The 57671-nt window shown below is 55.8% G+C and carries 51 protein-coding genes (1 of these 51 running past the window's edge); 26 read left to right on the top strand and 25 right to left on the bottom strand.

What is annotated here, in order from left to right:
• Positions 1–80, bottom strand: partial view of an ArgE/DapE family deacylase gene (locus IEY52_RS15935; RefSeq protein WP_189004094.1) — the 5' end (the start) only. It extends 1063 nt beyond the left edge of the window; only the first 80 of its 1143 coding nucleotides appear in the window; the start codon lies at positions 78–80; the stop codon falls past the left edge of the window.
• A gap of 259 nt (positions 81–339) precedes the next feature.
• Here IEY52_RS15935 and IEY52_RS15930 point away from each other — a divergent pair, with 259 nt between their 5' ends.
• On the top strand, positions 340–1869 hold the full coding sequence (locus IEY52_RS15930) for a glycoside hydrolase family 43 protein (protein ID WP_189004091.1): 1530 nt from the start codon (positions 340–342) through the stop codon (positions 1867–1869).
• A 127-nt stretch (positions 1870–1996) separates the two neighbouring features.
• The gene (locus IEY52_RS15925; protein ID WP_189004089.1) at positions 1997–2851 is read left to right on the top strand and encodes an aminoglycoside phosphotransferase family protein; all 855 of its coding nucleotides are present in this window, start codon (positions 1997–1999) and stop codon (positions 2849–2851) included.
• Here IEY52_RS15925 and IEY52_RS15920 read toward each other — a convergent pair.
• Positions 2840–3409, bottom strand: a complete 570-nt coding sequence (locus IEY52_RS15920; protein WP_189004087.1) for a TetR/AcrR family transcriptional regulator — start codon at positions 3407–3409, stop codon at positions 2840–2842. The two genes, IEY52_RS15925 and IEY52_RS15920, sit on opposite strands and share 12 nt — an antisense overlap.
• A gap of 81 nt (positions 3410–3490) precedes the next feature.
• Between IEY52_RS15920 and IEY52_RS15915 the strand changes: the two genes are divergently transcribed.
• Positions 3491–4684, top strand: a complete 1194-nt coding sequence (locus tag IEY52_RS15915) for an MFS transporter (RefSeq protein WP_189004085.1) — start codon at positions 3491–3493, stop codon at positions 4682–4684.
• Between the two features lie 268 nt (positions 4685–4952).
• On the opposite strand, the gene IEY52_RS15910 is transcribed toward IEY52_RS15915, so the two are convergent.
• Complete coding sequence (locus IEY52_RS15910) at positions 4953–5576, bottom strand: HNH endonuclease (protein WP_189004083.1); 624 nt, start codon at positions 5574–5576, stop codon at positions 4953–4955.
• On the bottom strand, positions 5573–7018 hold the full coding sequence (locus tag IEY52_RS15905; RefSeq protein ID WP_189004081.1) for an ATP-binding protein: 1446 nt from the start codon (positions 7016–7018) through the stop codon (positions 5573–5575). The genes IEY52_RS15910 and IEY52_RS15905 overlap by 4 nt, the downstream gene beginning before the upstream one ends.
• Before the next feature lie 262 nt (positions 7019–7280).
• On the opposite strand from IEY52_RS15905, the gene IEY52_RS15900 reads away from it, so the two are divergent.
• From IEY52_RS15900 to IEY52_RS15840, 13 genes are all read left to right on the top strand, one after another.
• Positions 7281–10742 carry an Eco57I restriction-modification methylase domain-containing protein gene (locus IEY52_RS15900; RefSeq protein WP_189004079.1) on the top strand — a complete coding sequence of 1154 codons (3462 nt, stop codon included), beginning with the start codon at positions 7281–7283 and terminating at the stop codon, positions 10740–10742.
• A 3-nt stretch (positions 10743–10745) separates the two neighbouring features.
• Positions 10746–11228 carry a ribonuclease H1 domain-containing protein gene (locus IEY52_RS15895; protein WP_189004077.1) on the top strand — a complete coding sequence of 161 codons (483 nt, stop codon included), beginning with the start codon at positions 10746–10748 and terminating at the stop codon, positions 11226–11228.
• The gene (locus IEY52_RS15890; protein WP_189004075.1) at positions 11225–12280 is read left to right on the top strand and encodes a restriction endonuclease; all 1056 of its coding nucleotides are present in this window, start codon (positions 11225–11227) and stop codon (positions 12278–12280) included. Before IEY52_RS15895 ends, IEY52_RS15890 begins: the two co-directional genes overlap by 4 nt.
• An 85-nt stretch (positions 12281–12365) precedes the next feature.
• Positions 12366–12818 carry a type II toxin-antitoxin system RelE/ParE family toxin gene (locus IEY52_RS15885; RefSeq protein WP_189004073.1) on the top strand — a complete coding sequence of 151 codons (453 nt, stop codon included), beginning with the start codon at positions 12366–12368 and terminating at the stop codon, positions 12816–12818.
• Positions 12815–13372, top strand: a complete 558-nt coding sequence (locus IEY52_RS15880) for a helix-turn-helix domain-containing protein (protein WP_189004071.1) — start codon at positions 12815–12817, stop codon at positions 13370–13372. The genes IEY52_RS15885 and IEY52_RS15880 overlap by 4 nt, the downstream gene beginning before the upstream one ends.
• A 30-nt stretch (positions 13373–13402) precedes the next feature.
• On the top strand, positions 13403–13843 hold the full coding sequence (locus tag IEY52_RS15875) for a protein-export chaperone SecB (RefSeq protein WP_189004069.1): 441 nt from the start codon (positions 13403–13405) through the stop codon (positions 13841–13843).
• A gap of 64 nt (positions 13844–13907) precedes the next feature.
• Positions 13908–17135, top strand: coding sequence for a helicase-related protein (locus IEY52_RS15870; protein WP_189004066.1), 3228 nt, complete (start codon positions 13908–13910; stop codon positions 17133–17135).
• 303 nt (positions 17136–17438) lie between these two features.
• Positions 17439–18725: an ABC transporter substrate-binding protein gene (locus IEY52_RS15865; RefSeq protein WP_189004064.1), complete on the top strand. Its 1287-nt coding sequence runs from the start codon at positions 17439–17441 to the stop codon at positions 18723–18725.
• Positions 18726–18802: 77 nt separating this feature from the next.
• Positions 18803–19708, top strand: a complete 906-nt coding sequence (locus IEY52_RS15860; RefSeq protein WP_229684840.1) for a carbohydrate ABC transporter permease — start codon at positions 18803–18805, stop codon at positions 19706–19708.
• Positions 19698–20555, top strand: a complete 858-nt coding sequence (locus tag IEY52_RS15855) for a carbohydrate ABC transporter permease (RefSeq protein WP_189004060.1) — start codon at positions 19698–19700, stop codon at positions 20553–20555. Before IEY52_RS15860 ends, IEY52_RS15855 begins: the two co-directional genes overlap by 11 nt.
• Position 20556: 1 nt before the next feature.
• A complete protein-coding gene (locus IEY52_RS15850; protein ID WP_229684839.1) occupies positions 20557–21255 on the top strand; it encodes an MgtC/SapB family protein in 699 nt (232 codons plus the stop codon).
• Positions 21252–22910 (top strand): ATP-binding protein, encoded by a 1659-nt coding sequence (locus IEY52_RS15845; RefSeq protein WP_189004058.1) that lies wholly within the window; start codon positions 21252–21254, stop codon positions 22908–22910. Before IEY52_RS15850 ends, IEY52_RS15845 begins: the two co-directional genes overlap by 4 nt.
• Complete coding sequence (locus IEY52_RS15840) at positions 22903–23571, top strand: response regulator (RefSeq protein ID WP_189004056.1); 669 nt, start codon at positions 22903–22905, stop codon at positions 23569–23571. The genes IEY52_RS15845 and IEY52_RS15840 overlap by 8 nt, the downstream gene beginning before the upstream one ends.
• 11 nt (positions 23572–23582) lie before the next feature.
• Here the strand turns inward: IEY52_RS15840 and IEY52_RS15835 are convergent, their stop codons facing one another.
• Positions 23583–23960, bottom strand: a complete 378-nt coding sequence (locus tag IEY52_RS15835) for a hypothetical protein (protein ID WP_189004055.1) — start codon at positions 23958–23960, stop codon at positions 23583–23585.
• Positions 23961–24253: 293 nt separating this feature from the next.
• On the opposite strand from IEY52_RS15835, the gene IEY52_RS15830 reads away from it, so the two are divergent.
• The 5 genes from IEY52_RS15830 to IEY52_RS15810 all read left to right on the top strand — a co-directional run bounded on the left by IEY52_RS15830 (position 24254) and on the right by IEY52_RS15810 (position 28554).
• A complete protein-coding gene (locus IEY52_RS15830) occupies positions 24254–24574 on the top strand; it encodes an SMP-30/gluconolactonase/LRE family protein (protein ID WP_189004054.1) in 321 nt (106 codons plus the stop codon).
• Between the two features lie 220 nt (positions 24575–24794).
• Positions 24795–25172, top strand: coding sequence for a thioredoxin (gene trxA, locus IEY52_RS15825; RefSeq protein WP_189004053.1), 378 nt, complete (start codon positions 24795–24797; stop codon positions 25170–25172).
• A 188-nt stretch (positions 25173–25360) separates the two neighbouring features.
• On the top strand, positions 25361–25735 hold the full coding sequence (locus IEY52_RS15820; protein WP_189004052.1) for a hypothetical protein: 375 nt from the start codon (positions 25361–25363) through the stop codon (positions 25733–25735).
• A 207-nt stretch (positions 25736–25942) separates the two neighbouring features.
• A complete protein-coding gene (locus IEY52_RS15815) occupies positions 25943–27292 on the top strand; it encodes an alpha/beta hydrolase (RefSeq protein WP_189004051.1) in 1350 nt (449 codons plus the stop codon).
• Between the two features lie 398 nt (positions 27293–27690).
• Positions 27691–28554 (top strand): SMP-30/gluconolactonase/LRE family protein, encoded by an 864-nt coding sequence (locus IEY52_RS15810; protein ID WP_189004050.1) that lies wholly within the window; start codon positions 27691–27693, stop codon positions 28552–28554.
• Between the two features lie 76 nt (positions 28555–28630).
• On the opposite strand, the gene IEY52_RS15805 is transcribed toward IEY52_RS15810, so the two are convergent.
• From IEY52_RS15805 to IEY52_RS15750, 12 genes are all read right to left on the bottom strand, one after another.
• Positions 28631–29311: a pectate lyase-like domain-containing protein gene (locus IEY52_RS15805; protein ID WP_189004048.1), complete on the bottom strand. Its 681-nt coding sequence runs from the start codon at positions 29309–29311 to the stop codon at positions 28631–28633.
• A gap of 294 nt (positions 29312–29605) precedes the next feature.
• Positions 29606–30685, bottom strand: coding sequence for an SIS domain-containing protein (locus IEY52_RS15800; protein WP_229684838.1), 1080 nt, complete (start codon positions 30683–30685; stop codon positions 29606–29608).
• On the bottom strand, positions 30682–31665 hold the full coding sequence (locus IEY52_RS15795) for a Gfo/Idh/MocA family protein (protein ID WP_189004046.1): 984 nt from the start codon (positions 31663–31665) through the stop codon (positions 30682–30684). Before IEY52_RS15795 ends, IEY52_RS15800 begins: the two co-directional genes overlap by 4 nt.
• On the bottom strand, positions 31662–32636 hold the full coding sequence (locus tag IEY52_RS15790; RefSeq protein ID WP_189004044.1) for a Gfo/Idh/MocA family protein: 975 nt from the start codon (positions 32634–32636) through the stop codon (positions 31662–31664). The genes IEY52_RS15795 and IEY52_RS15790 overlap by 4 nt, the downstream gene beginning before the upstream one ends.
• Positions 32636–33520: a carbohydrate ABC transporter permease gene (locus IEY52_RS15785; protein WP_229684837.1), complete on the bottom strand. Its 885-nt coding sequence runs from the start codon at positions 33518–33520 to the stop codon at positions 32636–32638. Before IEY52_RS15785 ends, IEY52_RS15790 begins: the two co-directional genes overlap by 1 nt.
• 73 nt (positions 33521–33593) lie before the next feature.
• On the bottom strand, positions 33594–34502 hold the full coding sequence (locus IEY52_RS15780; protein ID WP_189004042.1) for a carbohydrate ABC transporter permease: 909 nt from the start codon (positions 34500–34502) through the stop codon (positions 33594–33596).
• Positions 34503–34545: 43 nt separating this feature from the next.
• A complete protein-coding gene (locus tag IEY52_RS15775) occupies positions 34546–35817 on the bottom strand; it encodes an ABC transporter substrate-binding protein (RefSeq protein ID WP_189004040.1) in 1272 nt (423 codons plus the stop codon).
• A 110-nt stretch (positions 35818–35927) separates the two neighbouring features.
• Positions 35928–37058, bottom strand: a complete 1131-nt coding sequence (locus IEY52_RS15770) for an ROK family transcriptional regulator (RefSeq protein WP_189004038.1) — start codon at positions 37056–37058, stop codon at positions 35928–35930.
• Between the two features lie 463 nt (positions 37059–37521).
• Positions 37522–40344, bottom strand: a complete 2823-nt coding sequence (locus tag IEY52_RS15765) for a family 78 glycoside hydrolase catalytic domain (protein ID WP_189004035.1) — start codon at positions 40342–40344, stop codon at positions 37522–37524.
• Between the two features lie 65 nt (positions 40345–40409).
• Positions 40410–41306, bottom strand: coding sequence for a carbohydrate ABC transporter permease (locus IEY52_RS15760; protein WP_189004033.1), 897 nt, complete (start codon positions 41304–41306; stop codon positions 40410–40412).
• A 1-nt stretch (position 41307) separates the two neighbouring features.
• Complete coding sequence (locus tag IEY52_RS15755; RefSeq protein WP_189004031.1) at positions 41308–42192, bottom strand: carbohydrate ABC transporter permease; 885 nt, start codon at positions 42190–42192, stop codon at positions 41308–41310.
• Positions 42193–42401: 209 nt separating this feature from the next.
• The gene (locus IEY52_RS15750; RefSeq protein ID WP_189004029.1) at positions 42402–43658 is read right to left on the bottom strand and encodes an ABC transporter substrate-binding protein; all 1257 of its coding nucleotides are present in this window, start codon (positions 43656–43658) and stop codon (positions 42402–42404) included.
• A gap of 433 nt (positions 43659–44091) precedes the next feature.
• Here IEY52_RS15750 and IEY52_RS15745 point away from each other — a divergent pair, with 433 nt between their 5' ends.
• Positions 44092–45309 (top strand): ROK family transcriptional regulator, encoded by a 1218-nt coding sequence (locus IEY52_RS15745; protein WP_189004027.1) that lies wholly within the window; start codon positions 44092–44094, stop codon positions 45307–45309.
• Positions 45310–45319: 10 nt separating this feature from the next.
• On the opposite strand, the gene IEY52_RS15740 is transcribed toward IEY52_RS15745, so the two are convergent.
• Together IEY52_RS15740 and IEY52_RS15735 are read right to left on the bottom strand one after the other, a co-directional pair.
• Positions 45320–46435: an NAD(P)H-dependent flavin oxidoreductase gene (locus IEY52_RS15740; RefSeq protein WP_189004025.1), complete on the bottom strand. Its 1116-nt coding sequence runs from the start codon at positions 46433–46435 to the stop codon at positions 45320–45322.
• 118 nt (positions 46436–46553) lie between these two features.
• Positions 46554–47198, bottom strand: coding sequence for a hypothetical protein (locus tag IEY52_RS15735; RefSeq protein ID WP_189004023.1), 645 nt, complete (start codon positions 47196–47198; stop codon positions 46554–46556).
• A gap of 131 nt (positions 47199–47329) precedes the next feature.
• On the opposite strand from IEY52_RS15735, the gene IEY52_RS15730 reads away from it, so the two are divergent.
• Positions 47330–48004, top strand: coding sequence for a helix-turn-helix domain-containing protein (locus tag IEY52_RS15730; protein WP_189004021.1), 675 nt, complete (start codon positions 47330–47332; stop codon positions 48002–48004).
• 470 nt (positions 48005–48474) lie between these two features.
• On the opposite strand, the gene IEY52_RS15725 is transcribed toward IEY52_RS15730, so the two are convergent.
• The 4 genes from IEY52_RS15725 to IEY52_RS15710 all read right to left on the bottom strand — a co-directional run bounded on the left by IEY52_RS15725 (position 48475) and on the right by IEY52_RS15710 (position 52249).
• Positions 48475–49719: a multidrug effflux MFS transporter gene (locus IEY52_RS15725; RefSeq protein WP_189004019.1), complete on the bottom strand. Its 1245-nt coding sequence runs from the start codon at positions 49717–49719 to the stop codon at positions 48475–48477.
• 78 nt (positions 49720–49797) lie between these two features.
• Positions 49798–50760 carry an AraC family transcriptional regulator gene (locus IEY52_RS15720; RefSeq protein ID WP_229684836.1) on the bottom strand — a complete coding sequence of 321 codons (963 nt, stop codon included), beginning with the start codon at positions 50758–50760 and terminating at the stop codon, positions 49798–49800.
• 185 nt (positions 50761–50945) lie between these two features.
• Entirely contained in the window at positions 50946–51854 is a 909-nt protein-coding gene (locus tag IEY52_RS15715) for a DMT family transporter (RefSeq protein ID WP_229684835.1), read from the bottom strand.
• A complete protein-coding gene (locus IEY52_RS15710) occupies positions 51851–52249 on the bottom strand; it encodes a (R)-mandelonitrile lyase (RefSeq protein ID WP_189004017.1) in 399 nt (132 codons plus the stop codon). The genes IEY52_RS15715 and IEY52_RS15710 overlap by 4 nt, the downstream gene beginning before the upstream one ends.
• A gap of 380 nt (positions 52250–52629) precedes the next feature.
• On the opposite strand from IEY52_RS15710, the gene IEY52_RS15705 reads away from it, so the two are divergent.
• Positions 52630–53520 carry a DMT family transporter gene (locus tag IEY52_RS15705; protein ID WP_189004015.1) on the top strand — a complete coding sequence of 297 codons (891 nt, stop codon included), beginning with the start codon at positions 52630–52632 and terminating at the stop codon, positions 53518–53520.
• Positions 53521–53744: 224 nt separating this feature from the next.
• Here IEY52_RS15705 and IEY52_RS15700 read toward each other — a convergent pair whose 3' ends face one another.
• The gene (locus IEY52_RS15700) at positions 53745–54815 is read right to left on the bottom strand and encodes a LacI family DNA-binding transcriptional regulator (protein WP_189004013.1); all 1071 of its coding nucleotides are present in this window, start codon (positions 54813–54815) and stop codon (positions 53745–53747) included.
• 81 nt (positions 54816–54896) lie between these two features.
• On the opposite strand from IEY52_RS15700, the gene IEY52_RS15695 reads away from it, so the two are divergent.
• Both IEY52_RS15695 and IEY52_RS15690 read left to right on the top strand, forming a co-directional pair.
• Positions 54897–56033 (top strand): MFS transporter, encoded by a 1137-nt coding sequence (locus IEY52_RS15695; protein ID WP_189004011.1) that lies wholly within the window; start codon positions 54897–54899, stop codon positions 56031–56033.
• Positions 56034–56176: 143 nt separating this feature from the next.
• The gene (locus IEY52_RS15690) at positions 56177–56650 is read left to right on the top strand and encodes a VOC family protein (RefSeq protein ID WP_189004009.1); all 474 of its coding nucleotides are present in this window, start codon (positions 56177–56179) and stop codon (positions 56648–56650) included.
• Positions 56651–56762: 112 nt separating this feature from the next.
• Here IEY52_RS15690 and IEY52_RS15685 read toward each other — a convergent pair.
• A partial coding sequence (locus IEY52_RS15685) for an alpha-amylase family glycosyl hydrolase (protein ID WP_268239732.1) occupies positions 56763–57671 on the bottom strand: 909 nt, incomplete at its 5' end.

The following is a 57671-nucleotide window of genomic DNA, read 5'->3' as shown; positions in this document are numbered from 1 at the left end:
TTGCCTTCCGGGACGAGGTCTGGATTGGTGGAGTCGATGGCCACCAGCTGGCTGAGCAGGGTCTGCAGGTCTGCGGTCATGTCAGTAATATATCACATATCACTGGTGGTGCCGGGAGGCTTTTGTAGAGCAGATCCGATCATCCTAAAGACATCAGCACGGAAACCTGCGTGTGGAATTCGGTTTTTCTGCCATGCCTCTGAAAAAATTTTCAGGAACCCCGGTCATGCAGACATTGCTGCTGCAAAGTTTTCAGGGGTGTCAAACTGACATCAACAGTGCAGAAGTGTCCAGAACCAGATGGATTCAGGGCACCCCAGGCTGTTTTGAAAGGAAAGCATGACCTACACCAACCCCGTGATTTCCGGTTTTTACCCGGACCCCAGCATTTGCCGGGTGGGAGAAGATTACCATCTGGTCACCAGTTCTTTCGAGTATTTTCCCGGTGTGCCGCTCTTTCACAGCCGGGACCTGGTGAACTGGCGGCAGATCGGGCATGTGCTCACCCGCCAGAGCCAGCTGGAATTTCCGCGCTGGTCGGCTTCGGGCGGCATTTTTGCTCCCACTTTGCGTTACCACGATGGCACCTTTTACATGATCACCACCAACACTTCAGGCCAGGGCAATTTTGTGGTGCACACGCAGGACATCCATGGTGAGTGGTCGGATCCCGTGTGGATTGAGCAGGGCGGCATCGACCCCTCTCTGTTCTTTGATGACGATGGTACGGTGTACCTGTCCACCAGCTGGTCAAAAGGCTGGCCTGTTCCAGAGGACATCGATCCAGATGGAGCATACTGGGGCATCCAGCAGAGTGTGATCGATCTCAAAACCGGAAAGCGGCTTTCAGAACCCCGGGTGGTGTGGTCTGGCACCGGTGGACGTTACCCGGAAGGCCCCCACCTCTACAAAATCCAGGGCAAGTATTACCTGCTGATGGCAGAAGGTGGCACCGAAAGAGGCCACATGATCACCCTTGGCCGCAGTGACAGTCCCTGGGGACCTTTTGAAAGCTGTCCCCATAACCCCATCCTGACGCACCGCAGCCTGTACAGCCCCTTTCAGGCCCTCGGACATGGCGATCTGGTGGAAGCGCACGATGGAAGCTGGTGGATGGTCTGTCTGGGCATCCGGCCCCAGGGCAATCCCGAAACGGCCCACCTGGGAAGGGAAACCTTTCTGGCTCCAGTGCACTGGACAGAAGAAGGCTGGCCTGTGGTGGGGAACAGCGGGCGACTCGGCAAAATCAACAAAAGCCCTGACCTTCCAGCCCATCCCTGGCCTGAAGCAGAGAAGGCAGAATTTGCAGGCCCACAACTGGATCTGAAATGGGTCACGCTGGGTCATCCCCGTGAAGGCATGGTTTCACTTTCTGAACGGCCTGGAGCCCTGCGCTTGCAAGGCAATGCACTGGGGTTGCAAGACGGTCCGGGCGTGGCTTTTGTGGGTCAGCGTCAGCAGCATTACGCCTGCAATGTGAGCGTTCACCTGGACTTTGATCCCCAGAATGAGGGTGAAGAAGCGGGAATCACTGTCTGGATGAACCTGCAACACCACTACGACCTTTATGTCACCCGACAGGACGGAAAGCGGGTGGTGGTGCTGCGCAAACGCATCGACGACCTGATGTCCTGCAAAGCTGTTCCTGTGCAGGATGGCCCGGTGCAACTGAAGATCAATGCTTCCCCTGAGGTGTACCAGTTCAGTGTGCAGCAGGGGACAGCAGAACAGACTGTCGGGTCAGGGGTCGCCAGGTACCTCGCTCCAGAAGTGGCCGGAGGGTTCACAGGCGTGGTGCTGGGATTGTTTGCCTCTGGCAACGGTCAAATGCCCGCAGCGTTTTTTGAGGGGTACCAGTATCTGGCCTGAGGTTTGATGGATGCTGGGCAAGTCTGAAAGGATCTGTCCAGCATTTGTTTCAGGGGCCAGGGCAGAAACCTGATGGATACGCCATGCAGCGGATTTTCCAGGTTGCGGTGTTCAGTACCATCCAGACATGGACCTCTTTGATGTGTGGCCCACCCTGCCTGGATACGGCCAGGAAATCCTGCTGGACACCCGGCTGCTCACAGACCGGGCCACCCGCAAGGTGCATTTTGTGCAGACCCCACAGGGAAAACATGTCCTGAAACTGGATGCAACCGCTGGCATTTTTGAGGCAGAGGTGCAGGCTGTAAAGCACTTGCAGGCCCTGGGTTTCCCGGTGCAGGAAGTGCTGCTGGTGCAGGCAGGACCTCCTGCAGTGCTGTTGATGTCCTGGTGGGAAGGGGAGGCCATCAGTCACCTGGGTTTAGCAGCAACCCTGGAGACCCTGAGCAGGCAACTTCAAAGGCTGCACCAGCAACCCGGGTGGCTTCCCCCACCGCAGGGCTTGATCTGGGCCGACTGGATGCAGGGCTGGCTGAACCACGCCCTTTTTTACTGGAAAAGCACCGGACAGGCACCCGAGCGGGCTGCAGATCAGGTGAACCTGTGGTTTGCAAAGCTGGTTCCCCTCATGCAGCACAGGGGCCAGCAACTGATTTTGTTTGATGGCAAACCCGAACACTTTCTGGAAACCCCGGCAGGAGAAGTGGTGTGGATTGATGTGGCAGAGCTCCGGTCTGGCGATCCCCTGATGGATCTGTCGGTGCTGGAAGTAAACCACCCACCTCTGGCCACAAGCCTGAGACAGCATCATCCTGCACTGGACAGCACAGAACAGCAGCTTTTCAGGTTTTATGTGTTTCTGCGTGCGCTGGCAGCCGCAGAGTGGAATGAAAAAGAACTGGGTGGGGCAGACCGGGAACGGTTTTTGCAACTGGCTGCATGTCACTTTGCGGCAGGGCAGCAGGAAGATTCAGGTTTCTGAGAGCTTCAGCGCTGCTGCGGCCACATCCCGTGCCACCTGATCCATGAAAGCCTCATTGAGGGGAGCATTCTGGATCAGCAGGCGATACCACACCGGACCGAGGGCCAGATCGATCAGGTATTCTTCCTGCTCTGCGCTGAACTGGAATGGTCGCCGCAGGATTTCTGCGAGGCGGTTGCGGCGTTTGATCAGGTGTTTTTCGCGCAGTTCTTTCAGAAAGGCAGCGTCCTGCAAACCCTCGGCCAGCAGGGCACGGTTGGTGGTGCCACAATCGCTGTTTAAGAGCACTGCGGTTTGCTGCAAGTACAGGCGCAGGTCTTCTTGCAGGTTTCCAGTGGGCGGGACCAACGGGATGCGGTCTGCCTGATCCACAAAGGCGTCCAGAATCAGATCCCGTTTGCTTTTCCAGCGGCGGTACAGGGTCTGTTTGGCAATGCCGGTGTGCTGGGCGATGCCTTCCATGCTGATGGCCGCGTAGCCCTGTTCTTTCAGCAGGTGTAAGGCCGCTTCTTTGGCGGCGTCTGAGTGGGCGTGGTTGCGGGGTCTGCCTGTGGACATGGCTCCAGTGTAGCATGCCCATAATTCCAATACGTGACGTGACGTATTGACAATACGCGACGATGCGTCTTTAATCTATTTATGCAACGGAGCGTCTTGAAATCAGATGGATCCTCAACCGGCACGGCCCTCTCTGCCCTGTCGGTGGCCTATTTCATGCTGGGCACCAGCACCCTCTCGGTGGTGGCGCTCAGTGCCTCCATCAGCCAGGAATTGCAGGTGACCGGAGCACAGACCGGACTTCTGGTCACGGTGTTTTCGCTGTCTTTTGCAGCAGCAGCCCTGCTTTCCCCCCTTCTGGTCGGACACTGGCCCCGCAAACGGCTGCTGCTCACCGGCATGGCCCTCCTGATGGTGGGCTTGCTGCTGGGAGCGGTGGTGCCCAGTTTTGACTTGCTGCTCCTGACCCGTCTGATTGCAGGCATTGGTGGTGCCCTGGTGGGACCGGTGATTTCTGCCACAGCCAGCACGCTGGTGCCCGCAGAACAGCAGCAACAGGCCCTCTCCCGTGTGTTTGCAGGCTTTACCCTTTCCACTGTTCTGGGCATCCCCATGACTTCCGTGGTGGGTCCCCTGCTGGGCTGGAGGGGTACCCTGGTGCTGCTCTCTGTGCTCTTGCTGCTGACCGCACTGTTCCTCTGGAAGCAGCTTCCTCACGTTGCAGGCGGTCAACAAGTCACCTTGCGCACCTACCAGCAGGTCTCCCGCACCCCTGGACTTTTCCCCGCCCTCTTCACCACCCTGCTGCAAATCGGAAGTGTGTTTGTGCTGTACGGGGTGATTGCCAGTTACCTGACCAGCCGTTTTGGCAGCAACCCCGCCTGGATTTCCGCCACCTTCCTGTCTTTTGGATTTGCTGGTGTGCTGGGCAATTCCCTGGTGGGCACGTTAAACGCACGGCTGGGAAACGCCAGAATGCTGCTGTTCAGCCTGGTGGGTGGAGCCCTCACCCTGCTTTCTTTGCTTTTTGATCCCGGGGTGCCCCTGGCAGGCCTGATCAGCTTCATGGGCCTGTCCTTCTTTGGGCAGATGTTCCAGACCCCCCAGCAGGAACGCATGATCCGCCTGAACCCCCAGGCCAGAAACCTGATGCTGGGCTTCAACTCGGCCACCGTGTATCTGGGCATGAGCATGGGGTCCCTGCTGGGCAGCCAGTTGCTGGTCACGCTGGGCAGTCCGCTGCTGGCCCTTCCTGCTTTTGCCATGATGCTGGCCGGGGCTTTGCTGACCGGGTGGGCCACCCGCAAAGCCAGAATCCCGGTGCCTTCAGTCTAAAAGCCTTCTGTAACTGCTGAAAAAGACTTGCTGAAAAACCTTTCGGCAGGTTTTCTTTTTGCTGTGAGAGCCCTGAAATGCACCTGAGGTTTCCTGCAAATATTCTTTTCGGAACCTTTGCCGTCTGTCGCCAAGCCTTTCTTTGTCCAGAACCCTCCATCCAACCTCACCCAGTGGGCAGATGAAGCCCTCTATAGGTTCAAGCAATCCAGGCGCAACCAGGTGAGCAGGCATGTGGGGACAGGAGAGAGGGCGTAGAATTTGTGATTCAAAGATATGATTTTATGAACTCTTCAAATAACTTACGGTCTGCAGTGGTTAGAACATGAAGAACAAGCTCGGTGAAAGCCCTGTCTTCAGATTTTATTCCCGAAATATAATTCAGCCAGAATCTTTTTAGATTGCAGTCGAAACAGGTGCGTTCGCCTTTCGAGGTTTTTCCTGTATAAATTATACTGCTAAAAATTTCTATATGATCAAAATAATTATCTAGTCTGGGATGAACTATATAATAATTGGCCGAACTTTCGCTGTAAGCTTTGGTCTTTAGTTTTTTTACCAGAGTGGATTTATCATTTTTTCTTCTGTTGCACCACTTGCACGCAAGAACAAGATTTTTTTCTGTAAAGACATGGCGATCATCTTCATCTATGGACACAATATGATCTATGTGCCAATCATCGTTATCAATATCGCGAAGGTTTTTTTGGCAGTAATAGCAGATTTGTCTCTGGGAGGTTAGGAGTATTTGCTTGATCTTTCTGTAGATGGGTCTAAAATCTTCGTGATCCCATTTTTCTCTGCCAGTTAAAGACAAGTCATTGATTCTTTTGACAACAATTAGATCTGTTGCATCAAAGAGCGTGAGGTTTGCCAGCTTGGGAAGAGTCATCCTCTTTTGATTTCCTTTTTGATCACTTCCTGTGCCAGAGTACGCAAATCCTGATCCATTTCTGAAAGCATGGAAGTCAACTCGCTTTTCAGCTCCCGAAATTTCCTGTCATCTCTTGACTCATAAGCTTGTACGGCTTTAATGATGACGGTTTTGACCAAAAAACTGTTGGGAGTCAGGATGTCAAAATATGAAGCGTACACTTCTTCAATGCTTCTGGGGGCTTCGGAGTGAACATGGGCTGAAGGCAAAAGGTTTTCTGGACTGAGATTGAAAATGGCATGTTTCTGAGGATCCACTTCCGAAATGATGATGGGTGAGTGTGTGGCAATGAAGAAGTAACAATTTTGGTGGTGCTGGCTGATCTGCATGAGCAATTCGTGGTACTTTCTTTGCCAGGCAGGGTGCAGGCTGGTTTCTGGTTCGTCAATGAGCACCAGGGTATCGTCTTCAATTTTGCTTGCAAGAATGCTGAGGCCAATAAAAAGCGAAATCTGCCCTGAGCTTAAATTGTTGGCAGTGGTCCATTCCTCTTGCTTCTTGATCTTGATGTCTTGAACCTGAAGTGCTCCTAAACGCCTGATGTTCAGGATGATTTCCAGAACCACCAGGGTGAATTCTTTTTCAGAGACATCAGGCATTCTAAAAAGGGATGGTTCTGTGATTTTAAAACTTCCTGGAGAAATAGCGAGTGAAAAACTGCCCATGTCCAGTAACCGTGCTGCTACTCGTTGAAATACTTTGAGATCGATGTCATCTCTATAGATAAAATTAGAAATATCTTTGATTTTACTGCTTGTGATTTTCAGTCTTACCGAAAAATTCAAATCTACCCCAGTGATCTCTGAGATTACGGAAAGTATTTGCAGCTTTTTCTCTTCGGTTTGTGCAAATTCAACGATGGCCTGAAAAAGCAAAGAATATTTACTGGATGAAAACGAAAACCCAATTTGCTCCAGATCTATGTTGTCATCATCTATGAACTTGAGGGAATCAAACTTATTGAAAGGTGCTAGAGAATAGGTGATGATTTTTCTGGGATTGCCCTGAAATTCAATGTGAAGGTCTGGTTTTTTGTAAACCCTCTTTTTGAAAGAATTGGCCAGCCTCAGGAGAAAAGTGGTTTTCCCTGTTCCATTGTCCCCAGTGAGAAAAACAAAGGTGTTGCTCTGGTGCCTGTTCCTGATGAAATTTATTTTTTGCCAGCTGATTCTGTTGATTTCAAGCATGAGGATCCTTTGCTTTTGTTTTCTCGGTTTGTGGGGTTGTGGTTCCTGGTATCCAGCGCTGTGCAAAAAAGTGGGCAGAAGAGTGGCAGGTGCAATCCCAGAACATGGGAGGGCCGAATTGCCCGGATTTCCTGGTTCATCTTGCCAGCACGCCCTGAGCCATTTTGCGCTCTTTGCAGCGCGTTTGGCTCTTATGGTAGGGGATGGATCCACACTGTTGAAAGCATTCTGTCATAAGGGAAATCCCTTACCACCAGAAAACCCTATTTTATCACTGGATACGTTTGTAATGCTTTATGTGTCTGAAACAGTAAAAATGCACAGATCTGATTGAATGTTGCACTTGCAAACTTTAGGCCTGAGAATTCAACATGGCAATTCCTTTGCTTTCCTCTTTTCACAGAGGTGAATTGGATGGCAAGGCACGGTAAAATGGAGCACGATTTTCCCACGCTGCTTTCTGTCAGGAGACCCTATGACTTTGCAACTTGATGCCTTGAGAGCCCTGAGGACCCCTCAAAAAATCGCAGAACTGTACCATCAACTGGGGTACAAGGCAGAACCAGAATTCGAGCCTGAAAAACTGTCTGCTGAAGACGCACAACTGGCTGGAAAAGCTGCTGAACACATCAAAGGTGTATACCTGCTGGTGCAGCAGGATTCTCTGTTGCATGTTCATGTGGAGACCGACCACCTCAATACACCTTATCTGCGGCGGGTTGCAGAACAGTTCTTGCAGCAACCCAACAACTTCCTTTTGAGTTTTGGCAACCCAGGGGCTTCTGGAGATTACGAAGAAGTGATTTTTGTCAAACCCTACGTGAGCTCCCAGAGCGAAAACAAAAACAACATTCGCATCAACCTCCTGAAAGTCAATCCACGCAAACCCACCCAGCATGACCGGGATGTGTTGCAGAAAATAGAAATCAAGTCAGACACCTCTGCCCAGGAAGCCCACAAGAAGCAAACCCAGGCTTTCGACGTGGAACGGGTCACCAGAGAGTTCTACAAAACCTACAAACAACTCTTTGAACGGGTGCGGGACACCATCAAAACCCAGAACCCCTACGCCCGCATTGGCAAACTGAAAAAGAACACGGTCGATCATCAGGAATCTCTGCATGCCTTCACCCAGAGGTTGCTCAATCGGATCATCTTTCTGTACTTCATTCAGAAAAAGGGCTGGTTGAACGATGACACGGACTTCCTGACCCACCTTTACACCCAGAAGGTCAAGTCCGAGGGGGATTTGTTTTACCTGCATTTGCTTGAACCCCTCTTCTTTGAAGTGCTGAACACCGAGCGCACCGGAACACACGAGGTTTTTGGAGACATACCTTACCTGAATGGCAGTCTTTTTGAACGCGAATACCCTGAGACCACTGTCCTGAACATGCCCAACAGCCTGTTCGATCCGAAAAATCCAGACAGCATCCTGAGCACCCTGAACAGCTACAACTTCACCATCTCCGAAAGCAGCACATTGGAGCAGGATGTGAGCCTGGACCCGGAAATGCTGGGGAAAGTCTTCGAGAACATGATGGAAGAGGAAGAGGCCAAAAAGAGTGGCACCTTCTACACCCCCCGTTCAATCGTGCAATTCATGGCTGAAGAAACCCTCACCCGTTACCTGAATGAAAAAACCAGCATTGAGCTGGACAAACTGCGGGCTTTGCTCAGGGACGATGCTGATCCTGCAAAACTGACCCTTCAAGAAGCCAGAAACATCATTGCGCACCTCGGGAAGGTGCGGGTGCTGGATCCTGCTGTTGGAACGGCCAGCATGCTGGTGGGTGTGCTGAACACCATGATTCGCATTCGCACCATGGCAGAAGCCCGACAGGGTGTTCGTGTGAATTCTGACGCATCTGTTGTGGCAGGCTGGAAACGCGAATACATCAACCACTGTCTGTACGGTGTAGACATCAAACCAGAAGCCATCGAGATTGGACGCCTCAGGCTTTGGCTGTCTCTGGTGGTGGATGCAGAAGACAAGGAGCCCTTGCCCAATCTGGATTACAAATTGATGGCTGGGGATGGGCTCCTGGAAACTGTTGATGGTGAGCCGTTTGATGTTACCAGTCAGAAAATAGGTCTCTTTGTAGATGAGAACAGCCCAAGTTTTCTGGCTCAGCGCATAGAAGAAAAACATGAGTTGTTTTTCAATGAGCAAAACAGTGAAAAGCGTCGTAATTTACGGAATGAAATACAGTCTCTTGAACGCTTGCTGTTTAAAACATACATTGACGAACGTATACAAATTGTGGATCGGGAAATCTTGGAGATACGCGAAAAATATAAACGTTTTAATAAAAAGTTTTCTATGCTTGATCGAGCTGAGCAAGCAAATGCCAAAAAAGCTTTAGATGAACAGAATAAGCTTATAAAGCGTGATACCGATTTGAGTTCTCATTTGAATGAATTAATAAAGCGTCGAGTAAAAGTTTGGGATGAACAAGAACCCTTACCTTTTTTTCTCCATAGAGTACATTTTGCGGAAGTAATGAAATCAATAGAAGAAGGCGGACATGGAGGATTCGATATTGTGATTGGAAATCCTCCTTATGTAAGACAAGAAGACTTATCGCAGGAATATAAAATGGCTCTAAAAAGATCTTTTAATGATGTTGCAAATAATAAAGCCGATTTGTATGTATATTTTTATAATAAAGCTATAAATTTACTGAAGAATGGAGGGCGTTTTGCATACATTACTCCTAATAGATTTATGAAGACCGGTTACGGAAAAAATTTGAGAAGCTTTTTGAAGGATAAAGTACATCTAGAAACCCTAATTGATTTTGGAGATCTGCCTATTTTTGAAGCCACTACGTATCCCCTTATAGTAATTGGAAATAGAAATGGAATCAAGTCTTGTAGGCTTGAAGTGATACCGGAGAACAAAATAAAAAATTTAATAGGATTAACAAATGTAGACAATGTTGATTCTATTAGAGATAAATTGTCTAATTTTCATAGCTACGGAAGGCATGTATTGCATCATATTAATTTGAGTGTAATTCGAAACAATGAAGTATGGAATTTGGATACTCAAGACTTAATGCACAAGGTTGAGAAAATAGGTATCAAATTCATTGATTTTATAGAATCTGGAATATATAGAGGATTATTGAGCGGGCTGAATGAGGTATACGTGATAAATAATGATGTATTCAGAGATCTTATAAATGAAAATGAATTGTATAAAAAATTTATCGTACCTTTCAAAAAAGGTAGAAATATAAGAAGGTGGAAATACTCAAATGATGATAAATATATAATTCAATTAAACAGCAGTGATGATCCAGAATCTGAATTTGCTTGGGTGAATGACAAAGAAGAAAGTGAATCGGAGAGAAGATTCCAGGATATGTATCCTAAGCTTTATAAGTATTTAGAACCCTTTAAAAATCGTCTTGCAAAAAGATCTGACAGGGGAAAATTCTGGTGGGAATTGCGTAGATGTAGTTACTATGGTGAATTTAAGCGATCTAAAATTGTGTTTGCGGATATTGCACAATACCCTAGATTCTTATGGGATGAAAGTGGTGCTTCTATAGATTGTACTGCTTTTGCTATTCCTGTTGGTCCGGATAAAAAATGGTTAACCTCTTTGTTTAATAGCAAATTCTTCTTTTATATGGTAACCAAGTATGCCCCCTCTGTTAAAGGGGCATCTTTTAGATTTAAGAAATCATATCTTGAAAACATCCCCATTGTCACCCCTTCTCCTGAAATCCAGCGAAAACTGGAAGAGTTCACAGATGACTCCAGGCTGGACGAGATGAACCAGATCGTTTATGAACTGTATGGTCTCACCCCAGAGGAAATTGAGCTGGTGGAAGAACTCACTGCTCCAGCCTTTGCGAAGATTCAGGCCCACAACCAGATGGATGACCACACGGATGGTGATTCTCTGGACCCGGATGAGGAGTGACGCATGGGAAGGTACAAAAAAGGCTGGTTTTATGCTGTTTCTGTGGGTCGCAAGCCCGGAATTTACCGGACATGGAGTGAAACAGAAACGCAGGTGCTGTTCATCTCCTCCAATCTTCACAGATCTTTCCCAACGTTTCTGGGAGCAGAGAAGTTTCTGCAACGCAACGGCACCCGTGTGGAGAAATGTGGTCGTGAAGGAATCATCACAGGCAAAAGCGATGGCAAATGCTGGTATTGCGGCATCCACCTGACAGATGATCTGGAAGATTTTGGTCTGGGTGAACTGGAGCACCAGCTTCCCAAGGCTGGAGGTGGTGGCAGCACCCTGGACAACCTGGTGCTGAGCTGCAGGGCTTGCAACCAGCAGAAATCAGATTCCACAGTGGAAGGATTCAGGAGCAAAATCATCTGGCCTGAAGGCAGTGATCGGTTGTTTTTTGGAGAAAAATTAAAATGGATGCGTAAAAGCACAGGTGAACCATGACCCTCTGGCTGGTGCGTGCAGGCAGCCAGGGTGAACGTGAAAGTTTTGCTCTGGAGCAAGGGCTGGCTGTGATTGGGTGGAATGAGCTTCCAGACCTTGGGCGCTTTGACAGCAAAGAAGCCTTGAAAGACATGATGGATCGGGTGTATTTCGAACAGAAACCCAAAACCATCATCAACTGGCTTGGGCAGGTGTGGGCATTCAAGGCACTCATTCAGGTGGGAGATCTGGTGGCGTTGCCCCTCAAGACCTCTTCAAGCATTGCCATTGGAAGGATTGCCAGCAGTTACGAGTACCGCACAGACCTTCCAGAGGACATGCGGCACACCCGCAAGGTGGACTGGCTGAAGGAAATTCCCAGAAGTGCTTTTGACCAGAGCCTCCTGTATTCTCTGGGGGCTTTCATGACCGTGTGCCGCATTCAAAGGGACAATGCAGAGCAGAAAGTGTTGAATTTGCTTCAGGCTTCAGATCAGGCTCTGGTTCAACAGGGGCAGCATTCATTTCCAGAAAACCTGTCTGTAGTTCCCACAGATGCAGATCCTGCAGATTCCGTGACAGACCTTGAGGTGGTGGCGTATGACCAGATCAAGAAGCGTCTGGATCAGGTTTACCATAGCAAAGGGCATGAATTTGCCCGCCTGATTGATGCCCTTTTGCAAGCCCAGGGATATGTCACTTTGTTCAGCAAACCTGGAGCGGATGGAGGCATTGATCTTCTGGCAGGGCGGGGTCCTCTGGGCTTTGATCCTCCAAGGTTGTGTGTGCAGGTCAAGGCCACATCAGACAAGGTCAAGGTTCAGGAGGTGCGTGAACTGGAAGGCGTCATGCAACGTGTGGGTGCAGATCAGGGCCTGTTTGTGTCCTGGGGTGGTTACACTTCTTCAGTGGGAACGGAGAACCGCAGCCAGTTTTTCCGTGTGCGGCTCTGGAATGCCAACGATGTGATCCAGCATTTGTTGCAGGTTTATGAGCGTTTGCCGCTGGCTTTCAGGGACATCCTTCCCCTGAAGCGGCTCTGGGTGCTGGTGCCTGAGGCAGCAGAGGGATGACGCCATAAGCCAGGAGATGTACCAGAGGTGAGAGCATTCCCCTAGGAAAAACAACCTATAGGTTATATACTAGGGGTGTGATGGAATGGGCATTCAGTGGACCATTGAGCATTATCAATCAGAGGGATCAGAGGAACTGTCACCTGTTCAGCAGTACATCCTTTCGTTGTTGCCCGGAGAAAGGCAACGCTTTTTCACCCGTTTGCAAAAGCTCATGGAGGTTGGGCTCGGTGCCTGTCCTCCTCTGAGCAAGAAACTGGAAGACAACCTCTATGAGTTGCGCCTTGAAAATTCCCCCAACAATCCAAGAATTCTGTATTGCACAGTCATTGGCACCACTTTTTATTTGTTGCATGGTTTTTCCAAAACAGGAAATGCCAATGATAAGGTTCCAGAGTCTGAGAAAGTGATTGCACGCAAACGCAGGCAGGAACTGTATGACACCCTGCTCCCTCAAAATGATCCCCGTCGTACCCATCCGGCAAAAAAGCCGAAAAGTGCAAACAGTAAAAGCACAGGAAAAGGAAAGAAGAAATGAAAGAGCAACAAGGCAAACAGGATTTCATGGCATGGATGAAGGCTCTGATTCCAGACACCCCTGAAATGCAGGCCATCGCTCAGGAGGAGTCCGAGCGCATAGAATTGGCTTTTGCCCTCAAGAAGGCCAGAGAGGCTGCTGGACACAACCAGAAATCACTGGCAGAGCAGATGGGGGTGTCTCAGGCCATGATCAGCAAATGGGAAAATGTGGATCACAACCACACCCTGCACACTTTGCAAAAACTGATGGAAGTGTTGGGTGCAAAACTGGTGATGGGGCTTGAAGTGAATGGTGAGTTCATTCCTGTCACCGCAGCTGCCAGGCGTGCTGTGGTTGTGCCTGAGCCACTGTACCATCAGATCAAAGAGGATGCCACTTGCATGGGGGTGCAGCCCAGAGATGTGATTCTGGGGCGTTTACAGCGGGATGCCCACCTGCATTTGCCTCAGATCCAGCAGCCAACAGAAGTGAAGGGACATTTCAGCAAAGCAGTACAATTGCAACTTCGGCCCCAGTATCAGGATAGAACCAGTCATCAGATGGCAAAGTAAGTGTCATCTGTTCATGGACAGAAAGCAAACATGGCCAGAAAAAAAGTTTTACCCACCACAGAAGAGTACAGCACTTTTATTCAACACCTGGAACTTGTCAATGTGCTTTTAAAAGACATGTCTGTTTCAAAGACAGCAAAACTCATCCCAGAAGCTATACTGGGTTTTGAGATTCATACGGCAAAGCCGAAGCTCGATCCATTCCCAGGTGGTTTTTGTGCATGTGTGACTTACACCATCAAGCTTTCACAACAAATTGAAGCCACAGCAAAACCCGAATATTTTGCCCAGATGAAAATCACTCTAGAAGGTATATACAACAATGACCTTGAAATCTCAGCAGAGATTTTTGAGGTCTTTGCAGGGATGAATTTGCCAGTGAACCTCTGGCCTTACCTGAGGGAAATGGTGCATTCATTGAGCCTGCGCATGGGTTTTCCTGGCCTGATTTTGCCTGTACATAAGGTGTAATTCAATGCTGACATAAAGATACGGGGATTATTTTATCCCCGTATCTTTATGTTAAAATATGTCTGTGCCCAAGCCGATTCCAGATTATACCGACAATGAGCAGCATTTTCTGCATCAGGTGCTCTCAAACATCATCACTGAATACGACCAGAAGCGACTGGACATCGCCACCGGATTTTTCAGCCCCAATGTCTGGGCACTGCTAAAAGATTCTTTTGAACAGCTGAACAGCCTCAGGCTGATCATTGGCAAGCAACTGGAGGCAAAACTGGACCGCAGTGGTGTGGATCTGGCCCGCATGTTCAAAAAGCAATTGCGTGCAGAACTGGAATCCGAAGAATTCAATTCCAGGAATGCTCAGGTCATCGACAGCCTGATTTCTTTCCTGAAGAGGGATGCAGTGCAGGTGCGCATGTTCGATGATCCTTTCTTGCATGCCAAAGCATACATTTTTGACAGCTACACCATCGTGGGATCCAGCAACCTGACCTTGAATGGCCTGAGCCACAACAGCGAACTGAACACCGTCACCAAACAGGATTTTTATGCCAAATGCTTGCGCAATGAATGGTATGACCGCTTCTGGGCCAGAAGCAAGGAGTACAAGGCAGACCTGATAGAGGTGTTGGAAAAATCCAAGTTTGGCAAGCACCCTTATACACCTTTTGATGTTTTTTTGAAGGTGCTCTTTGAACTCTACAAAGATACCCTCAGTTCACCCGAGGAGGCCAGTCAGCAGGTGATCGAGCTGGCAGCATTTCAGACGGAAGGGTTCCGTCTGGCCTGCAAACTCATTGAGCAGTTTGGCTGTGTGATGGTGGCAGATGCCGTGGGTCTGGGGAAATCCTTTCTGGGGCTCAGTTTGCTGGAAGAGTACGTGGTGCGCAGACGCAAAGCAGGCTTCATTCCCCGTGCTCTGGTGGTCTGTCCTGCCCAGCTGGAACGTTTGGTGTGGGAACCTCTGCTGGAACGTTTTGCCATTCCTGCCACGGTGGTTTCCATGGAGTCCATGGGCCGTGAAGATTTCGACTGGCGCAAATACGTCAATTGCGATGTGGTGCTGGTGGATGAGAGCCACAACTTTCGCAAACCAGGCACTGGACGTTACACCAACCTCATGCGTGTGATCAGTGCAGGCAAAACCGACAAGATCGTGGCCTTGCTCACCGCCACTCCAGTCAACAACAGCATTATGGACCTGTACCACCAGGTGCGCCTGATGACCCGTGGAAGGGAAAGCATCTATGCCGGTGTGGGCATCCCGGATCTGGGCATCTACTTCAAGAAGGTGGCAGGTGGTCGCGCAGAGTTCTATGATTTTGCAGAACACGCCCTGGTGCGCCGCAGTCGCAGGGATGTCAAACGCAGGCAGGAACAGGGCGAAAAAATCCTGATCAGTGGCAAAGAAATTCGCTTTCCAGAACGTACTTTGCACCGCATCGAATACAGCTTGTTTGATCAACTTGGAGGGTTCTATGAGGGTTTCATTCAACGCATTGAAGGTCTGCGACTGGTGGCTTACAACCTCGAAAAATACAAAAAAAAGGAACAGGACGACAGGGAAGTCATCAGGCGTGAAGCCCTCACAGGCATCTTCAAAACCAACTTCCTGAAACGCCTTGAATCCAGTGTGCATGCTTTTTCCATGAGTGTGAAAAACCAGATGGAGTTTCAGAAGCGGTTTTACCGTCTGTTGCAGGAACACAAGTTTCTGGATGCAGGAAGCAACCGCAAGATCGAACAGATTCTCCGGTTCATGGCTTCAGAAGATGACCTGGAAACCAACCAGAAATTGCAAAAACTGCTGGATGCTTTGCCTCAGGTGGACAGCAAGCTGTATGACTGGGTGAAGCTGGAGAATGACCTCAAAAAAGACCTGGAAGCCCTGGAATGGATGGTGCAGAAAGTTCAGGAGTTGTTGACGGCCCGTGAAACTCATGTGGGCAAAGACAGCAAACTGGAAGAAATCAAGAATGCTTTGTTGCAACGTCTAAAGGGTCAAGAGACACATGGCAAGAAAGCCATCATATTCAGTTATTACCATGACACTGCCGATTACCTGTATAAGGGTTTAATACAGGATCAGGATTGGTTGAACGACATGGGCCAGCCTGTCATTGCCATGATCAGTGGCAGCACCAGGGCAGAGGATCGCAACCTGCTGATCCAGAGGTTTGCTCCAAAGGCCAATCGGGGTGATCTGGACGATGAAGCTTTTGCCAAAATTCTGGCTCAACCTGTGGACATTTTGGTCTGCACAGATGTGCTGTCTGAGGGACAGAACCTGCAGGATGCAGGATTTCTGCTGAATGCCGATCTGCACTGGAACCCGGTGCGAATGATCCAGCGCGCAGGCCGCATTGACCGTTTGGGTTCTGAATATGAGACGTTGCAAATCCATAATGTTTTCCCCGAGCGTGGCCTGGATGAACTTTTGAAGCTGGTCAGCCGTCTGGAAGAAAGAATCTGGGAGATCGATCGCACTGTTGGATTGGATGCCAGTGTGCTGGGGGAAGCCATCAGCACCCGTTCGCTGGACGAACTTCGGCGCATTCATGCAGGAGACCAGGAAGTTCTCGATGAACTTGAACAGGAAAGTGAATTGAGTGCAGCCGATGAGATGCGTTTGCCGCTGTTGTCTGCCTTGCAGTTGATTGGCCGTGAATATGTGGATGAATTGCCTCTGGGCATTCACAGTGCAAAAGCGGCCCCAGAAAATGCCAGAGGTGTTTTTATTGCGCTTCGGGTGGGCCAGCAGATGCTCTGGCGGGTTTACCCGATGGACCTGACCCACAGCGACGTGATGGTTTCCAGGCGGGAAGTGTACCGTTTGATTGAAGCCTCCCAGGAGGTACCAAGATCCGCCGAACCTGCGGGAACAGCCATCTATCCTTACCTCACCTGGGCCATTGAGGGTGTGATTCAGGAATCCAAAAGACAGGTTCGCAAGCAGGCGTTTAAAGCTCCTCTGAAAGGCATGGCACTGGATATCTACCGCTTGCTGAGCGACATCAAACTGGAATTTGAGCCTGAAGTGTTGGATCCCCGAGTTCTGGTGCAATTGCGGTACACTTTGGAAGAACGCAGCCTGGCTGCTTATGAAAAAGAGCCTGATCTCAGGGAAATCTTGAAGAATTTGAAAGAGGAGGGGGATTTTCTCAAGTTTGTGCTGGGTCTGCAGGCATTCTTTCTGGATCAGAAATTGCTGTTGGAACCTGCTGGAAACCGGATCACCCTCCAGGAAATCAAAGAGAATGACATCACGCTCGTGGCCTACGAGTGGTTGGTCTGATTTGCACCGATGGGCATCGCAGCATCAGAGGTGGGCTCTTTGGTATGGGTCTTCGGAACGAACGGGTTATTTTGAAGCCACCCGTTCCAAAGATCAACAAAGACCCTGGATTGAAGAACATGCAAGTGCCTGTGGGTGTTCAGCACGTGAGCCAGCAAAGCAGGTCCAGCCCTTCGCGAACAGAATGAACAAAAGCTTGCGGGAAAAAGACGCTTCACCTACCATGAACCTACCTGAAAAACAGCAGAAGCGATCACCGCACAACAGTGTGCTGGAGGGGCTTCTTTTGGAGGAGGAGAACACATGAAACACGCACTGGTGCTCACCTGTGCCTTGCTGACCATGGCAAGCGCCCAGCAGATCCAGGTGGAATTCTGGCACACCTACGGGGATTCCAAACGGGGCGGCTGGATCCAGCAAAAAGTGGAGGAGTTCAACAAGCAGCACCCCAACATCAAGGTCACCGCCCAGGCCAAAGGCAATTATGAAAGTGCCTTCCAGGCCGCCATTCTTGCCGCCAGACAGGGAAAACCCCCGGCCCTGGTGCAGCTCAGCGAGGCGGGCAGCCAGCTTGCCATCGACAGCGGGATTTTCCAGCCAATCAGCAGCATTGGCAAGGTCAATTACTCGGATTACATCAAGCCCGTGATCAACTACTACACCGTGCAGGGCAAGATTTACAGCCTGCCGTTCAATTCCTCCTCTCCGGTGCTGTACGTCAACAAAACCCTGGCAGAGAAAGCCGGAATCAAACTGGGCAGCCTGCCCGACACCTTTGGCAAGATTTCAGCCGCCTGCAAGAAAATCAAGGCTGCAGGCATCGAGGCCAAATGCATCACCTTCCAGGTGGACTCCTGGCTGATGGAGCAGTGGGTTGCAGAGCAGGGAGAGACCTTCGTCAACAACGACAACGGACGGAGGGGCCGCGCCACCGAATCCAACCTGACCAGCGAAGCCCTCAAGAAAGCCCTGCGCTGGATGAAAACGCTCAACGATGACGGCATGTACACCTACACCGGAAAATTCGAGGATGCAGAGGGATCCCAGGCCATCTTTGTGAACCAGAAAGCGGTTTTCCTGATTGCTTCGACCTCCAGAATTGGCAACATCACCACCGACAGCAAGAAAAACGGCTTCAATGTGGCGGTCGGGCAGTATCCCATTCCAGACGGCACCACCCGCAATGGTGTGGTGATCAGCGGAGGAAGCCTGTGGGTCACCCAGGAAATACCGGACACTGTGGCTGAAGCCGCCCGTGAATTCGCCCTTTTCCTCACCAGCACGGGCAACATGGTGGACTGGCACAAACTGACCGGCTATTACCCGGTGCGCAACAGCAGCGTGCAGAGCCTCAAAAAAGAAGGCTGGCTGGAAAAAGGCGCTCCACAGGCCGTGGCCTTCAACCAGCTTCTCAGAACAAAAGTCAATTCCGCCACCGCCGGCGCACTGTTTGGCAGTTTCTACGAGGTGCGCAAAGAAGTCGAGGAGACCCTGCAGCGCATCCTGCAAGGCTCTGACATCGACAAATCCTTATCGGACCTGAAGCAGAGGGCAGACCGCATCATCAAAGACTACAACGCCAACTTCTGACCCCTCTGCTTTGGTCAATCCTTCCGGGGAAGGTTGAAAGACCTTCCTCCGGGAGCCTCATGTCTCAGGAGGCTGACATGCATGCTGACAACTCGGTGTTCAGGGGCCGTCTGGCCCCTTACCTGCTGGTTTTTCCTTCGCTGATCCTGCTGCTGGTGTTCCTGTATTACCCTGCCATCCGCACCCTGATGCTCAGCCTGTACCAGAGCAACGTGGTGCTGGGCACCCAGAAATACGTGGGGATGCAGAATTTTCTGAGAACCCTCTCTGAACCTTCTTACCTGCAGGCGTTCTGGCAGACCGCGCTTTTTGCCGGTCTGGTGGTGTTCATCGGGATTTTCCTGAGTTTGCTGCTTTCTCTGATGGCCAGCAACATCCCTTCTGGGGGCCGCTTTTACCGCCTGATGCTGATTTTCCCTTACGCCCTCTCGCCTGCGATTGCCGGGACCCTGTGGCTTTTCCTCTTCAACCCCGAGATCGGCACCGTCAACAGCGTCTTGTACAGCCTCTTTGGCATCAAACCCCGCTGGCTCGATGACCCGAATCTGGCTTTCTTTCTGGTGGTGGCCGCTGCAGTGTGGAAAAACCTGGGGTACAACATCGCGTTCTACCTTGCCGCCATCCAGAACCTGCCCCGCGAGGTGGTGGAAGCCGCCCGCATCGACGGGGTGAACAGTTTCCAGATGTTCTGGAAAATCACCGTTCCCATGCTCAGTCCCATCACCTTCTTTCTGGTGTTCGCCAACCTGATCTACGCCCTCTTTGACAGCTTCGGACTGGTGGACATCCTCACCAGAGGCGGCCCCATTCATGGCGACACGGGCGTGACCACCTTCCTGATCTACAAACTGTACCGCGAGGGTTTCGAGAACTTCCAGACCGGAATGGCGGCAACCCAGGCCATCCTGATGCTGGTCATTGTGGGGGTCCTCACCACCATTCAATTCCGGGTGGGCAGAAAGCAGGTGCATTATGGCGGTTAAGAGCGTTCCCTACCAGCAGGCCCCTTCCAGAAGGCGCAGCCAGCGTCAGGTGCTGCTGCAACATGTTGTTCTTTCGCTGGCGGTTTTTGTGGTGGCGTTTCCCCTGATTTTTGCGGTGATCAAGGCCACCCAGGACAGCAGTCAGGTGGTCAGTGCAAACCTGATTCCCGGCAGCTCTTTCTTTTCAAATCTGAAAGATGCGTGGCAGGCCGCCCACCTCGGGACCTACATGCGCAACTCCTTCATCGTGGCCATCACCGTGACCGTAGGCAAAACGCTGCTCTCCATGATGGCTGCACTGGCCTTCGTGTACTTCCGTTTTCCCTTTAAAACCCCCCTCTTTGCGCTGGTGCTGTTCAGCCTGATGCTGCCTGCAGAACTGAAAATTGTGGCCCTCTTTGATCTGGTGAGTGACCTGAACTGGGTCAACACCTACCAGGCCATCATCGTGCCGTTTCTGGCCTCTGCAACGGGCACTTTCCTGTTCCGGCAGCACTTCATGAACATCCCCCGCAGCATGGCCGAGGCTGCACAGATCGACGGGGCAAGCCCCTGGCAGTTCCTGTGGATGATCCTGATCCCCATGAGTTTAAACACCATTGGTGCGCTGGGTGTGATCCAGTTCGTGTACGTGTGGGACCAGTATTTGTGGCCCCTGGTGATCATCCGCGATGTGGACCATCAGGTGGTGCAGGTGGGTTTGCGCTCGCTGCTGGGCAGTGCAGACGGCACCAACTGGGGTTCGGTGATGGCCGGGACCATCGTGAGCCTGCTGCCCCCTCTGGTGATGTTCACCCTGCTGCAAGAGCAGTTCAGCAGAGGGATTGCCCTCAGCCAGGAGAAGTGAAATGCATGTGGCCCTGCTGGATTTCTCGTTGCGCCTCTTGCTGGCGGTGTTGCTGGGCACATTGATCGGACTGGAACGGCAACGGCGGGGAAGTCTGGCCGGGCTGCGCACCAACGCCCTGGTTTCGGTGTCCTCTGCGATGTTTGTGGTGATTGCCTCACTGGAACCCGGAACCCTGGACCACACCCGCATTGCCGCCCAGGTGGTGTCTGGGGTGGGTTTTCTGGGTGCAGGAGCGATTTTGCGGGAGGGCCTGAGTGTGCGAGGGCTCAACACTGCGGCAACCCTCTGGAGCAGTGCAGCGGTGGGATGCCTTTCAGGTCTGGGCTTCGTGCTGGAAGCGTCCATCGGGGCCGGGGTGGTGTTTCTGGCCCACCCCCTCCTGCGCAGGCTGGAAACCCTGCTGGAGGGGCTGAGCATCCGCAAGGAGCGCTTCACGGAATCCCGACTGGAACTGGACTGCCAGTTGCAGGATGAAAGCTGGGTCCGGCGCACCCTGCTGCAGGAGCTCGAAGACAGCGGCAGCGAACTGAAAAGCGTGCAGGTCCAGCGCAGCGCAGAAACCGTGCATTTTGTGCTGGACCTCAGGCACCCCCTGAGCATCCAGCCCCTGGGACAGCTGATGCACCGCATGGCTTTAGATGGCAGCGTGCAGCGCCTGTCCTGTCAGACTCCGGTCACAGCAGCGGGCGTAACATGAAGACCACATACCTGTTCCGCCCGAGGTCCAAAATGGTTTCGCAGACCACCATGGGAAAACAACTGCTCACCGAAGAAGTGGTGCCCCCGGCCCGCAAGAAACGCCTGAACGTTTCCCAGCGGTTTTTTGTGATGCAGTTGCTTTTGTTTTCGGTGCTGACCGGGATTCTGGGCAGCATTCAGGCCCTCACCACCGTGCAGCGCACCCGTGCAGAGTACGGCGAACGTGCCCTGGTGATCTCCCAGATGGTGGCAAACGTGCCCACCGTGATCGATTACCTGAACCGCCCGGAAGAACGCATCGCCATCAACCCCCTGATGAACGACCTCCGGGAGCAGGTGCATGCGGATTTTCTGGTGGTGGGGAGCCGCCTGGGCATCCGTTACGCCCACCCTTTCCCGGAGGAAATCAGCAAACACATCCTCTCTGGAGACAGCAAAGACGATGTGCTGGCCGAGACCCACCCGATTGTCACCGGAGAGGGCAGCCTGCAGAATTTCATCTGGGGGAAAGCCTCTGTGCACGATCAGGATGGTTTTGTGATTGGGATGGTGTCCACCGGGTTTCTGCTGCCCACCGTGCAGACGGTGGCGTGGCGGGTGGTGGGGGCCATTTTGCCCTGGTACGGCCTGAGTGTGGTTTTTGCCCTGATCAGCAGCATGTGGGTCAGCCGCAGGATCCGCCGGGAGATGTTCAACCTGGAACCCGAACAGATTGCCGGTCTGGTGCACCAGCATCGCCTGGTGCTGGGTGCCCTCAATGAAGGGGTGCTGGTGCTGGGACCGCAGGGACAGGTGCTCCTGGCCAATGGACGTGCAGCAGGACTGCTGCAACTGCACACCCAGATCGGACCCATGCTGGAATGGTGGCCCGAATGGCAGGACCTCGACGCGCAACGCAATGGAGATTTTGAGGGGGTCAGCCTGAATTTTGCAGGTCGTCCTTTGCTGGTCAGCCGCTTTCAGTTGCCAGACGATCAGGCGGTGGTGGTGATCCGGGACCGCGAGGAAGCCATGAACCTCGCGGAGGAACTCACCCAGGTCAGGCAGTACGCCACCATGCTGCGGGCCCAGACCCACGAATTCATGAACCGCCTGCACACCATCGGGGGCCTGATCCAGCTGGAGCGCCCCGAACTGGCTCTGGAGGTGGTGCAGGGGGAGGTCAAGCAACACCAGCAGATCCGGGAGATCATCCAGGACATCGAAATCCCCCAGGTGGCAGCACTTCTGATTGGCAAGCATGAACGGGCCAGGGAACTGGGCCTCCCCTTTGAAATTGATCCGCTGTCCCACCTGCAGGCAGATTGGGACCGCACCACCCGCGATATGCTGGTGCTGACCCTGGGAAACCTGATCGAAAATGCCTTCGAGGCTGCACTGGAGCATGACCGGGCCGCAGTGCGCGTGCAAATTGCCGAAGACCCGGAAGGTTTGCAACTGGAAGTGCAGGACCAGGCTGGAGGCATCCCAGAAGACGTGCTGCAAAGAATTTTTGAGCAGGGCTTCTCCAGCAAAGGTGAAAACCGGGGGTATGGGCTGCATCTGGTGCAGCAGCAACTCAAACTGGTGCAGGGCACCATCGAATACTTTTTTCAGGACCACAAAAGCATTTTCCGGGTGAGCATCCCCCGACGTGAGGCCCCCCATGACTGAGATTCCCGTGCTGCTGATCGAAGACGACCCCTGGGTGGCAGAGGTCAACCGACAGATGATCGAAAGCCTGCCCCCTTTCCGGGTGGTGGGCGTGGCAGACACCCTGCAGGAAGCCCGCCGCCTCACCCCCTCCCTGCGCCCAAAACTCATGGTCGTAGACGTGTACCTTCCAGACGGTTCTGGTCTGGAATGGGTGCACCAGCTCCGCACCGAGGGAAACGTGCTGGACATCATCATGATCACTGCAGCCAACGATCTGGCCAGCATCCAGATGGCCCTCAGGGATGGGGTGCTGGACTACCTGATCAAACCTTTCGAGAAAAGCCGCCTGCACGATGCGCTGGGCCGCTACCTCTCCAGACAGAACATGTACGCCGGAAGCAGCACCTTCACCCAGTCCAGATTGGACCGCCTGCTCAGGCACGACCCCCAGGTGCATTTGCCCAAAGGCATTGAGCAGGTGACGCTGGAGCAGATCCAGAACCTGCTGGGCAACTCGGCAAAGTCCCTCACGGCAGAGGAAATTGGCGGGCAGCTGGGCATCAGTCGGGTTACGGCGTGGCGGTATCTGGAGTATCTGGTGGAACGGGAATGGGCGGCTGTGGAAGCCCTCTACAAGGGCAGTGGCAGGCCCCAGAAGAGTTACCGCAGACAGGCGTAGGATCTGGGTTTTCAGGGGAAAAGCAGTTTCAGGGCTTTTTGCAGGGCTTCAAAATCAAAACCAGGATCACCAACGTAAACCTGACAACCCCTGGCCCGCACCAGATTTCGCATGGAAGGATGGTAATCCAGGGTGACGGTCTGGTCCTGCACCTGCACGCCCTGAATCACCCCCACCATCCGCACGCCACTGAGGTGCAGAAAAACAGCAGGGTTGTTCTGGGAAGGTTTTCCAGCCAGTTCCACCATGGAAATGGTCTTGCCCGGATCATCGCACAAATTGAAGCCCACCTCTCCCAGAGGATCCAGGAAAACCACTCCAGCATTGGCCACAAAGGCTTCCCAGTGATGCTCCTCAGGATTCAGGCCCAGCCATTGTTTGATGTTCATGGGGTTATTTTAGAGCCTTTGACCGAAGAATCAGCGGTTTGCTCTGTGGTTGATGTTTTTTCACTGATCAACGCAGTAACGGGGTCTCATGGGCAGGCCCTGAGGTCTGGCCACAACCTGCTGCATTTCTCAGTGGAACAGAAGGATTCAGAAGAATCTTGCTGTTCCAAACAACACCAACCCAGGCAGTCACCTCATCATTCTTGTGTCAAATGCTCCAACCACCGACTTTCCCCAGACCCCTTCACACCTGCCAACCCGGGCAGTCAGGGTGCGCAGGTCAAGAAAGCCTTTTGGGACATTTCTGGCTGCAGGTGCTTTTGTTGCTGCCTCTGACTGGATTCAACCCCTCCAACTCCTCTGCCAACCTGTTCAGGCTGGTGAATGGCAAGCTGGAAGTGTTCACCAGCCTCCCCGGAGGTCAACTGGATGGCATGGTGGAGGTTGGCAACGATCTGGTGGTTTCCAGCTGGGAAACCCAGACCCTTTACAAAGTCAACCCCCAGGGCAACGCAGAAGTGCTGCTGAAAGGCATTGCCAGCCCTGCAGACCTGGGTTACGACAGCAAACGCAACCGCGTGCTGATTCCGGTGCTCTCTGAGAACCGTCCCTGACCAGTGGGTTTGACGTACAGCCCTTCTGCTTTTTGGCATGCTTCGGCTGGTGAGTAAAATGAAGCCATCCTCACACGCAAATTCACCCTGCGGAATTAGGATGGAAGGTGGATTCAACAGCGTACTCTCCCTCTGCACTGAAAAAAGAGGAAGCAGAAGAGAACCCCCAGACACCCGTTGGGATCACCTGACCAGACCAGCAGCACCATAAGGAGAAGCCATGCCGACCCGTGAACTCACCTATTCGACCTTTCAGGAGGCCATTGCCTCAGACGGCATTGTGCTGGTGGATTTCTGGGCTTCCTGGTGCGGACCCTGCCGCACATTTGCCCCCGTCTTTGAAGCAGCCTCCAATGAACACCAGGACATCGTGTTTGCGAAGGTGGACACCGAGGCCAACCCGGAGCTTTCTCAGGCCGCGCGGATCATGTCGATTCCGACCTTGATGGTGTTTCGGGATGGGATTTTGCTGTTCAATCAGGCAGGTGCGTTGCCTGCACATGCCTTGCGGGATTTGATTGGTCAGGTGCGGGCGCTCGACATGGCAGAAGTGCGCCAGAAAGTTGCGGAAGCCCAGGGCTCCCAGCCTCAGACGTAAGGGTGTTTTGAGAATGCTTGACCCTGTTTCGGCAGAAGGACCTCTGGAAGGGCTGGACTTGATTCAGGCAATTGCAACCTCTTGCGTCATGACAGCGTATGTCAAATGAGAAGCGTGATTTCTTTCTGATGGCACTGCTCCTGCAACCAGGGACAACCCAGGAGGGCGCTTCGAAAACAGGTGAAGGCATGGAAAAAAGCAGTGAAGGATGGAAATTGCTGACTGTTGGGCTCATTGTGACCGGTGTGATTTTGACGCTCGTTTTCACATTGCAGGTTGGGCTGCCCAACTGGTGGGCCTGGTTCATCGTGTTCCCGGGGATCATGGGATGGTCCCTGGCCTACCAGTGGTACCAGAAGGAGGGTTACACCCCCAGGGTGGGGGGCACCTTTGCACTGGGTCTGCCGGTGGTGCTCACCGGGCTGATTTTTGTGCTGAATCTGGACTGGGGCCGGGTGTGGCCCCTGTACATCCTGATGGCTGGAGCCATGGCACTGCTGAGCCCTTACACCCTCTTGAAGGGCCAGGCAAGCAAAACCCAGCAGTTCAAAGCCGTGAAATAAACCCCAGAAGTTCATCCAGGTGTTGATTTCACAACTTTAAAAAGAAGACGGGTTCTTCTGGAGGCAAACCAGACCTCCGAACATGCCCGTCCTCCGGCTGTTTTGACAGGGGTGGTGCATCAGAACCCCAGAGACGTTCGCCCGCAGCGTTCGTGAACGCTCAGGGCAAACCTTTTCATCTCCAATTCAAGACCCAGAAAGACATCCATGACATTGTTCAAATCACTGTTTGTGTTCATCGCCGCCAGCAGCGTTGCACAGGCGGCTCCAATCCTGACCCCTGCCCCTTGCAACCTGCAATTCAGCGCTTCCTATCAGGAAGGTCAGGATTTCAGCTGTCATCAGCTGTCTGTACCGGTCCGGCATCAGGACCCCACAAAAGGCAGCTACAAGCTGCATGTGCTGCGCATCAAAAGCCCTTTTCAGTCTCCGGGCATCCCCACCGTCATGCTCAATGGCGGGCCGGGAGACACCCTGGAATGGTTTTTTCAGTCGTGGATTCAGCCCAACCTCTACAACCCGGCAGCAAAATCCGAGTGGATGGGTGCCTTTCTGAAACAGGGCGATGTGATCCTCTATGACCAGCGCGGATCAGGCAAAAGTGAACCCCAGACCTCCTGCCAGAACACCCCCAGCGTGGAGGATTGCATCAAAGCCGTGCAGCAAAAAGGCGTGGATGTCACCACCCTGACCACCCTGGAAAGTGCCGAAGACCTGCAGGACCTCAAGCTTGCTCTGGGCGGCAAAATCAACCTGTATGGGCTTTCTTATGGCACCTACCTGGCCCAGAAACACCTGAAGTACCATCCCGATGGTGTCCAGAAAGTGGTGTTGCAGGGCGTGATGGACGCCACGCAGTTTGAGGATGTGGATCAGGGGGCTTACATCGAGCACATCATTGGGTTGTGCGAGGAGTCCCCTGTTTGCGCCAAATGGTACCCCACCCTGAAAGTGGATTACGCTGCCCTGCTGGATCAGGCGGCCCAGAAGCCTGTGGTGGTGCGCCTGGGAGGGCAGGACCTCACCATTGACCAGAAGGCCCTGAAGTTCCTGATTTTCGTGAATGGATATGACCGGGCGCAGTCCATTCCAAAGGTCATTGATCAACTGGCGGTGGGGGATTTTGCAAAACTGGTGCAGGAAAAAGGCATTTATTTGACGGCACAGAACCCGTTTGGTTCGGTGATGGCCCAGATGATGGGGGGGCACATGTATTGCGCTGCGCATCCTCAGGCCACGCCCTGCACGGACACCAGTCAGCCTTTCCAGCCTGATCCAGCAGATTACAATGCGCCGCTCAAGACGGACCTTCCAGTGCTTTTGCTGTCCGGACAACTGGATCCCCGCACCCCCCCCAGCCAGGCAGAGCAGGTGCGCCCGGGTTTGAAGAACCACCTGCATGTGGTGCTGCCTGCTGGGGGGCATGGCAGTTACGGCAACCCCCAGGAATTCCAGTGCACCTTGCAGATCCTCTCTGGGTTTCTGGAATCTGGAACTGCTGTGAATCAGGATTGCCTGCAAAGTTTGCCGCCTCTGGTGTTCGCCTCTCCCTTTTGAATTCAGGTCCATGGAAGTGAAGACAAACACCCCAGACGGGGTGTTTGTCTCTGTCTTTGCCCCAAAGCGTCAGGTTGGTTTATGGAAATGCTTTTGCCAGAAGGCGGTCCCTCTGCTGCTCTTCTGAGGAGCCTGCAGGAAAATCAGGCTCTTTTTTCTCCTGGGTCTGGCTGTTGCACGACCTTTTCCCAGAGGTCGGTCCAGCCCGCCTTTGAAAGGGCGCAGTAACCTAGATCAGCTTGCTGTTCACCATCCCCTGCTGCCAGATAAACTGATGGGAAAAGAAGTGCTCGATCCTTGATTTGCAAAGACCAGTTTTTCTCTCGTTCCAGATGGGGCGAGGGCAGCTCCTCTGTGTTTTGGCACCCCTGTTCATCCCCCACTTTAAGGAGATCCTGATGAAAACCCTGTTTTTTTGGACTGCCCTCACCTTTGCTGGTCTGTCTGCAGCCTGGGCTGCCCCTCTGGAAATTCTGGGTTTTGAGACCCCGGAGTCCGTGCTGTATGATGCCCAGGCCGACATTTATCTGGTTTCAAACATCAACGGAAACCCCACATCCAAAGACAACAATGGTTTCATTTCCCAGGTCTCTCCCGATGGGCAGATCCTGAGCTCCCGCTGGATTGCAGGGGGCACAAATGGTGTGACCCTCCATGCTCCCAAAGGCACTGCGATTGTGGGGGACCTTCTGTATGTGGCAGACATCGACACCGTGCGCCTGTTTGACCGCAAAACCGGGCAATTCTTGCGGGATGTGGTCATCCAGGAAAGCTCATTCCTCAATGACCTGGTTGCAGATGCGCAGGGCAACGTTTATGTTTCAGACAGCGGTCTGCGCTCTGACTTTTCTCCATCCGGCACCGATGCCATTTGTAAAATCGCCCCGGACGATCAGGTGACAGTGCTGGCCAGCGGCAAAAGTCTGGCCCAGCCCAACGGTTTGCTGGTGCAGCAGGACGGCACCCTGCTGGTGGCCCCCATGGCATCGAACGAACTGTACCGGGTGGGGGAGAATGGCAGAGAAGAAGGCAGCTTTGTGCGGCTTCCCGGCGGTGACCTGGATGGCCTTGTGCAGGTGGGCAGCGGCTACCTGGTGTCCAGCTGGGCCACCCACTCGATCCTTCAGGTGTCTGGTACAGGGGAGGTCACGGTGCTGCTGGGAAGCCTTTCTTCTCCGGCAGACATCGGTCATGACCAGAAGCGCAACAGGCTGCTGATTCCCCTGGTGGAGGAAAACAGTGTGGTGCTGCTGGATTTGTGACCCGCTGTAAAAGAAAACCACGGATTGATCCGTGGTTTTCTGCTTTGCATCTTCTGGGTGGCTGTTGTGCTCAGGGTCAGGGATAGCTGACCAGGGTGCTGGCCGTGGTGTTCAGGTCGGTCTGTGCTCCAGCGCTGTTCACCACATGGTCGATGGTGCCCGTTCCAGCCAGGGAAACGGTGAGGGCACTGGTGATTTTCACTCCAGGGGTGTTGGGCACTTCAACGCCACTGGAAGCGTGAATGGCCGGGTTCACATTGAAGTAGCAGTAAGCCCCGATGCCCCAGGCCTGGTGGATGGTGACATTCGCTCCCACTTTGTAGGCCGCGTAACCCAGTGCGTCGTTGCGCCATGCGCTCTGGGAGGGTGGGTCGTAGGGCATTTCGTTCTGGAAGAAGTACGCCCGGCCTCCGTTGCCGTTCCAGATCAGGTTGTGTTTCTGGTAGTGCTCCACAAAGAGTCCGTAAGCCGTGACGTTGTTGCCGTTCACCAGCACCCCGGTGTCTGCGGTGTTGCTGGTCCAGCCTGCGCCTGCCCCGTGGTCTGCCCGCCAGGCCCAGATGTGGTCGATGAGTGTGTTGGAGCTGTTCACGATCAGGCTCTGGGTGGCCCTGCCTGCCCCTGCACCCCCAATGCGGAAATACACATCCTGCACGCTGGTGGGGTTGGCTGCGTGGTTCTTGTTGGAGCCAGCCTCCCCGATTTGCAGGAGGGCTGGAGAATTGATTTGTCCAGCATCAAACAGCAGGCTTGCCACCCTGCACGCCCAGTCTGCCCACCCCACGCCCGTGAAACTGGTGCCCTGGCATCCAGAGGATTTCACCAGCTGGGGCCGGGGTGCGGCCAGCCTTGCGGCCCAGTATGCTTTTGGAGAAAGCCAGCTGTGACCCAAAACCCCAGAGGTTCTTTATGATTTTGACTTCCCACCATCACCCACTGTTTCAGCTGGACAGCACCGCCCTGGATGAAAGCCATTTTTGCCTCCCTGAAGGCAGCCCGAGAACCAGAACACCACCCTCTGCAGGGTGGTGTTCCCCTGGATTGGGGGCAGTCAACGGGTCAACGTGACTTTTTGCAAGGATGGAGGCGCATCAGGATTCAGACCTCTGTGCAGGGCCAGATGGCCTGCAAAGAAGTAAGCAGCCACCATGGCAGGCAGGGGATCGGTCAGACGGTGCCCGGTGGGCATGGTTCTGAGGTCATGCAGGGATTCCCCATTCAGGCCGCATCCAAATCCGGAGAGGTCTGCGCCCCGTTCTTTCAGGGCCAGGCAGGCCGCAGAAGTGAGCATTCGGGTTTCGTCCATGCCCTGAAAACACAGCACAGGAAAACCTTCCCGGATGACCCGCATGGGACCGTGGGCAAATTCTGCAGCAGAGTAGGCCTGTGCAAAAATCCCCGAGGTTTCCTTGAGTTTCAGGGCGGTTTCATGGGCAACGGCAAGGTGCATTCCCCGCCCCAGGACCACCAGATGCTCCACAAATCGGAAGCGTTCTGCACGTGCTTTTGTCAGACTTTCCAGTTCCAGTGTGGATTGCAGGGCTTCGGGAAGCCACCCCATGGCCTTGTTTAAAGTGGCGTCCAGCGCAAGTTCCTGCAAGAGCTGCAAGGCACCCGTGAGGCTGGCCAGAAAGCTCTTGGTGGCGGCAACGGCCTTCTCCTCCCCGGCCCTGAGGGGCACCACAAACTCTGCAGCCTGAGCCAGTGGAGAATCTTCACTGTTCACCATTGCCACCGTGAGGGCTCCAGCTTTTCTGGCCTGTTCTACAGGCTCCACCACATCTGGTGAGGCACCCGACTGGGAGATCGCGATCACCAGGGCACCTTCCCACTGCAACTGCTGGTGGTAGGCACTCACCACCGAGGGGGCCACACTGACCACAGGCCAGCCCAGCTGGGTTTCAAAGGCGTATTTCACAAACTGGGCGGCGTGATCGCTGGACCCTCTGGCCACGGTGGCGACAAATCTGGGCTTGAAACGCTGGATGCGCCGGGCCAGTTCGCGAAGCAAATCCCGGTTGTGGGCAGCCTGCATCAGGGCAAGGCGGGGAAATTCACGGGCTTCCTGCAGCATCAGGGGGTCAGACATGATGGGTTCTTCCTGGGCTGGAGTGTTCTGCAAAAAGGTCACAGGGGCCTCAATTCCACAGGCTGACCGGTGCGGTCCGACTCGTAAACGGCCTGAATCACCCTCAAAGTCTCAAAACCGTCCTGCCAGCCGACTGCAGGCTGTTCTCCTTTTTTCACAGCATCCACAAATGCGTCCAGCATGCCCTGAATGGGATCTGGCCCGAAACCCATCCAGGTTGCAGGGGTGTTCTTGCCGTAAACCGTCATGTGGTCGGCAAAGGGATCAATGAACAAGACCCCTTCTTCGCCGATCACTTCCAGTTTGAAGTGGCCCCAGCGGGGGTAACTTGAGGGGCGGCTCCAGCTGCAATCAATGCTGACCTGAACGCGGTTCTGCAGGTTTAACAGCAAGAGGCCTCCGGTGTCCAGTTTGTAAGGGTCCATCTGCCACTGGATGCTGGCGTACACCGACTGCACCTCGGTCTGAAAGGCCCAGCGCACCAGATCCACCAGGTGCACCACGTGATCGATCACGGCCCCTCCACCCGACTGTGCCGGGTCCCCAAACCATTTGCGGTGGTGGGTGGGGTTCTCGCTGTGGTTGATGCCGTTCACCCCGAGGACCGTCCCGAGTTCCTGGGCCGTCAGTCTTTCCCGCAGGTTGACCAGGGTGGGGTCAAAGCGCATCGGGAAGGCGGTCATGAAGCGCACCCCGTAATTCTCGCAGATGTCTCTCATGGCCTCAGCATCCTGCACGGTGGTGGCGATGGGTTTTTCACACAGGACATGCACGCCCGATTGTGCCGCGAGCTTCACGAATTCCAGGTGACGGGAGGTTTCACTGCAGACCACGACCCCTTCCACCTCAGCAAGCAGGGCTTCTGGGGTGTCAAACTGCCGGATGCCATACAGGCTGGCGTAAAGCCCTGCTTCTGGACCATCGTCCCAGTACCCCACAAAATTCACACCGGGGGTGGCCTTTAAAAGTGCCTGATAATGTTCGGCGTGCACGTGGGCAAAACTCAGAATGCCGATGTTCATGGGTGCCTCCCGAGGTTGATGGCGGTGTGGTGCCGGGAAGATTCGCGGGCAGCCAGGGCCACCCTCAGGGCGTAAAGGGCGTCTTGAGAGGTGACTCTGAATTCGGTTCCACTCTCTATGGCCTGATGGGCATGCTGCAGTTCGAGCAGGAAGGGATCTGCTCCTGCAACGGCAGGGAGGCCCACCTGGGGTTTGCTGCTGTTCTCTTCTGCCTGCAGGTGCCGGAGGGTGGGGAGCTGATCTGAGGACCACTCGATCAGGCCTTCACTGCCTGCAATGTCGAGGCCGGTGCGGAACACGCCCGGAGGGTACACCCATCCGCATTCCACATGGCTGATGGCCCCTCCCGTGTGGGTGAGAATCGCCTGTGCATACTGGCGGATCCCTGCACGGGTGCACTGGGCGTAGACCCTGCTTACCGGACCTGCGCACCAGATGGCGTAATCGATGTCGTGCAGCATCATGTCCACCAGCATCCCGCCGGAACGCTGTTCGTTGGCAAACCAGGCGCTTCCGCCATAAGGGGGATTGGCCACCCGCTTGAGGCGCAAGACACGAGGTTGCCCAATGCGGCCTTCCTGAATCATCTTCTGGGCAGCGGTATACTGAGGGAAAAAGCGCACCACCATCGCAATGAACAGCCTGACCTTGTGCTGTGCACAGGCCTCGATCATCTGCTGTGCGTCCTGCTCTGAGAGGGCCATCGGCTTTTCGCAGATCACGTGCTTGCCTGCACGGGCGGCCTGTAAAGTCAGGTCCTTGTGGGTTTCGGTGGGGGTGCAGATGTCCACGATGTCCACATGGTCAAAAAGACTTTCCAGAGTCAGGATGGTGGAAATGCCGTGCTGCTGGGCGAGGTGCAGGGCGTGGGCCTGGTCCTGGCTGTGCATCACCACCTCCACCCCCAGGTTCTTCCAGGCCTGCAGGTGGGTGAGGCCCATGGTGCCAGAACCAATGATGCCGACCCGCATCACTTCAGGGCTCCATCGGTCAGGCCCTTGATCAGCTGACGGGAGAAGAACAGGTACAGCACGATGGCAGGCAGAATCGCCAGGGTCAGGGCAGCCAGCACAGCGGTGTAGTCGTTCACGTACTGGCCAAGGAACACGCTGGCCCCCAGCACAATGGTCTTGGTTTTCTCACCCGGGGCGAGGATCAGGGGGAACCACAGGTCGTTCCAGATGGGAATCATGGAGATTGCCAGCACCGAACCAATGGCAGGCCTCAGGAGGGGGAAGGTCATGCCAAAGATGCGGTATTCGCTGGCCCCATCGATGCGGGCGGCTTCTTTGAGGTATTTCGGGAGGCCTTTCATGAAGGCACTGAGGATGAAAATGGCCAGTGGCAAGCCCTGCGCGGTATAAACCAGAATCAGTGCCCACAGGGTATTGATCAGGCCCATGTCCACCACCAGATTCAGGATCCCCACGGTCCCAAGGCGGATCGGCACCATGATGCCCAGAGACAGATACAGGCCCATGAAGGTGTTCAGTTTGAAGGTGTACTCGGAGAGGGCAAAGGCGGCCATGCTGCCCATCAGCAGGATCAATCCCAGCGAGGTCACTGTAACAGTGAGGCTGTTGATGGCGTAGCCTCCGAAGTTGGCCCCCTGAAAGAGCGACTTGTAGCCGTCCAGAGACAGGGTTTCACTGTTGGGAAGGGCAAAAGGTTCACTGAAAATGGCCATCTGGCCTTTGAAGGAGTTGAGCACCATCATCACGATGGGAAAGAGCGAAATCAGGCAGTACAGGATCAGGAAGATGTGCCCTCCCAGCCTGGGGAGTTTGCTTTCGATGAAGTTGCCTTTGGCTCGGCGACTTTGCGTGGCGGTGGTTTCCATCTTGGCTCCAGACATAAATGCTCCGTGCGGGGGTGAAGGACCTGGGGGTCAGCAGGGCCAACCCCATCAGGCAGGAGGGAAGGGAGGATCAGAATTGCAGGTTCTGGATGCGGCGCTGCCAGCCCCACAGGTAGAGGACAATGCCGATCAAAATCACCACCAGCATCGCTCCAGCGACGGTGGCCCCCATGTAGGGGTCTCCGGGTTGCAACTGGTTCCCGAAGAAGGTGCGGTAGAAGAAAGTCCCGAGAATGTCGCTGGAGAAGTTGGGTCCTGCGAGCGCCCCCTGGGTGGCGTAAATCAGATCGAAGGCGTTGAAGTTCCCTACAAAAGTCAGGATGCCGACGATCCCCACAGTGGGCAGGATGAGGGGCAGTTGAATCTTCCAGAACACCGTCCAGCGGCTGGCCCCGTCCACTCTGGCAGCCTCATAGAGTTCTTCTGGGATGCGGGAGAGGGCTGCAATGAAGAGCATCATGGGAATCCCGATGTTCTGCCACACCGAAATGAAAGCCAGGGTGGTCAGCGAGGTCGATTCCAGGCCAAGCCAGGGCTGGTAGTACTGTTCCAGACCCAGGTTTTTCATGATGGTGGGGGCAATGCCCCAGGCGGGGTTGAGGATCAGTTTCCAGGCGAAGCCCACAATCACCACCGACAAAATGGTCGGCATGAAGATGATGGCCCGGTAGATGCTGCTGCCCATCAGGCCACGCGTCAGCAGCACGGCAATCAGGAGCCCAATGGGGTTTTGCAGCAGCATGTGGATCACGAAAAAGACAACATTGTTTTTCAGGGCGTTCCAAAATGGCTGGGAGAATTCGGGGGCCGTGAGCAGCCGCACATAATTGGCCAGCCCGACGAACATTTCACCAGCTTCCGTCTTGGTGTTGAGGGACAGCCACAGGGAACTCAGCAAAGGAAAGATCATGAAGACGGTGTAGACGAGGGTGGCTGGAAGCAAAAAAACCACGATGTGGGTGGGGAAGGGTTTGCGCATAAAAGTCTCCCGGAGGTGGGGGGCTTTTGGCCCCCCGTGTGAGTCACTTGCCTTTCTGAGGGGCGTACCAGGAGGCGAGGTTCTTCTGCACGAAATCGGCGGCCTCTTTGGGGGTCAGGGTCTTGTTGAGCACCTGAGCAGACGCATTCCACAAATCGTTTTCGTTGTTGGGGTTGGCGTTTCTGGACAGCAGCTGGTAAGAGGAGCGGAAAGATGCCTCACAGGTCTTGCGCCAGCCCAGGAATTCCTGCGCAATGGGGTCGTTCACCTTGTAGCTGGACTTGGTGAGGGGATAGAAACCGGGGAGAGCGTTTGCGTAAATGCGCGCGAATTCGGCTCCGGCCATCCAGTTCAGGAAGGTGCGCACTGCCGTCTTGTTCTTGGTCTTGGCGTTCATGCCGAAACCGATGTCGGGGTGATCGTCAATCACGCACTTCTGCCCACTGGTGAAGGTGTAAGGGGGGAAGGCCCCGAGTTTCAGTTTGGGGTTCATGTTGCGGAAGGTGGCGATGTCCCAGGATCCGGCGGGGTAAACGGCTCCGCGTCCCTGTCCAAAAATGTTCTGGGAGTCGGGGTAAGCGAGGGCCTGATAACCAGAGGGCAGGTAAGGGGCCCATTTTGCAAGGGCTTCAAAGGCCTGCAGGAATCCACCTTTGTTGTACTGGGCAGAGCCACTGATCAGGCCCAGACGCCCCTTTTCCCCTGCCCACAGCACAGGACCGATGTTCTGGTAACCCATGGTGGCGGCCTCCCACTGGTCTTTGGTGCCCATCACCAGAGGAGAAACGCTTCCTTTGGACTTGATGGTGTCCAGCACGGCCAGGAATTCTTTCTCGGTTTTGGGTTCTTTGAGGCCCAGCTGGTCAAAAATGTCCTTGTTGTAAAGGAAACCGTGAATCACTGCGGCGGTGGGCACACAGAAGGTGGTTTTGCCGTCGTCGGTGGACCAGGCGGCTTTCGCCACGGTGCTGAAGTTTTTGAGGCCCGAAAGGTCATTGACCGAAGTGAGGTACCCGGCTTTGAAAAGGTTGAGGCTGGCATCAAATGGACGACAGGCAATGATGTCCCCGGCGGTGCCCCCCTTGAGTTTGGCTTCCACCACGGCGTTGTACTCGGTGGGCGCAGTGGGGGAAAAGGTCACCTTGATTTTGGGGTACCTTTTCTCAAACGCTGGAATGATCACATCGCGCCAGATCTTCAGGTCGTCGTTGCGCCAGCTTTCAATGGAAATGCTGGTGGTCTGGGCCTGTGCGAGTGTTGGGGTGAGGGCAAAGAGGAGGGTCAGTCCGAAGGTGAGCTGTCTGAGGTTTTTCATGGGTTTCTCCTTTTTCTGTCCAGCTTTTGAACTCAGGTGGGCTTTTTTGGGCAATAGGGCAGGTCTCCCTGCAGCTTGGGGGTTCTCAGGGCATGGCTCCTCCGGTCCGGTCAGGCGGTGATGAATTCCTGGGAGAGTGAAGTGAAGAACTGGTCGATGGCGACGCTTGCGGCCCCCCTGGCCCACATGTCGGTGGACTCGGTGAGGAAGCGCAAGGTGGTGGGGGTGCGGGTGACTGGGAGCAGTTCAGCCTTGAAGCTGTCCTGCACGATGGGCTCTAAACTGGACAGGCCCAGATGCGGCTCGGGGGCCACAAACACGGCGTCCGGATCAAAGGTGGTGGCGAGCTGTGCCAGGGCAATGCCCAGGCGTTCTCCCACACCACCCAGAATCTCTGCAGCCAGGTCTTTGTGTTCGGCAATCAAGGTGGGGAGTTCGTTGATGGATACAGGAGTCCCGAGGCGTTCCTGAAATTCTCTGGCGATGGCGAGTGCTCCAGAGGTGGCTTCCAGGCATCCGGTTTTTCCACAGTGGCACTGCACTTTTGAGGGTGAGGTGATGCGGATGTGTCCAATTTCACCTGCCACCCCGTTGCGGCCCCGGTAAAGGTTGCGCTGGATGACGATGCCTGCACCAATCCCCTTGCCAATCGTCATGATCACAAAGGAACTGGCGTGTCTGGCCTCTCCAAAGAGCATTTCGGCAATTCCCAGGCTGTTGGCATCGTTCTCCACATGGGTGGGAATGCCGGTGGCCTGCTGCACGATGGGACCGATGGGCACGTCATGCCATCCGGCGGTGGTGGAGTCCAGACAGATTCCCCGTTCATGGTCGATGATCCCGGACACCGCAAGTCCGATCCCCAGAATGGGCCGGTGGGTCACCCGAATGGCGAACTGCTGAATGTCTGCAGCAATCACGTGAGGGTCCAGGGTGGGGTGGCTGAGGGTGTCGCGCTGGATGATGTTGCCGTGCAGGTCGCAGAGCACGATCTGGTTGTAATTCGAGTTGACCTGCACACCAATGGTGTAGCCATAATCGGGGTTCAGCTTGAGGAGTTTGCGGGGTCTGCCCAGGGCTTCCTGGGTGATGCCGGATTCATGAACCACCCCGAGTTGCTGCGCCCGTTTGACGGCACTGGAGACGGCGGAGGCACTGAGGCCGGTGAGGGTGCGGATTTCAGCCTGGCTGATTTCCTGATGCTGGCGGATGAGGCTGAGAACCTGATCGTGGGTGGTCATGTTGAAAGTCCTTGCTTGAAGGGGGTTTGTGTCTGGGACAAGAAAAGCTGGCCTGCCCGGGGAGGGAAGGGTGGGAAGTCACGGGGCAGGCCATGCCTCTGACTTATTTTTTTCTTCGAAAGAAATAAGTAACTGGAGTGTAGATCCTGCGCCTCCGAGAGTCAACGCAAAAGCTTCAAGGAATGATTGAAAGTCTTTAAAACACTCAGTTGATGCCCAAAAATCCCGAGACAAGACCCCTGTGGGAAACAAGAAAAGAAAGCCTTCCCAAAAGTTAGAATATGAAAAACGCCCTACAGCACATCAATCCTCATGCAGACACAGCAAAAAAAGGAGCCTCCGGGAGGCTCCTGCTGGACAGACGTTCTGGATCAGGGCACCAGGTTCCAGTGCGCCTCCCCTGACTTTCAGCTGAAAGGGGTGCTGACAAAGCTGCAGAGAAGGTTTTGCAGGTGCAGGCTGCTCATGCCCGCACCTCCTGCAGCAGCGTTTGCATTTTCTCCAGCAGTTCTTCCCGGTAAGGAACGCCCCACACGGCATTTTTCAGGCACATGCCCTGCTGGTTGCTGCGCAGCATGCTCTTGAAGCTGTCCACATGGTCCCCGGAGTGCGCTCTCACCAGGGCAAGCAGTCGCTGGTACACCCCAGGTTGCTGAATCACTTCATCAAAGGTGCTGTTCATGGTGAGGGGTTGTGCTGCTTTTTGCTCCAGGGAGCAGTGGAAGGTGTGCTGCCCGGAGCCCACCTCGAACACCTGACCATCGGGAAGCTCGATTCTGGCGGTGGTGTTGGCTGGCACGGTGACAGACAGCTGGAAGTCTCCGTTTTGTTTCTCCCAGCGCACCGCAGCTTCACCGTAAGGGGTGAGGTGACGGGCAGAGGCAAAAGAGAGCGGTTGACCGGGCAAGGGGCGCACCAGCAGTTTGCGGTATCCGGGCTCCAGCGCGGCCAGTCCTGCCACACTGCGGTGCAGCCAGTCTGCCACAGCGCCCAGCGCGTAATGGTTGAAAGAGGTCATTTCTCCGGGGTTGATGGAGCCGTCCGGGAGCATGCTGTCCCAGCGCTCCCAGATGGTGGTGGCCCCCATGGTGACGGGGTACAGCCACGATGGGCATTCCGTCTGGGTGAGCAGCAAATAGGCGGCGTCCACTTCTCCGACACTGCACAGGGCGTCACACACCAGCGGTGTGCCCACAAACCCCGTGGAGATCAGGTACCCGCTTTCCCGCACCAGTTCCCGCAGGCGTTTTGCAGCGGTGTGGCGCTGGGTTTCGTCTTTCAGCAGGGCAAACTGCAACGCGAGGCTGTAGGCGGTCACGCTGTCGCTCAAGACCCGGCCCCTTCCCGTCACGTATTCCTGCTGGAACGCTTCCCGCACATCCTCCGCAAGTTTCTGATAGCATGCTGCGTCCTCAACGCGGCCCAGCACTTTTGCGCTCCGGGCAACGGTGTCGGCGCTGCGGGCAAAATAGGCGGTGGCAACCACCCCGGGCAGGGTTTTGGCCTTGCCCGGATTGGTGGGTGGGGCGTCCGGGTCCAGCCAGTCTCCGAACTGCATGTCCATGTCCCAGATCAGGCGTTCACCGGCCCTGGAATGCTGGAAATCCACCCATTTTTTCATGCTGTCAAACTGCTGCTCCAGCACCCCGGTGTCTCCGCAATGCTGGTACAGCGTCCAGGGCACGATGGTGCTGGCGTCCCCCCAGGCTGCAGCAGCGAGGGTGGCAGGCAGCACCTGCGGCACCACGGCGGGCACCGCTCCGTTTTCGCTCTGGTCGGCTTTCAGGTCTTTCAGCCAGGAGGTCAGGAAGCCGCGCACATCGTACAGGAAAGCAGCAGTCGGTGCGAAAGCCTGAATGTCTCCGGTCCAGCCCAGACGCTCGTCGCGCTGCGGGCAGTCGGTGGGCACATCCAGAAAGTTGCCCCGCATGCCCCACACCACGTTCTGGTGAAACTGGTTGATCAGGGGATCACTGCACTCAAACCACCCGGTGCGTTGCAGGTCTGAATGCACCACCACGGCTTCAAGGTCTGCGGGGTCAAAATTTCCAGGCCAGTTTTCAATTTCGGCGTAGCGGAAACCGTGGAAGGTGAACCTGGGTTCAAAAACCTCCAGGCCTTCTCCTTTTAAGGTGTAGGTGTCGGTGCATTCTGCGTACCTGAGGGGCCGCATGCCCAGTTCACCGTTTTCCAGCACCTCTGCATGCCTGAGGGTGACGGTGTGGCCCCTTTCCCCCTGCACTTTGATGCGCAGCCAGCCCACCAGGTTCTGTCCGAAGTCCAGCACGGTCTTGCCTGATGGGGTCTGGATCACCTCCCTCACCTGCAGGGTTTCGATCCTGCGTACGGGCGGGCCTTCCGGGGCCACCAGCAAACTGGCATCAAAAGGCAGGACTTCTGCAGCAGCCCAGTGTGCATCATCGAAGTTGGGAGTGCTCCAGCCGCTCTGTTCCAGGCGGGCATCGTAGCGTTCCCCATCGTACAGGTCATCGAAGGTGATGGGGCCAGAGTGGGTTTTCCAGCTTTCATCGGTGGTGATGCGCTCGGTCTGACCGTCCTGGTAGCAGAGTTCCAGCTGTGCAATCAGGGCCAGTTTCTCGCCGTAAAGGTTGCGCCTCCCGCCCCCAAAGCCCAGCCGTCCACGGTACCAGCCGTTGCCCAGCATGCTGCCGATGGCGTTGTGGCCTTCGTGCAGAAGCTGCGTCACATCGAAAGTGTGGTACCTGAGGCGGCTGTGGTAACTGGTCCAGCCTGGTGAAAACAGCTGATCGCTGATGGGTTGCCCATTGATCTGGGTGTCATGCACCCCCAGGGCGGTGATGTACAGGCGGGCGTGCCTGAGGTTTGATTTCACCTGAAAGGTTTTGCGCAGCAGGGGAGCAGGTCCAGGACGGGTGGGATCTTCTTCCTGCACGGGGCCGATGGCCTGCGCCGTCCAGTCTGCTGCATGCAGCAGCCCGGTTTCGAGGGTCAGCGGTGCACTCCACTCGCTTTCCGCTCCGTCACTGCCCCACACCTGCACCTGCACGGTGACCTGTGCTCTGGATTCCAGAGGCGCAAAAGGCCAGGGCACGAGGTGGGATTCCTGGCTTTGCTGTTTTCCGGTGCTGCTGAGCACCTGTCCGTCCAGGGTGGAAAGTTTGATCTGGTGGTGGGTTTGCTGCCAGTCTGCAACACGGGTTTCAGTGATCCAGGAAAGCCTGGGGGTTGAGATGCCAGAGAACAGGTCTGGGTGCAATTCAGCGTGCAGCTGGGTGACCCGGGTGGTGGTGTGGGTGATGGTCATGGGTTCATCTCCGCTGGGGGTGTGAGAAGGTCTGCTGGGGGTTTTCAGAAGGTTTTGCAAAAAGATCAGCCTTTGACGGCTCCGGCGGCCATGCCTTTCATGACCATGCGGTTTAAAAACAGGTAGATCAGCACGGTGGGGGCCACGGCCATGCTGATGGAGGCAAAAGTCGGCCCCCATTCGCGCTGCCCGTACTGCCCGGTGAAGGCCAGCAGTCCCGATTGCACGGTGCGCATTTCCGGGTTGGTGGTGAAGGTCAGAGACACCAGCAGGTCGTTCCACAGAAAGAAAAACTGCACCAGGGCCACGGTGACAATGGCGTTTTGCACCATCGGCAGGGCAATCTTGAAGAACACCTGGTAAATGCTGGCCCCGTCCACCACGGCGGCTTCAACGATCTCCCTGGGGAAGGACTGGAAGTACCCGGAGAGGAAGAACACCACCAGCGGCAATCCGAAAGCCACGTAGGTGAGGATCAATGCGAAACGGGTGTCCAGCAGGTGCGCCTGGTAGTACATGTTGAACAGAGGTAAAATCACGATCTGGATGGGTACCATGATGCCAATCAAAAAGAGCACGTTCACGGTGCGGGAGAGTTTCCAGCGCATCACTTCCAGCCCGAAGGCGGCACCGGTGCCCAGCAGGATCATCACTGCAATGGAGGGAAAGACCACCAGTGCAGAATTGATCACGTATTTGCCCATGTTGCCTTCGGTCCAGGCGCGGGTGTAGTTCTCCAGGTGCAAGCTCTGGGGCAGCGTCCACATGGGTTTTAAGAATTCATCTGCGCCTTTGAAAGAGGACATGAAAATCCAGATCACCGGGTAGATGCAGGACACCACGATCAAGACAATCAAAAGGGTGGCGGGGATGCCCAGCAGGGTTTTTTGCAGGTTGGCTGCTGCGGGGTTGTGGGGGGCTTTCTTTTTGAGGGTGGATTTGAGGGGGTCCTGTCCGATCATGTCAGTTTCCTTCCCGGCGGTTGCGCCAGTAGATCAGCAGGCTCACCACGAGGCACTGCAGGGTCAGGGTCAGGGCCAGCGTGCTGCCGTACCCATATTCGCTGTACACGAAAGAGGTCTTGTACATCAGGATGCTCAGCGGCGTGGTGGCGGTGCCGGGTCCGCCGTTGGTGAGGGCCACGATGGTGTCAAAGACTTTCAGGGTCCCGTTGAAACTGAAAATCAGGGAGGCCACCATGATGGGGGTGAGCTGCGGCAACACGATAAAACGGGTGAGGTTCCAGCCCTGCGCTCCATCAATGCGGCCTGCCTCGATGGTTTCTTCGGGGATGCCCACCAGTCCGGTGAAAATCAGGATGGCGTAGAAGCCCATGGCTTTCCAGATTTCCATGATGCAGATGATCCAGAAGGCGGTGTCGGCCTGTCCCAGCCAGGGCTGGATGTAGGACTGCATTCCCAGGTTGTCCAGTAGACCGTTGACCAGTCCGTACTGCGGCGCAATGGCGAACATCTTGGAGAACATCTGCGCCACGGCCACGGTGGGCAGCACCACAGGCAGGAAGATCAGGGTGCGCACCAGCACCGAGGAGTGCTTGAGGTAGAAGTGGTACAGCAAAGCCAGCAGGGTGCCCAGAATGATCTGGCCTGCAGAGACAAACAGGGCAAATCTGGTGCCGAACCACAGGGCCTTCCACATCTGGGAGTCGTGGATCAGGCGCTCATAGTTGGCGAAGCCCACATATTTGAATCCAGTGATGGGGCTGCCTTCCTGCATGCTGAGGCCCAGGGAGGAAACAATGGGCACAAAGAGGATCACCAGGTAGAGGATCAGGGCGGGCCCCACGAAGAGGCTGATGGCTTTCCAGTCGCTGAGGGTCTTGTTCATGGGGGTCCTTGGGGGCCAGGGCTGGCCGGGGCTGAAGGGCATTGCGCCGTTTTTGATTAACTCACTTTTTGAACTTACCTGAGTGTAGTCCTCTGGTTTGCCCAAGTCAAGAGCGCAAAATCCACTGATCCAGACAGAAAACACCCCTTGAATGCTCAGGGGTGTTTTCTGGGAATCATGACTCATGAAGGTGAAATTGAAGGGAAAGATTACTTCAGTGCATTTTGCAACTGCTGCATGTACTCTTCAGGGCTCAGGTCGCCCGTGATGAGCGGCTGCACGTTGTCCTGGGAAATGGCGGTGGCTTTGGGGCTGAACAGACCCTCCCACCACAGGTAACCATTTTTGGCGGCATTCAGTTTGGTCTGGGTCATCTTGGTGAGTGCTGGAATGGTTTTGGGGGTTTTGGTGACCTTGAAACCGGTCAGCATGCCCAGGTCACTCATGGCCAGGTTGGCGTAATTGGAGAACACATGCTTCATCCAGTCGCCGGTGGCTTTGTCCAGCTGTTTTGCATTGACCCCCACGGTCAGACCGGTGTTGATGGACCAGTCGTTGATGGTGCCCTTGCCGCCCTTCACCGCCGGGATGTTGAAGAAGCCCACGCTGGCCTCCCCGATCTTGTTGCGGGTTTTGTCGTTCAGGTCACGGAGAACCCAGCTGCCCATGTAGAGCATGGCGGCTTTGCCCTGCAAGAAGGTGTCCACGGCGGTGTCGTAATCGATGGTGTTCACGCCCAGCCCGAAGTAACCCTTCTTGCCCATCTCCTGCACGGCGCGGGCCGCTTCCACAAAGCCTGCGTCGGTGAGTTTCAGGCTGCCGTCTTTCACGCGGTCCATCACGTCTGCACCGTATTTGCGGGCAGCGTAACCCCCGATCAGGCGGGTCAGGGGCCACTTCTGGTCGCCAGACGCCGAGAAAGGCTGGATGTTTCTGGCTTTGAGTTTGTCGGCTGCAGCCATCATCTCGTCCCAGGTTTTGGGTTCTTTCAGCCCATTGTCCGCAAAGATTTTCTTGTTGTACCAGATGCCTTCGATGTTGAGTTCCAGGGGCAAGCCCAGCAGTTTTCCGCCAGTCAGTTTCTTGTTGATCTGCACGGCCACCGGATTCAGTTTGCTGTAGATGCCGAGGTCCCTGAAGTAGCTTTCCAGATCTGCAGCGTCCCCTTTGGTGGCCAGCTGCGCCAGCAAACTGGGTTCATTTATGGAGAACAGGGTGGGCAGCGTGCCACTGTTGGCCAGCAGTTGCAGGCGCTGGGTCAGGTCGGTGAGCTGCGCCTGGTGCTGGTAGCTGAAGGTGGCATTCTTTTTGGCGTAATCGTCCGAGAGCATGCTGATGATCTTGGTGTAGCCCACGTCTCTGTTCTGACCCGACAGGAACACCACGGTTTTTTTCTGGGCCTCTGCGGCAGAAAAAGCGCTGACGATGAGCAAAGTGGAAAGGGCAGTAAGGCGTGCGTGTTTCATGGTTCTCTCCTCTGGGGGTGCAGGTGCGGCTGCATGCTGGGATCAGGGACCGGGATGATGGGGGTGCCTGGAGGTCCTGGGTGAAGGCGTTTGAAACGTCTGAGATGCTGGATCGTTTTCCCTCGTTGATTGCCTCAATTTGTGAAGTAACCCTAGATTAGCACCGGTTGTTCAAAAGGTCAAGCCTCACTTTGTGAACCATCCTCTGGATGAAAAAGGTGTTTGCCGAACGAAAGATGGCTGCATGGCTTGTGAAGAGTGAGGCATCTGGAGTAGCATGTTGATGCAGCCATTTGTCTGATTGGACCCTGTGCAAGGCCAATTTAAAGGCGGGCAGAACCTGACCGGGAACCAAAACGAACATGGAGTTGACCTCCATGTTCACAAAATGGTACTCTAAATTAGCTCACTTGATGAACCAATCGGAGATTCCATGACCGCAAACAAAGGCGATCCACGCGCACTGCGCACCCAGAATCGGCGAACCATCCTCAACCACATCCGCAGGCTGGGGCCCACCAGCCGCTCACAACTGGTGGAACTGACCGGCCTGAGCAGCGCAGGCATCACCGGCATCACTGCAGAACTCATTCAGGACCGACTGCTGATCGAACGCAGCATCGGAGAGGCTGGAGCCACCGGAGGCCGCCGCCCCATCTACCTGGACATCGACTTTGCGGCCCACTACGCCATTGGCATCAAACTGCGCGAAGACCGCATGGAAGTGGTGCTCACCGACCTCTCCACCCGCGTGCTGGCCCACCGCACCGAAGATTTGACCAGCCAGAACCCTCAGGATGTGGCGCTGCAAATCAAAAACATCAGCAAAAAACTCTACAAAAAAGCCAGAATTGACCCGGAAGACGTGATCGGCATTGGCATTGGCATGACCGGGGTGATCGACGCCCGCCACGGACAGGCCGTCAATGCCCCCCTGATGCAGTGGCACAACGTGCCGATCAGCCAGATCATTACGGCCCAGACGGGGCTCCCGGTGTGGATCGACAACGATGTGAATGCCTTTGCTGCCGCAGAACGCCTGTTCGGGAACGGCAAGCAGTACGGCAGCTTCCTCACCGTGGCCATCGGACGCGGCCTGGGTGGAGCACTGGTGCTGGAAGGGGACATCTACCGGGGCAGAAACGGTGGTGCAGGAGAGTTCGGGCACAACATGGTCCAGCCCGGAGGCAGGCTGTGCAGTTGCGGCAGGAAAGGCTGTCTGGAAGCCTACACTGCAGAACCCGGCATCCTCAGCATCTTCCAGGAAAAACACCCCGAAATCGAAAACCCCACCATCCCCGGAGTGGTGGAACTGGCCGCCCAGGGCCACCTCGGAGCCCGTGAAGTGCTGGAAAACGCCGGGCGTTTGCTGGGCACCCACCTCTCTTACCTGGTCAACACCTTCAATCCCGAACTGATCATCATGGGCGGAGAAGGCTCACAACTGGGACCCGCCTACTTCACCCCGCTCAAACAGGCCCTCAGACAGCAGGCTTTCGATGGCCTTGCCGATGAACTGCAGATTCTGATCGTGCCCTGGGACAAGGACGACTTCACCCCCTGGGCGCAGGGTGCAGCCAGCCTTGCCGTGCAAAGTGCTTTTGACACCGGAGAGGTCATCAAAGCAGGGACCAACCGACAGGCCAACTGAACCCACCCTCTCACCTGCTGTAGGCGGCCTGCCACTCCTGAACCAGTGTGGCCACCAGTTCACCTGCAGGCAGCGCCCTTGCCAGAGGAGCCCCCTGACCTGCCCAGTGTGCAGCATAGCCATGGTTTCCCTGACGGCTGGCCGCTGCGTGCAGCTGTTTGGCTGCATCGTAGGCCACTGGGTAATCTGGAAGAGGATCATCTGGGTGGTCTGCTCCAGCAAGAACCGCATGCATTTCATTGATGATGCCCCGGGCAGGCCGTCCAGAAAGGGCTGCAGTGATCCCGGTGTGCCAGGCTTTTTCGCTGCTGAGTTCTGCCCGGTAGGCGGCACTGGCACTGGATTCCGGGCACAGAATGAACGCCGTTCCCATCTGGACCCCCACCGCACCCAGGTCCAGTGCCGCCCGAATCCCCTGACCATCCATGATGCCTCCTGCGGCAATGATCGGCAAATGGGAATGGCTGGAGAGCAAACGCACCAGCGCAAAAGTGCCCAGCGCATCTGCCGCTTCCTGCGGTTCAAACACCCCCCGGTGTCCTCCGGCCTCCACGCCCTGCGCCACAATGAAATCCACGCCCGCCGCCTCAATTTCTCTGGCTTCTGCGAGGCTGGTGGCGGTGGCCAGCGTGATGGTTCCTGCCGCTCTGAACTGCTGGACCCATGTGGGATCTGGCAATCCAAAATGAAAGCTGACTACGGCTGGACGCTCTTCCAGCAGCATCTGCAGCATGGCCTGGTTTCCAATGAAACTGGGGTAAATCTCTTTGAGGGTGGTTGGAAGTGCGGCCTGAAAGCGTTCGAAGTGCGGCCTGAGGTGCTCGATCCAGCGGGCTTCCCGTGCAGGGTCAGGCACTGCAGGGGCATGGCAGAACACGTTCACCTGGAACGGTCCATTGGTCAGGGCACGGGTCTGGTGAATGCTTTTCCTGGCCTGTTCCACAGAACTGGCCCCCAGACCCAGTGCGCCCAGCCCTCCAGCACGGGTGACTGCAGCCGCAAGTGCCGGGGTGGACACTCCGGCCATTGGGGCCTGCAAAATGGGGTGCGAAATGTTGAGCGCTTCAAGCAATGTATGATGGGAAGGCACAATCTCTCCTGAAGGGTCTTGAGGGCGTGTGGGCATGCCACCTGCTGGCGGAACACCTTGCATTCTGGCATGCCCTGCACCCCCAGACTGTGTTGACCAGCGAAAAAGGAAGCTTCAAAAGAAGCTTCCTTTTCCCAAACCACCATTTCTGGGGTCACTGCAAAACGGCCAGGGCCTTGAGGCGCACGGGTTTCTCGATGTAATCGTAGGTGGTGACTTCAAAAGAAGTGCTGCTGCCCCCGGAGAGCATTTTGCCTCCGGGGCTCACCTGAAAGGCCATCATCACCACTTCACCGCTGGCGTTGTACCCGGTGACGTACAGTTTGTAGCGGGCTGCCTTGCCCAGTGGATTTTTCAGTTTGCCCTTGATGGTCAGCGGGGAACCAGCACTGCCCTGCAACACCAGTCCAGACACCAGACCGCGCTCCAGATAAGCAAATTTTCCTGCTTCCTCGTAGGTGAAGTCCAGGTCACAGCGGCCAATCTTGCCGTAATTGCCCTTTGTGGACACATCGTAGACGGGTGCGGTTTCGCCTGGCAGCAAATCAATGGAAGAAATGGCCCCCAGGCGCTCGTAAATCAGTTTTCCACTGGTGTCGTAAATGTGGATGCTGCCTCTGGCCCGCACAGCAAAGCCCTGGTTGTTTTTGACTTCTCCGAAGGCAGCAACTTTTCCAGTATTACTGCCTTTGCCCTCATAGCATTTGCCCTGGGTGGAAAGCTGTTGCCCCGAGGCGAGAGGCAAGGCCATGCACAGCAAAGCAGCAAAAATTCGGGCGGGTGTGAAAGGGTGTTTCATGGGTTCCTCCTGCAGTGTGTTACAAATCGAAAGTGCCAGTTTCTGGCAGAACGGTTTTTTTCTTCGATTTCATGCAGGTTAATCTGCAAACAGGGTAAAATACCTGTAACGTTTTTACCCTGAGAGGAACCATGACCACCACCCTCACCGTGCACCATCCAGACGCCGCCCGATTGCTGGTGGATTCCGAACAGGTGCAGTACCTGCTGCCCTTCATGCCCTGTGCCCGCAGCCTCACCGAAGCTGCCAGACGGCTGGGGGTCAGTGTGCCCCACTTGCGTTACCATGTGCGCAGGTTTCTGGAGCTGGGGTTGCTGCAGGTCAGCGAAACCCGCCCCAGACGTGGCCCTGCCGTGGTGTGCTACCAGAGCACCGCCCGGCGGTTCTTTGTGCCCTTTTCGGCCACCCCATACGAAAATTTTGAGGCGATGGTGCTGCGCAAGGACCTGGCCTGGCAAGCCGTGCTCAGCCGGGAGTGGACCGATGCCCGTCTGGGGCCGCTGCGTTTCGAGCAGGGTGGGGTGCGCTTTTCCAGCGACCCCGAAGGCCGTCTGGTCACCGAGTATGTCACCGGGCCAGAAGCCCCCAGGCCCAGCAAAACCCGGAATCTGCATGACCGCTCTGCTGCAAAATGGAACAGCTGGAGCACCCTCAGGCTCAGCGAAACCGAAGCGCTGGCCCTCGAACAGGAGCTGCATGATGTGTGGCACAAATACCTGCAGTGCTCTGGAGAAGGCCAGTACCTTTTGCGACTGGGACTGGCCCCTTTTGTGTTTGACCACTCTGCTCCAGAGGAGAGGGATTGACAGGTTCTGGGTTTGAAACTGAAAAACCCCCGGCAAAAGATCAGCAAAAAAAACCAAGTGTTTTTTACTGTGGTCTCCTTTTAAGCTGTTTCTGGAGAGGACACAGCACCCAGAAAGGTGCGAAATGCCGTTCTGAAGGGCTGTCCTTTCGGTTCCCCTTGCACCACTGGAGGTCAACATGAAACAGAAAATCATCACTTCATTGCTTTTGCTGGCCCTGATGGGCAGCCAGGCCCTGGCCGGGTATCAGGCCTGGGCTGGTGGCCCTCCCTGAGCCACCAGAGGATCTGATTTTGTCCAGCAAAATCCAGCTGAGCCGCCTGAAACCGAGCTGCCTGAAAACTGGAGGGCATTCTTCTGGGTTTCAGGCTTTTTTGTGCAACAAACCAGGACACAGGTTTGCTGCACAAAAAAATGGACCACAAACATCCTTTGGTGCGATGGCATCCCCGAATCCCGACTGCACGGCCTCAGTGGGACCCCACCTGCACCTCTGCCGAATCCACTTTCCCGGCATGCCGCCCGGCCAGCAGCAGCAAAACCAGGGCCACCGCTCCACAGGCGGCCAGCACGGCCAGCACAGGAGGTCCAGCCAGCAACCCCACCACGGTCCCGGAAAGTCCACCCAGCAGAAACTGCGAACTGCCCAGCAGGGCAGAGGCACTGCCCACCCGTTCTTTGACGTGCCACATGGCCAGTGAGGGCAAATTCGGCATGGTGAAGCCCATGGAGACCATCAAGAGGAAAAACAGGGACGCCACCAGCCACAGGCTCTGCACCCCCAGCACAGCCAGTGTGAGCAGCAACACGCACACCGTCACATTCAGCATTACCCCGAAAAGACCGAGCTGGAACAGGGAAAAACGCGCAAGCAAGATGCGGTTCAGTTGCGAAGCGCTCATCAGGCCCACGGCATTCACCCCGAACAGCACCCCATACAGTCCAGGGCTGACCCCCAGGGTTTCCATGTACACGCTGGAAGAGGCCGTCACGTAAGCAAACAGCACCCCGAACACCCAGCCGATGGAGAGCATGAACAGCACGTAAGGGCGGTTCTGAAAGAGCACCCCGTAATTGTTCAGGGCGTCCCTGAGCCGCACCGTCTTGCGTTCCTCGGGGCTGGAGGTTTCCGGCAAAAACACCATCAGCACGGCCAGCAGCACCCCCAGCACGGAGAGGCCCCAGAACACCACCTGCCAGGGGAAATGCGTGAGCACCATCCCACCCAGCGCGGGACCCAGGATGGGAGCGAGGCCAGACACCAGACCCAGCAGGCTGAAACGCCGCGCGGCTTCCTTGCCACTCCACAAATCCTGCACCATCGCCATGGTGATCACCGCACCTGCAGAACCCCCCAGGGCCTGCAGCAAACGGCCCATCATCAGCAGGGCCAGATTTGGGGCGAGGGCACACATCAGAGAACCCACCGTGTAAACGGCCAGCCCAACCAGCAGGGGCTTTTTGCGTCCGTACTTGTCGGTGAAAGGTCCATACACCGCCTGTCCGACGGCCATGCCCACCAGAAAAACCGCCAGTGTGAGTTCAATGCTGCCCGTGCTGACCTGCAGGTCTCTGGCGATGGCCGGAAAGGCTGGGAGGTACAGGTCCACCGTGAGGGGAGTGGCCCCCTGCAAGACGCCCAGGATCACCATGAACAGCACAGGGTTCATGGTCAGGCGAGAAGGTTGTTTTTCAGAAGGTCGGGTGTTCATCATGTTTGCTCCAGAAATCAGGAAAAATCAGGCCTGTTGACCCAGCAGGACCGGGTCAGGACGGCAGGTGGCTTTGAAGGTTCAGTTGAGGGGGCTGGTGGCTGGACCTTCGGCCCGCAGGAATGCCACATCTTTGAGGGGGGTGCGGCCAAACTGGCGGCTGTACTCCCGTGAAAACTGCGAGACACTGACGTACCCCACCTGCCTTGAAGCGGTGGTGGCATCCAGACCGGACAGCAGCCGCCGCCTGGCTTCCTGCAGCCGCAGGGTTTTCTGGTACTGCAGGGGGCTCAGGCCCGTCACATCCTTGAAGTGCTGGTGGAAGGTGGTCTGACCCATGTGCACCATCCTGGCGAGGTCTTCCATGCTGAGCGCTTCATCGAAATGCTGCCGCACATGATCCACGGCCCTGGAGATGCGCTGCACACTGGACTCCGCCTGACCGAGTGCAGCGAGCCGAATGCCCATGGGGGTGCGCAGCAACCGCAGCAGGATCTCATCCAGGATGGGGCCAGAAAGCAGCGCTGCTTCACGCGGCTCTTGCAGCAGTTCCAGCAATCGGGTGGCGGCATTCACGATCTGCGCACTGGCCAGCCCCAGAAACAAACCCCGTTCGGCAGGCATGGGGGGCAGGCCGTTGGGATAGGCACGCTGGGCCAGGTCAGCAATGTGCACGGGGTCCAGCGCCACGGTGAGGCACAGAAACGGCTCCTGCTGGGATGCCTGGGTCACCTGCGAAGAAATCGGCAAATTCACCGAAACGCCCAGCATGTGCAGCGGATCGTAGGTGAAGACCTCACTGCCCAGAAACACCGACTTGGACCCCTGGGCCACAATGCAGACTTTCGGCTGGTACACCACATGGTACAGGTCGTTGTTGATGCGGGATGCGCGGGTCACCTTCACGCCGGGAAGGGGCAACTGGAATTCACTGTCGTAAGGGGCGTGAAGCAAAATCAGTTGGGCCAGTGTTTTCAGGTCCTGGGCCTGGGGTTCTTGCAGAGGCACCTGTGCAGGGGTGAGGCTGGGTTTGCTGGGTTTCACGGCCACCATCCTTTCAGCGTTCCAGAAACCGGCGCTGGGTGTGATGGTTTCAGTGTAAGGCAGCAGGTCGGAGGTTTTTTGCCTGATTCTGCGGATTTTTCACCCGATTCTGCGGATTTTAAAACCACCTGACAGGAAAGTTTGGCAGAGATCTCGTTCAGCAGAGCGAATCCCATCCTGAACCCTCAGACCAATTTTCCCGAACCTTTGCGCCCCACTTGCCCCAGCACAGCCATGCCCACCCCGGAAAGGGTGATGACGCCCATCCCCAGCAGGGCCAATGGGTCTGGCAGGTGGTGGAACACCAGAAACCCAAAGATGCCCTCAAAAAGCAGCTGCAGATAAGAAAAGGGGGCCATGGTGGAGGCCGGAGCAAGCTGAAAGCCCAGCGTGAACAGAAAATGCCCCAGCCCTGCACACAACCCCAGCGACAGAAACAGCACGGTGGTGGTCAGGGTCAGGGGCTCTCCTCCCCAGTTGAACGCCGCCAGAACCCCGAAAACCACCGCACCCACCAGGGCAGAATTGAACAGCAAAGCCACAGGCCCTTCATGGCTCAGGCTGCGGGAGAGCAACTGATAGAGGGCCGTGCACACCGCACACAACCCGGCAAACAGCACCCCCAGGGCATCCAGGTTTCCGCTGGGTCTGGCAATCAGCAGCACCCCGCAGAACCCCACCAGGGCCAGCAGCACCTGCGGCCAGGAGAGGGTTTCTTTCAGCACCGTTCGGGCCAGAAACACCACCAGCAGAGGAGAGACAAAAACAATTGCGAGGGCCTCCGCCAGCGGCATGCGCTGCAAGGCCAGACCCAGAAAAAGGGTGGCAAAGACCAGACACAAAGAGCGCACCCCCACCGGGACAGGTTTTTTGGGTCGGTACGCCTGCGTGCCCAGTGTGGGCGTCACGATGGCCAGCATCAACAGAAGTTGCACGGTGTACCTGGCCCAGGCCACCACAGGCACCGGGTAATGGTGGTTCACGGTCAGGACTTTGGTGAGGGTGTCCAGCAAAGCCAGCACCAGCAACCCCAGGGCATACAGCCCCATGCCTTTGAAGAGGGCCTGAGGAGCAAGGGGATCTGGCCCCTTCACTGCTGCAGGTACTGTTCGTCGCTGACGTGCTCCAGCCAATCCACAGCCTTGCCGTCCAGGCTTTCCTGAATGGCAATGTGGGTCATGGCGGTGTCTGAACTTGCTCCATGCCAGTGTTTCTCTCCAGGGGAAAACCACACCACATCTCCGGGGTGGATCTCCTGGACCTCCTCACCCCACACCTGCACGAATCCCTTTCCAGCGGTGACAATCAGGGTCTGCCCGAGGGGATGGGTGTGCCATGCGGTGCGTGCTGCAGGCTCAAAAGTCACGGTGTTTCCGGCGGTGCGGGCAGGCTCCACCGGCTGAAAAAGGGGGTCAATGCGAACCTGACCGGTGAACCAATCTGCCGGGCCTTTGTTTGAGGGCCTGCTGCCAGTGCGTTTGATGTCCATGAAAGTCTCCTTTGACCAGGGTTGGGCGGTGGGTTCCAGGGTGAATTCATTGATGTGTTGCCACAGGAAACCGGATGCTTCTCCTGTTCGCTCCTGGACACCACTGTACTCGGATTGCAGCAACGGAAGTAGCCCATTTCTGCGGTGTTTTTGCCTGATCCACCGGATGCCGTCTGGTCCTTCCGTAAGCCAGACGGCAGATGTGACCCGCCGCAGGGTGCCTTAACCTGCAAACCATGACGGTTGGTCTTTACTTCATCTCTCCACCCCTGGCCTGATTTCAGGCGTCCAGGTTTGTGTCCTGACCGTCCCACGGGCGGCAGTCAGGGGCTTTCCTGTGATCTGGGGAGATGAAGCCCGTTTTTTGAAAAGGATCAACCATGAAACACCTGTCCGGGGTGCTGCTCACCCTCATTGCTGCTGTGCTGTGGGGCACAGTGGGCATCGGCGTACACCAGTTGCAAAACACCACCTCCCTGCTGCCAGAACACATTGCTTTTCTGCGTCTGGGGCTGGCTGCCCCTGTGCTGCTGATTTTCTGTCTGAAAGGCCCCTGGATGTTCACCCGGCAGGCCTTCTGGCCTGTGGTCGGCATCGGTCTGGGTCACGCCGTGTATTGCTGGGCTTACTTCAAAGCCATTCCCCTCAGTGGTGTGAGCATCGCCGTCACCGTTTCTCTGGGCACTGCACCCCTTTTGCTGGCCTTGCTGGGTCTGGTGCAAAGAACCCTCCGGCCCCGAATGTCCCTGGGTCTGGCCTTGCTGCTGGGCATGCTGGGTCTGGGTTTCCTCACGGGTCTGCAGGTCACGCCCTCTGGCGTGCAGGGCATTTTGCTCTCTGTTCTGGCAGGCGCAGGCTGGGCCCTCCTGATCCGTTCCAGCGAGCAGATCGCCCACCATCAAGGGCAAACTTTGCTGATTGGAATGGCTTTTCTGGTGGGGTCCGGTTTTCTGCTGCCCGTGGCCCCGCAACCCCCGCAACTCACTGAACTGCCCCTGTCTTCCTGGGGGATTTTGCTGTATCTGGCCATTGCGCCTTCCGCTGTGGGTTACGTGCTGTTCCAGCAGGGCCTGAAGGTCATCACCAGTGTGACTGCCGGGCTGCTGAGTTTGTTTGAACCGGTGGTCTCCATTTTGCTGGCCATGCTGCTTTTTGCCGAGAGGTTGCAACTGCTGCAGTGGGTGGGTCTGGCTTTGCTGCTGGGCATGCTGGTGATCATCACTGTGAAACAACAGGAAAAAGAAGTGCAGGTGGCCTTACCGCTGGACTGAAGGAACAGCCTTTGAAAATGCACCAGCCCAAGAAGTGCAACATTCATGGGCTGGTTTTTGAAGGCGGGATGTGGATCTTGTTGCATCCCATCTTTTGTGCCACAGGGTCTTTCAGTGGTCATCTGCCAGCACCTGAAGATGCTGTTCAGGGCTGCCTGTCGGTGCTTCTGGGTTCTGGGAAATTTTGCTGTGCAAGATGTAGGCAGCTGCCCACGAAATGTCCCTCAGAAGTTCCGGGTCGTGCCCCGCACCACCAGACGGGTGGGCAGGATCTGTTCTGCAGCAGGCACCTGTCCTTGCAACAACTGGATCAGTGCTTCACCTGCCAGCCTGCCTTTGGTCTCTGATGGCTGATGGATGGTGGTGAGTCCGGCCTGCAATGCGCTGGCTCCATCGTCGTAACCCACCACCGAGAGGTCTTCTGGGATGTTCAGACCACGGTTGCGGGCGGCTTCCATCACCCCGAAGGCCAGCTGGTCGCTCATGGTCAGAATGGCAGTGAGGTCGGGGTGGGCATCCAGCAGTTGGGTGGCGGCCAGGGCTCCGTTTTGCAGGCTGTTGTGTTCGCAGATGAAGACCGGCAGGTGTTCTGCAGGAAGCTGCAGGCCTTCCAGGTAGCCTTCCAGACGGCTGGAACTCACCCGGTAATGGCAGGTGGGAGGGTGGTTGGCCGTGATCAGGATGTCAAAGCTTTCAGGCGAGAATTTCAGGCTGACGATGCCCACTTTGTGGTGCCCCAGGTCGATGAGGTGTCTGGCCGCCATTTCTGCTCCGTGCTGGTCTTCGATGCCCACAAAAGGGAAGCCTTCCAGCCTGGGCTGGTCCACCAGCACCATCGGAACCTGCCGGACCAGTGCCGCTTGCATGCGGGGGTCGTTGTCTGCCAGGGAATACAGCACCAGTCCGTCCACATTGGCCCCTTGCACCGTGGACACCGCCGGGTGGCTGGAAGAACTGGCGGGAACCAGGAGCAAGCCCAGTCCGGCCCCTTCGGTGGCGGCAGTGATGCCGCGCAGAAACTCCGTGGAAAAGGGATCGCTGAAGGCCTGAAACAGGCGTTCTGGATAGAGCACCCCCAGGGCTCCGGCTTGCTGGATGCGCAGCGACCGGGCAGTCGGGTGGGGACCCGGATACCCGAGTTGCTGTGCCATCTGGAACACCCGTTCCCGCAGGTCTGCAGAAAGGTGGTGGGGCCGGTTGTAGGCGTTGGAGATGGTGGCAGGCGACACCCCGAGGGCTGCTGCCACGTCTTTGAGGGTGGCACGGCGGCGGGGGGTGGGGGCTTCCCTTGTCATGTGGGGACAGTGTATCATGTAAATCGATTTACAGAAAGGATTCCTCCCTTGAACCTGCGAAGCCGAACCCTCCATAACCCCATGCCTGCACAAAGTAAATCGATTTACAAAACAGCAGCACCCAGCCTCTCCTCTGGACTGCTGCTGTTCTTTCTGCTGGGCGGCACCCAGGCCCTTTATGGACCCACCCTGCAAACCATTGGAGCGGCCTTCGGACAGTCTGTACAGTCTGCAGCCCTGCTGCTTTCCGTGCACGGACTGGGCACCCTGCTGGCGGCCCTGGCCCTGGGGGTGAGGCCTTTTCTGCTGGGTCGGCAACGCATCGGAGTGGCCCTCAGCATCCTGACCGTGGGCACCTTGCTGCTGGGTTTTGCGCCTTTCTGGATGGTGGCCTTGCTGGGGGCTTTGCTGATCGGGGTGGGATTCGGCATTCTGGCGGTGCGCATCAACACGATCTTTGCAGCCCAGGGGTCCAGCAAATCCAACCTGATCAACACGGTTTTCGGGGTGGGTGCAGTGCTCAGCCCCCTGCTGACCCAGCTTCCCCACACCCAGGGAAAGGTGGTTTTCCTGCTGATGGCCCTGCTGGGTGCGCTTTTGCATCCCCTGGCCTACCGCATGCACGATGCCCAGCCTGAACCCGCTGCCGGGCAGCAGCAAACCCATCCCTCTGGAAAACTGTGGATCCTCTTCCTGGTCCTGATGGTGGTCGGAGGAGGCATTGAAGCCAGCACCTCCCTGCTGGCCAGTCACCTGGTGGCGATGGGCCAGAGCGCAGCACAGGCGGCCACGGCCACCTCGCTGTTTTTCCTCACCTTCACGCTGTCCAGGCTGGCAGCCGTGTGGATCAGTGCAAGGGTTTCCCCCTCCAGTCTGGTGGCCGGAGCCCTCACCCTCACGCTGGTGCTGCTGGTCCTGGCCTGCCTGCTGCCCTCTGCCTGGTGGCTGCTGGTGCTTTGCGGTGGAGGGGTGGCTGTGTTCTTCCCGAATGTCTTCAGCTGGCTGATCCACACCGTTCCCGGAGCGCAACACCGATCAGGCGCAGTGATGGCCGCAGCCCTGACCGCAGGAATGGTTTTTCCTCTGGTGGTCTCCCAGGTGGTGGCTGCCACAGGCGGAACCTCCCTTCCTTACGTGCTGATTGTGCTCACCGCCCTGACCCTGATGGTGGTGCTCTTTTTGCGCCGTCAGGTCAAGAACGCCACTCCAGAACCCTGAGCAGGGAACCCTCAAACATCGCCATGCAGCAGGGAAGAGGAGGACACTTCTGAATCCTCCTCTTCCAAAAAACAGCAGCTCAAGAGAACACCCCTCATGCTGCTGTCAAATGCTCTAAAGTGCTTCTTGAGGTGACCCTACGCATGAATCCAGAGCAAACCCATCCCGCAGGTGTTCAGGCCTTCGCGCATGTTGGCATCACCGTCAGTGATTTGCAGCACACCATCGACTTCTGGCAGCAGGTGCTGGGTTTCACCCTGCAAGGCACCACAGAGGTGGGCGGCCCACTGGCAGAAGACGTGACGGGCGTGCCAGGCATTCGCAGCAAAGTGGCTTTCCTGAAAAAAGACAGCCTGACCCTGGAGTTCATTCAACCCCTGCAGCCTGAAGACCGCAAGACCTACCGACCCACTCCGGTGGATGTGGGTTTCTGGCATGTGGCTTTAAAAGTCAGCAACCTGGATCAAATGATCCAGGCCTGTGGTGAATGGGGCTGGCAGATCAGAGGCAAAGTGGCGCTGGTCAAAGAAAAACCGGGTCCCGTGGGTGCGCGTCTGGTGTACCTGCAAAATCAGGATGGCACCATTCTTGAACTGGTGGAGTTTCCCGGATCCTGAATCCTCAGAAGGTTTGAAGCACCAGGATCACCTGAGCGCCCACTGCAGTTGCAGTGGGCTTTGTTGGTGTCCATACGTCAGGGCAGAGGAGACTGGCTTGAAGGTTGTGTTTTCAGCGGGCTTTGTAGATGGCGAAGGTTTTGGCGGGCAAATTCACCACCAGGTTTCCGCCACTGGCCGTGATGGTGGCAGGTGCGCCCTGTCCGGCCTGATCGTCATAGGTGGCACTTGCCATGTAACTGCGGTCGGTGGCGGGCAGGAAGGTGTTGCCACTGATATTTATGGTAACGTTACCAGATGCTGCGCTGCCATTGTTGAACACCACCACAAAACGGTTGTTCAGGTTGTTGCCCCGGTAAAATGCGAACACATTGGTGGCTCCGCCATTGGGACGCCACAGTTCCACATAACCGCCTTTCCAGAGGGCCTCGTTGTTGCCCCGGATGTAGGTGAGTTTCTGCACAAAGTCAAAAGTGGTTTTGGGGTTGCCGCCCCCTGCCAGATAACCGCTCTGGGTGGCGTTTCGGCCTGCATCGGTCCAGGCCCAGGAGGGCATGTCTTTGCGGTTGTCCGGGTCGCCCCCGCCGTACACCCCCAGTTCGTCTCCGTAGTAAAGCTGGGGAATGCCGGGAAGGGTGAAAAGGGCACCAAGCCCCATGTGGTAGCGCTTGCGGATTTCGCTTTCGGCCACACCGAAACCAGGTTCGTTGATGAAGCGCTGCACGTCGTGGTTGTCCAGAAAATTGACCTGCAACAGCGCCCGGTTGATGCCCAGGTTGGTGGTGTAGTCCTGCACTTTTGCCGCCAGAATGTCCAGGCTTCCTGCTTTGCCGATGCTGTCCACCAGGGCTTTTCTGAGTGGAAAATTGAAAGTGGAATCAAAACCTGCATCCAGGTAGGGTTTCAACTGGGTGGAATCTCCTTCCAGCCAGGCTTCGGCCAGCGTGAAGGTGTTGGGACGGGCCGCATTGATGCCAGGAATCCAGCTGGAAGACCAGTAGTTGAGGGGCACATGTTTTGC

It is taken from the genome of Deinococcus roseus (genome assembly GCF_014646895.1).
In the GTDB taxonomy this organism is placed as follows: domain Bacteria; phylum Deinococcota; class Deinococci; order Deinococcales; family Deinococcaceae; genus Deinococcus_C; species Deinococcus_C roseus.
The sequence above is the reverse complement of the archived record's forward strand: the minus strand, read 5'-3'. Positions and strand labels throughout refer to the sequence as shown.

Excerpts from the sequence above, each read along its gene's own strand:
- IEY52_RS15925 (WP_189004089.1), top strand. The coding sequence starts at position 1,997 with ATGGACCTCTTTGATGTGTGGCCCACCCTGCCTGGATACGGCCAGGAA.
- IEY52_RS15690 (WP_189004009.1), top strand. The coding sequence starts at position 56,177 with ATGAATCCAGAGCAAACCCATCCCGCAGGTGTTCAGGCCTTCGCGCAT.
- IEY52_RS15850 (WP_229684839.1), top strand. The coding sequence starts at position 20,557 with ATGCATGTGGCCCTGCTGGATTTCTCGTTGCGCCTCTTGCTGGCGGTG.
- IEY52_RS15840 (WP_189004056.1), top strand. The coding sequence starts at position 22,903 with ATGACTGAGATTCCCGTGCTGCTGATCGAAGACGACCCCTGGGTGGCA.
- IEY52_RS15725 (WP_189004019.1), bottom strand. The coding sequence starts at position 49,719 with ATGATGAACACCCGACCTTCTGAAAAACAACCTTCTCGCCTGACCATG.
- IEY52_RS15885 (WP_189004073.1), top strand. The coding sequence starts at position 12,366 with ATGGGCATTCAGTGGACCATTGAGCATTATCAATCAGAGGGATCAGAG.
- IEY52_RS15780 (WP_189004042.1), bottom strand. The coding sequence starts at position 34,502 with ATGCGCAAACCCTTCCCCACCCACATCGTGGTTTTTTTGCTTCCAGCC.
- IEY52_RS15705 (WP_189004015.1), top strand. The coding sequence starts at position 52,630 with ATGAAACACCTGTCCGGGGTGCTGCTCACCCTCATTGCTGCTGTGCTG.
- IEY52_RS15695 (WP_189004011.1), top strand. The coding sequence starts at position 54,897 with ATGCCTGCACAAAGTAAATCGATTTACAAAACAGCAGCACCCAGCCTC.
- IEY52_RS15875 (WP_189004069.1), top strand. The coding sequence starts at position 13,403 with ATGGCCAGAAAAAAAGTTTTACCCACCACAGAAGAGTACAGCACTTTT.
- IEY52_RS15860 (WP_229684840.1), top strand. The coding sequence starts at position 18,803 with ATGCATGCTGACAACTCGGTGTTCAGGGGCCGTCTGGCCCCTTACCTG.
- IEY52_RS15730 (WP_189004021.1), top strand. The coding sequence starts at position 47,330 with ATGACCACCACCCTCACCGTGCACCATCCAGACGCCGCCCGATTGCTG.
- IEY52_RS15865 (WP_189004064.1), top strand. The coding sequence starts at position 17,439 with ATGAAACACGCACTGGTGCTCACCTGTGCCTTGCTGACCATGGCAAGC.
- IEY52_RS15920 (WP_189004087.1), bottom strand. The coding sequence starts at position 3,409 with ATGTCCACAGGCAGACCCCGCAACCACGCCCACTCAGACGCCGCCAAA.
- IEY52_RS15770 (WP_189004038.1), bottom strand. The coding sequence starts at position 37,058 with ATGACCACCCACGATCAGGTTCTCAGCCTCATCCGCCAGCATCAGGAA.
- IEY52_RS15735 (WP_189004023.1), bottom strand. The coding sequence starts at position 47,198 with ATGAAACACCCTTTCACACCCGCCCGAATTTTTGCTGCTTTGCTGTGC.
- IEY52_RS15855 (WP_189004060.1), top strand. The coding sequence starts at position 19,698 with ATGGCGGTTAAGAGCGTTCCCTACCAGCAGGCCCCTTCCAGAAGGCGC.
- IEY52_RS15700 (WP_189004013.1), bottom strand. The coding sequence starts at position 54,815 with ATGACAAGGGAAGCCCCCACCCCCCGCCGCCGTGCCACCCTCAAAGAC.
- trxA (WP_189004053.1), top strand. The coding sequence starts at position 24,795 with ATGCCGACCCGTGAACTCACCTATTCGACCTTTCAGGAGGCCATTGCC.
- IEY52_RS15710 (WP_189004017.1), bottom strand. The coding sequence starts at position 52,249 with ATGGACATCAAACGCACTGGCAGCAGGCCCTCAAACAAAGGCCCGGCA.
- IEY52_RS15890 (WP_189004075.1), top strand. The coding sequence starts at position 11,225 with ATGACCCTCTGGCTGGTGCGTGCAGGCAGCCAGGGTGAACGTGAAAGT.
- IEY52_RS15845 (WP_189004058.1), top strand. The coding sequence starts at position 21,252 with ATGAAGACCACATACCTGTTCCGCCCGAGGTCCAAAATGGTTTCGCAG.
- IEY52_RS15880 (WP_189004071.1), top strand. The coding sequence starts at position 12,815 with ATGAAAGAGCAACAAGGCAAACAGGATTTCATGGCATGGATGAAGGCT.
- IEY52_RS15785 (WP_229684837.1), bottom strand. The coding sequence starts at position 33,520 with ATGTCTGGAGCCAAGATGGAAACCACCGCCACGCAAAGTCGCCGAGCC.
- IEY52_RS15755 (WP_189004031.1), bottom strand. The coding sequence starts at position 42,192 with ATGAACAAGACCCTCAGCGACTGGAAAGCCATCAGCCTCTTCGTGGGG.
- IEY52_RS15745 (WP_189004027.1), top strand. The coding sequence starts at position 44,092 with ATGACCGCAAACAAAGGCGATCCACGCGCACTGCGCACCCAGAATCGG.
- IEY52_RS15760 (WP_189004033.1), bottom strand. The coding sequence starts at position 41,306 with ATGATCGGACAGGACCCCCTCAAATCCACCCTCAAAAAGAAAGCCCCC.
- IEY52_RS15900 (WP_189004079.1), top strand. The coding sequence starts at position 7,281 with ATGACTTTGCAACTTGATGCCTTGAGAGCCCTGAGGACCCCTCAAAAA.
- IEY52_RS15915 (WP_189004085.1), top strand. The coding sequence starts at position 3,491 with ATGCAACGGAGCGTCTTGAAATCAGATGGATCCTCAACCGGCACGGCC.
- IEY52_RS15765 (WP_189004035.1), bottom strand. The coding sequence starts at position 40,344 with ATGACCATCACCCACACCACCACCCGGGTCACCCAGCTGCACGCTGAA.
- IEY52_RS15790 (WP_189004044.1), bottom strand. The coding sequence starts at position 32,636 with ATGCGGGTCGGCATCATTGGTTCTGGCACCATGGGCCTCACCCACCTG.
- IEY52_RS15930 (WP_189004091.1), top strand. The coding sequence starts at position 340 with ATGACCTACACCAACCCCGTGATTTCCGGTTTTTACCCGGACCCCAGC.
- IEY52_RS15740 (WP_189004025.1), bottom strand. The coding sequence starts at position 46,435 with ATGCCCACACGCCCTCAAGACCCTTCAGGAGAGATTGTGCCTTCCCAT.
- IEY52_RS15795 (WP_189004046.1), bottom strand. The coding sequence starts at position 31,665 with ATGAACATCGGCATTCTGAGTTTTGCCCACGTGCACGCCGAACATTAT.
- IEY52_RS15895 (WP_189004077.1), top strand. The coding sequence starts at position 10,746 with ATGGGAAGGTACAAAAAAGGCTGGTTTTATGCTGTTTCTGTGGGTCGC.
- IEY52_RS15750 (WP_189004029.1), bottom strand. The coding sequence starts at position 43,658 with ATGAAACACGCACGCCTTACTGCCCTTTCCACTTTGCTCATCGTCAGC.
- IEY52_RS15775 (WP_189004040.1), bottom strand. The coding sequence starts at position 35,817 with ATGAAAAACCTCAGACAGCTCACCTTCGGACTGACCCTCCTCTTTGCC.
- IEY52_RS15835 (WP_189004055.1), bottom strand. The coding sequence starts at position 23,960 with ATGAACATCAAACAATGGCTGGGCCTGAATCCTGAGGAGCATCACTGG.
- IEY52_RS15820 (WP_189004052.1), top strand. The coding sequence starts at position 25,361 with ATGGAAAAAAGCAGTGAAGGATGGAAATTGCTGACTGTTGGGCTCATT.
- IEY52_RS15910 (WP_189004083.1), bottom strand. The coding sequence starts at position 5,576 with ATGACTCTTCCCAAGCTGGCAAACCTCACGCTCTTTGATGCAACAGAT.
- IEY52_RS15810 (WP_189004050.1), top strand. The coding sequence starts at position 27,691 with ATGAAAACCCTGTTTTTTTGGACTGCCCTCACCTTTGCTGGTCTGTCT.
- IEY52_RS15815 (WP_189004051.1), top strand. The coding sequence starts at position 25,943 with ATGACATTGTTCAAATCACTGTTTGTGTTCATCGCCGCCAGCAGCGTT.